We start from the raw sequence: 57671 nt of genomic DNA on the forward strand, positions 1-57671 counted from the left end.
GAACCTCGCCGCGTGATGCGGCGAGGTTCGCGGACGAGGTGACTACTTCGGCGAAAGAAATGAGGCTGGAGAACGCCATGGTTGACGTGAAGGGCGAGGACTACGTCCTCGAGATGCTGGGGATCACCAAGGAGTTCCCCGGCGTGAAGGCGCTGCAGGACGTGACCCTGCAGGTGCGTCGTGGCGAGGTACACGCGATCTGCGGCGAGAACGGCGCCGGCAAGTCGACGCTGATGAAGGTGCTGTCCGGGGTCTACCCGCACGGCACCTACGACGGCGACGTCGTCTACGCGGGCGAGAAGACGTCCTTCCGGGGTATCAGGGACAGCGAGGCCAAGGGCATCGTCATCATCCATCAGGAGCTGGCGCTGATCCCCTACCTCTCGATCGCCGAGAACATCTTCCTCGGTAACGAGAAGGCCAGCGCGGGCGTCCTCGACTGGAACGCCACCCGCGGCGAGGCAGCGAAGCTGCTCGCGCGCGTCGGGCTCCGGGAGAAGCCGGAGACGACGCCGTCCGACCTCGGCGTGGGCAAGCAGCAGCTCGTGGAGATCGCGAAAGCGCTGTCCAAGGACGTGGACGTGCTCATCCTGGACGAGCCGACCGCCGCGCTGAACGACGACGACAGCGAGCACCTGCTCGGACTGATCCGGCTGTTCCGCGAGCAGGGCATCACCTGCATCATCATCAGTCACAAGCTCAACGAGATCACCGCGATCGCCGACCGCGTCACGGTCATCCGCGACGGCCGCACGATCGAGACGCTCGACTTCGCGACCGAGGTCGTCGACGAGGACCGCATCATCCGCGGCATGGTCGGCCGCCCGCTCGACAGCCGGTTCCCCGACCACAGTCCCACCGTCGGCGACGAGGTGCTGCGGGTCGAGGACTGGACGGTGCACCACCCGATCGACACCGACCGCGTCGTCGTCGACCGGGCGAACCTGACCGTCCGGGCCGGCGAGATCGTCGGCATCGCCGGGCTGATGGGCGCCGGGCGCACCGAGCTCGCGATGAGCGTGTTCGGGCAGGCCTGGGGCGCTCGCATCACCGGCAAGCTCTACAAGGACGGGCGGGAGATCCACCCGAGGTCCGTCTCCCAGGCGATCGCCCACGGGCTGGCGTACGCCACGGAGGACCGCAAGCGGTTCGGCCTCAACCTCATCCAGACGGTCCGCGAGAACATCTCCACCTCCGCGCTCGGCAAGCTCTCCACCTGGTGGGGCGTCATGCGCGGCGAGGAGGAGGTGGGGGTCGCCGAGAAGTACCGCCAGGAGTTCCGGATCAAGGCGCCGTCCGTCGAGTCTGTCGTCGGCAAGCTGTCCGGCGGCAACCAGCAGAAGGTCGTGCTCAGCAAGTGGGTCTTCTCCGACCCCGACGTGCTGATCCTCGACGAGCCGACGCGTGGCATCGACGTCGGCGCCAAGTACGAGATCTACGGGATCATCAACGCGCTCGCGGACTCCGGGAAGGCCGTGATCGTCATCTCCTCCGAGCTGCCCGAGCTCATCGGTCTCTGCGACCGCATCTACGCGATGTCGCAGGGCCGGATCACCGGGGAGGTGCCGCGCGAGCAGGCCACACAGGAAGAACTCATGCGCTACATGACGATGGAGAAGACCCGATGAACGCCGTGCGGGAGTACCTCGGCCGCAACGTCCGCCAGTACGGCATCGTCGCGGCGCTCCTTCTGATCGTGCTGCTGTTCCAGGCCCTCACGGGCGGACGGCTGCTGTACCCGAACAACATCGCGACGCTGATCCAGCAGAACGCGTACGTGATGATCCTGGCCATCGGCATGGTCATGGTCATCGTCGCCGGGCACATCGACCTGTCGGTCGGGTCCGTCGTCGCGTTCGTCGGCGGCCTGTGCGCGATCATGATCGCCGAGTGGGACCTGCCGTGGTTCGTGGCCGTCCTGCTGTCGCTCCTGCTCGGCGCGCTGGTCGGAGCGTGGCAGGGCTTCTGGATCGCGTACGTCGGAATCCCGGCGTTCATCGTGACGCTGGCCGGCATGCTGATCTTCCGCGGCCTCGCGATCGTGCTCGTCGGCACCACCGTGGCAGGCCTGCCCGAGGGCTTCAACAGCATCTCGAACGGCTACCTGCCCGCGTGGCTCGGCTATTCGGGGCAGCTCGACGCGCTCACCCTCGTGATCGGCGCCGTCGGCATCGGCGGCCTCGCGTGGTCGCAGTTCCGTGCCCGCCGCTCGCTGATCAAGCACCAGCTCACGGCCGAGCCGCTGTTCGCGTTCGTCGGCAAGCTGGTCGTGATCGGCCTGCTCATCGGCCTCGTGACGTACTGGCTGTCGCTCAGCGCGGGCGGCACCCCGATCGTGCTGCTGATCGTCGGCGTGCTCATCATCGCGTTCTCGTTCGTGCTCAACCGGACGGTGTACGGCCGGCACATCTACGCGGTGGGCGGCAACCGCCTCGCGGCGATCCTGTCGGGCGTCGACGCGCGCCGCACGGACTTCATGATCTTCGTGAACATGGGTCTGCTCTCCGCCGTCGCTGCCGTGGTCACCACGTCCCGGGCCGGCGCGGGCGTCGCGGCCGCCGGCACCAACTACGAGCTCGACGCCATCGCCGCCTGCTTCATCGGCGGCACCGCGGTCGCGGGTGGCGTGGGCCGCATCTCCGGCGCCATGATCGGCGCGCTCATCATGGGCGTACTGAACATGGGCCTGTCCATCATGGGCGTCGACTCGGCGTGGCAGCAGGTCATCAAGGGCCTGGTGCTGCTTCTGGCGGTCACCCTGGACATCGTGAGCAAGCGCCGGGCGACGCTCGCCTGAGCCGCCCGGCGCACCGGACCCCGGCGTCGCGCCCCGGCGCCGTGGGAAACCGGGATGGCGGGAGCCCCACCCCCCGGGGGGCTTCCGCCATCTCTCGCGCCTGGGGCGGCCCGCCCGGCCTTGCTAGGCTTGTCGGGTCGCGACTGGCGCACGCCGCGCCCCCACCCTGAGCGGTGGCGGGCGCGTCAGGTGGGACCGACCACCGGGGAGCGACGTGCTGTGCAGACGAAGGGTCGTTCGCCTGGGCCCGGGGTCACTCAACCGTCAGTCCAGCCACGGGGCCCGGGCCACGGCCCCCGTCAGCAACCGAGGAGACGCATGAGCGCCCAGACTCCCCTTCCCGCCGACGTCATGAACGCGCCGCTCGCCGACGTCGACCCCGAGATCGCCGCCGTCCTCGACGGCGAGCTCACCCGCCAGCGCGACACCCTCGAGATGATCGCGTCCGAGAACTTCGTGCCCCGCGCCGTGCTCCAGGCGCAGGGCTCCGTCCTCACCAACAAGTACGCCGAGGGCTACCCCGGCAGGCGCTACTACGGCGGCTGCGAGCAGGTCGACATCGCGGAGAACCTCGCGATCGCCCGTGCGAAGTCCCTGTTCGGCGCCGAGCACGCGAACGTCCAGTCGCACGCCGGCGCGCAGGCCAACGCCGCCGTGCTGCACGCCCTCATCAACGCGGGCGACAAGATCCTCGGCCTCGAGCTGGCCCACGGCGGCCACCTCACGCACGGCATGAAGATCAACTTCTCCGGCAAGCTCTACGACGTGGCCGCCTACGGGGTGGACCCGCACTCGCACCGCATCGAGATGGACGAGGTGCGCAAGACCGCCCTCGAGCACCGTCCCGACGTGATCATCGCCGGCTGGTCGGCCTACCCGCGCCACCTCGACTTCGCGGCGTTCCGCGAGGTCGCGGACGAGGTGGGCGCGAAGCTGTGGGTGGACATGGCGCACTTCGCGGGCCTCGTCGCCGCCGGCCTGCACCCGTCGCCGGTGCCGTACGCCGACGTCGTCTCGTCGACGGTGCACAAGACCATCGGCGGCCCGCGCTCCGGCTTCATCCTCTCCAAGGAGGAGTACGCCAAGAAGATCGACTCCGCGGTGTTCCCGGGCCAGCAGGGCGGCCCGCTCATGCACGTCGTGGCCGCCAAGGCCGTGGCGTTCAAGATCGCCGCGTCCGAGGGTTTCCGCGACCGTCAGGAGCGCACCCTGCGTGGCGCGCAGATCATCGCGGACCGCCTGCTGGAGGCCGACGTCAGGTCGAAGGGCGTCTCTGTGCTGACCGGCGGCACGGACGTGCACCTGGTGCTCGTGGACCTGCGCAGCTCCGCCCTCGACGGCCAGCAGGCGGAGGACCTCCTGCACGACGCCGGCATCACCGTGAACCGCAACGCCGTCCCGTTCGACCCGCGCCCGCCGCGCGTGACGTCGGGCCTGCGCATCGGCACGCCGGCGCTGGCGACCCGCGGCTTCGGCGACGCGGAGTTCACCGAGGTGGCGGACATCATCGCGATCGCGCTGCGCGACGGGGCGACGGCCGACGTCGACGCGCTCTCGGCGCGTGTGGCGAAGCTGACCGCCGACTTCCCGCTCTACCCGGGGCTCGCCCAGTGACGACGCCGGTGACGGGGGAGACGACGGCGCGGGTCCTCGACGGCAAGGCCACAGCTTCGGCGATCAAGGCGGAGCTCCGCACGCGGGTGGACGCGCTCCGGGCCCAGGGTGTGACCCCGGGCCTCGGGACGCTGCTCGTGGGCGAGGACCCGGGTTCCCAGTGGTACGTCGCGGGCAAGCACCGCGACTGCGCCGAGGTCGGGATCGCGTCGATCCGGGCCGACCTGCCCGGAGACGCGACGCAGGAGGAGATCGAGGCGGCCGTCCGGCGCCTCAACGAGGACCCGGCCTGCACCGGGTTCATCGTGCAGCTCCCGCTGCCGAAGGGCATCGACACCAACCGCGTCCTGGAGCTCGTGGACCCGGGCAAGGACGCCGACGGCCTGCACCCGACCAACCTGGGCCGCCTCGTCCTGCGCGTGAACGAGGACATCGACTCGCCGCTGCCGTGCACCCCGCGCGGCATCGTCGAGCTGATCGAGCGGCACGGGATCTCGCTGGCCGGCAAGGAGGTCGTGGTCCTCGGCCGCGGCGTCACCGTCGGCCGGCCGATCGGGCTGCTGCTCACGCGCCGTGCCGTGAACGCGACGGTCACGCTCACGCACACGGGCACGAAGGAGCTCGCGGACCTCGTGCGCCGGGCCGACGTCGTCGTCGCGGCGGCCGGCGTGCCCGGCATCGTGACCGGCGACATGGTCAAGCCGGGCGCGGTGCTCGTCGACGTGGGCGTGTCCCGCGCGACGGACCCGGAGACGGGCAGGTCGCGCGTGGTCGGCGACGTGTCGCCCGAGGCGGCCGAGGTCGCCGGGTGGGTGTCGCCCAACCCGGGCGGCGTCGGCCCGATGACCCGGGCCATGCTGCTCGCGAACGTCGTGGAGACGGCGGAGCGGGCGCTCGCCCAGACCTGACCTCAGGCCGTCCGGTGGTGGTCCGCCTCGAGAACGCGATCAGGTATCGCGTCGAAGCCCCGAGCGATACCTGATCGTGTTCTCGAAGCGGACCACGTCGGCGTCGTGCGCCTTCGGCGCCGCTGTGCCGATGAGATCTGCCGCCTGGCACGGTCTGTGCTCCTGAGGGATCCTCGACGGGGGGACCCCGAGACGAGGAGGCTGTCATGGTCGACATCCGTACGCATCTGTGGTTCGGCAACAACAAGGCGGAAGAGGCGGCGCGCTTCTACGCCGAGCACATCCCGGACTCTTCCGTCGGGCTGGTCGTCAAGGCTCCGGCGGGCATGCCCGGGGTAGAGCCCGGCAGCTCGATGGTCGTCGAGTTCACCGTCGCGGGTATGCCCGTGACCGGGCTCAACGCCGGTCCGACCTTCAAGCTCGACGACGCGTTCTCGTTCCTCCTGACGGTCGACACCCAGGACGAGGTGGACCACTTCTGGGACGTCCTGACCTCCGAGGGCGGAGAGCCCGGCCCCTGCGGCTGGTGCAAGGACCAGTTCGGGGTCTCGTGGCAGGTGATCCCGAAGCGCCTCGAGGAGCTGTGCGGTGACTACACCACCGAGGCGAACATGCGGGCCACCCAGGCGATGCTGCAGATGGGCAAGATCGACATCCCGACGCTGGAGGCGGCGTACCGAGGGGACGTCACGGCGACGCAGCCTGCCTGAGCCGGAGGCGCAGGCTCGCGCGGACGATGACACGTCTGAGCCAGGCCCGGGACGTAGGCTGCGCGGGTGCCTCTGCTGATTGCCGCCGCCAACGTCAACGGGATCCGCGCCGCGTTCCGCCGCGGGATGGACTCCTGGATCGCCACCCGGTCGCCGGACGTGCTGCTCCTGCAGGAGGTGCGCGCGCCCGACGACGTGGTGAACGAGCTCCTCCCGGGGTGGCGGGTCGCGCACCAGTCCTGCGACATCAAGGGCCGGGCCGGCGTCCTGGTGGCGTCCCGCCTGCCCGTGCACACGGTGCGCGTGGGCCTGGGCAAGGGCGAGCCCGAGCCGCCCGTCGACACGGGCCGCTGGGTCGAGGCCGACCTCGAGCTGCCCGGGGGCGGCCTGCTCACCGTCGTGTCGACCTATCTGCACTCGGGGTCCACCAGCCCCGGGCAGGAGGCGACGATGACCGCCAAGTACGCCTACCTCGACAAGGTGACCGAGCGGCTCGGCGAGCTCGCGGCGCTCGCGCGCCCCGTCGTCGTGGCCGGCGACCTGAACATCGCCCACCAGAACGTGGACATCGCGAACTGGAAGGGCAACCGGAAGAGCGCCGGCTTCCTGCCCGAGGAGCGTGCCTACCTGGACCGCTGGTTCGCGTCCGGGTGGACCGACCTCGGCCGTGTGCACGGCGGCGAGGGTCCCGGCCCGTACACGTGGTGGTCATGGCGCGGCAAGGCCTACGAGAAGGACTCCGGCTGGCGCATCGACTACCAGCTCGCCAACGCGGCGCTCGCGGACCTGTGCCGCAAGGTCGAGGTGGACCGGGCGGCGACGTACGACGAGCGCTGGAGCGACCACGCCGCGCTGGTCGCCACGTACGAGCTGTAACCCCTGCGCTGTGGGTATGCAAAAGGCGGGTATTCGGTCATGAATACCCGCCTTTTGCATACCCGCAGCGCAACACCGGCGGAGAGGGTTTTGCTAGTGCGCAGTGTGTAGTACCGTGCTGAGCGCGAGGTGCGGCGGGTGTCGAGGACATGCCATCGAGATTCCGCCGCTCTCCGTGCTCACGTCGTCGGTGCAGGTCACCTGATCGCACCGGCCCTCACACACCCGCCGCATCACGCGCCGACGCGAGGAGCCCGTCTTGGGTATCACCCGGCAGTATGTCTTTCCCATCGTGCGCATCATCATCTGGGCCGTGATCGCGGCGGCCCTGGTGAAGATCGCGTTCACCGGCGCCGAGCTCGACCCGCCGGACGCCCTCCAGCCCACGGGTGAGATCACCCAGAGCACCATCCCGGTCGGCCTCGGCACGATCACGAACGCCGTGACGGTCCCCGCCTCCGTCGTCGCGGACGCGCCGGTCGACGTGAAGGCCACCGCCGTGGGCAAGGTGTCGGAGATCCTCGCCGCCGACGGCGCGGTCGCGGGCGACGCCGAGGTGCTGAAGATCCGCCTCGAGGAGCCGCAGGAGCCGCTCGTCGCGACGGACCCCGAAACCGGAGAGGAGACCGTGACCGAGCGCAAGCCCAAGGTCACGATCACGACGGTCAAGGCGCCGACCGGCGGCACGCTCGACGTGACGGTCCTCAAGGACGAGGAGGTGTCCGTCGGCGAGACCATCGGCACGATCTCCCCTGGGACGCTGTCGGTGACGGGCACCCTCACCGCCGACCAGCAGTACCGGCTGGTCGGCGCGTCCGGCGAGGCACAGGTGACGCTCAAGGGCGGGCCCGCGCCGTTCACCTGCACGGGCCTGACGATCGGCGCTGCCGCCGCCCCCACGGGCGGCGCCGACCCTGCCGCCGACCCGGCGGCCACGACGACCGGTGCGGTGCGCTGCGCCATCCCGGCCGGCGTCACGGCGTTCGCGGGCCTGGGCGCGGAGATCGCGATCACGAACGGCGAGGCGAAGGACGTCGTCGTGGTGCCGGTCAGCGCCGTGCTGGGCTCCGCGCAGGCGGGCAAGGTGTGGGTCGTCGCCGAGGAGGGCGCCGAGCCCGAGCAGCGCGAGGTCAAGCTGGGCCTCACCGACGGGCAGACCGTCCAGGTGACGGAGGGGCTCGCCGAGGGCGACACGATCCTCGAGTTCACGCCGCTCGCCGACGGGACCGAGGCAGGTCCCGACTGCGACGACCCCGCTGCCTACGAAGCAGCCATGGCATCCGGCGACATGGAGGCCGCCCGGGCGTTCGAGGAGGCGTGCTTCGGATGACGGACGCCGCCACCACAGGGACTGTCGCCGAACCCCTCGCCGAGCTCGCCCCCGAGCCGCCCGCGCAGCTCGCCCTGGTCGACCTGCGCGGCGTGACGCGGGACGTGGTCCTGCCCGACGGCCGGAAGCTGGAGATCCTGCGCGGCGTCGACCTGACGGTCGGGCCGGGCGAGCACGTCGCCGTCGTCGGCCGGTCCGGCACGGGCAAGTCGACGCTGCTCAACATCCTGGGCCTCATCGACTCCCCGACATCGGGCGAGTACCTCCTGGAGGGAACACCGATCGGCCGCCTGCGCAGCCGGGCGCGCGCCCGACGGCGCGGCGACGACTTCGGCTTCGTGTTCCAGCAGTTCAACCTGCTCCAGGGCCGCACCGCCCTGGAGAACGTCGCGGCCCCGCTGCTCTACGCGCGCGGCCGCAAGTTCTGGACGCGCACGCGCCTGGCGGCGCAGATGCTGGATCGCGTCGGCCTGGGCGACCGGCTCGAGACCATGCCGGAGAAGCTGTCGGGCGGCGAGCAGCAGCGCGTCGCCATCGCGCGCGCCCTCGTGCGCGGGCCGCGTGTCATCCTCGCCGACGAGCCAACGGGCGCGCTCGACGTCGACACCGGCCGCGCGATCATGGACCTCCTCGACGAGGCGGCGACGGACACCGGCGCGGCCCTCGTCACGATCACGCACGACCTCGCCATCGCGTCCCGCGCGGACCGTCAGTTCCGGCTGGCCGACGGCGTCCTGGTCCCCATCCACCTCGACTCGCCCGCGGCGGTGGTCGAGTCCGCGGAGGTGCCCCTCGGGGGGATGAGCCCGGCCGGGGCGGGGTCCGCCGTCGGGCAGCGCGGTGCGCACGAGCTGGAGGCGACCGCATGAGCGGGTTCCTGAGCGGCGTGGTCGGCGCGATCCTCGAGGCGTGGGACGAGCTGCGCATCCACAAGGTGCGCGTCCTGCTCGCGCTGATCGGCGTGGCGGCGGCCGTCACCGCGATCACGGCCGTCACCGCGGCCGTGACGATGCTGCAGCAGGCGATGCAGGAACAGGGCGAGCGGATGGCCGGACGGGACACCACGCTCGTCGCGAGCCTCTGGTCGTCGTCGCCGGTACCGCCGCCCGCTGCCGAGATCGACGCGGCGGTGGACTCCGTCACGGAGCGGTACGGCATCACGTACTACTCGGTCGAGTCCTGGGGGAGCCTGTCGGTGCGCACCGGCGGCGGAGACCAGCCGATCGAGCAGGTCCAGTTCGTCGACCCGGACTACGGCACGATCCTGCGGCTCGACGTCGACGGCGGACGCTGGTTCACCGAGGCCGACGCCCAGCAGTTCGCGCCGGTCCTCGTGGTCAACCAGCCGTTCCTCGACGCGTTCGCCGGCGGGGCGACCGTCGCGGAGCACCCCACCGTGCTGCTCGGCGGCGACACCCCCGTGACCGCGGCCGTGATCGGCACCGTGCCGGTGCAGTACCCCGAGGAGGGGCCGCGGGCCCTCCTGCTGTTCGACCACGCGCTCCGCTGGGCGCCGGACTCCGCCCGCGCCGAGATGTACCGCTTCTGGGTGCCGCCCGCGAACGCTGCCGACCTGGGCCAGGTGATCGAGCGCGACCTCGTCGCCGCCGGGTTCACGGCGTCCGTGGAGCCGCCGTTCACCGACGCGTTCCTCCTCGACAGTGCCTCGCGGTGGATCGTTCTCGGGGTCGGCGGGTTCGCGCTGCTGCTCGGCGGGCTCGGCCTGCTCAACATCGGCCTCGTCACGGTGCGCTACCGGATCCGGGAGATCGGCATCCGGCGGTCGTTCGGGGCGACGGGCGGGCGTGTGTTCTTCGGTGTGCTCATGGAGTCGGTCGTCGCGACGTTCGTCGCGGGCGTGATCGGCGTCGTGATCGCGGTGGCGGTCGTGAAGAACATCCCGGTGGAGGCGGTCTTCGGTACCGCGCTGCAGGACAAGCCGCCGTTCCCGCTCAGCGCGGCGCTCGTCGGCATGGCGTGCGCGATCGCCGTCGGGGCGCTCGCGGGCCTGATCCCGGCGATCTACGCGGTGCGCGTGAAGGTGATCGACGCGATCCGGTACTGAGCGTCCGCCCCGGCGCAGTGGGTAGGGGAGCGGGGGGGGGGGGGGGGGGGGGGCGGGCGCCCCCCCCCCCCGCCCCCCCCCCCGCCCCCCCCGGCGCGGCCCCCCCCCCCCCCCCCCCCCCCCCCCCCCCCCCCCCCCCCCCCCCCCCCCACAACCGCGGGCGGGTGATCAGCCCGCCGGGGCCGACGGCGGGGCGTCCAGGAAGGCCGGGGGCGTGAGGGACGCCGCCGCGAACGCGTCGGCGACCGCCTGGGCGACCCGCTCTTCGTCGGACACCCGGACCAGGGCGATCGCCGAGCCGCCGAAGCCGCCGCCCGTCATCCGCGCGCCCAGCGCGCCCGCGTCGAGCGCGGCCGACACGACGAGGTCGAGCTCACGGCACGAGACCTCGTAGTCGTCGCGCAGCGACTCGTGCGAGGCGACCATGAGCGGCCCGACCTCGTCGACGCGGCCCGCACCGACAAGGTCGGCGAACGCCGCGGTGCGCTCGATCTCCCTGACGACGTGGCGCACGCGCCGGACGAGGACGCCGGTGGAGTCGTGCAGCAGGAGCGTGTCGACGGCCGCCCCGAGGTCTGTGACCTCGCGCAGGGACGCCACGCCGAGCAGCTCGGCGGCCTCCTCGCACGACGCCCGCCGGGTCCCGTACTCGCCCGTGGCGTGGGAGTGCTCGGCCCGCGTGTCCACGACGAGCAGCGTGAGCCCCGCCGACGCGAGGTCGAACGGCACCTGCCGTGCCGACTCGGACGAGGTCAGCCCCGGCCGGAAGTCGAGCAGGAGGGCGTGGCCCTCCCCGCAGCGCAGCGACGCCGACTGGTCGAGTCCGCCCGTCGGCGCGCCCGCGATCTCGTTCTCCGCGCGCCGGCAGGCGTCGACCAGGACGGCGCGACCGGCGTCGGACGACGCGAGGCCGAGGCCGGCGACCGCGTCGAGCGCGACCGCGAAGGCCGCCTCCAGAGCGGCTGACGACGACAGCCCGGCGCCGAACGGCACGCACGAGTCGACGGCGGCGTCGAAGCCGCTGATCTTGTGCCCGGCCTCCGAGAGGGCCCACGCGACGCCGGTCACGTAGGCGCCCCAGCCCTCGACCGCCCCCGGCGCGACCTCGGACAGCCGCGCCTCCCACACCGTGCCCGGTGCCTGCGCGGACACGAGCCGGACGACGTCGTCGTCCCGCGACCGCAGCGCCGCGTACGTGCGGTGCGGCAGGGCCGTCGGCAGGCACAGCCCGGCGTTGTAGTCGGTGTGCTCACCGATGAGGTTCACGCGCCCGGGCGCCGACCACACGCCCGGGGTCGCCTCCCCGAAGGCCTGCGCGAACAGGTCGCGGACCCGGGCCTCGCCCTCCTCGGGCGTCCAGGCGTCGAGCCACTGGGGCGTGGTGTGTGCGGTCATCGTGCGAGCTCTCCTCGTCGTCGTAGGTGCTGGTCCATGATCGGGCCTGCGCACCGGAGGACCAACTCCGGTGCGCAGGCCCGGACGGGACGTCAGGGCGCCAGGGTGGCCGCCACGGGCGCCAGCAGGCGCCCGGAGAAGTCGAACATCGCCTGGTTCTCCCACGCGTTGCCCGACGACGGGTCGGCCGGGTCCCAGCCGTTGCCCGCGACCGAGGTCCACGCCGGCTCCCAGTACATCGTGCCGAGGCCGCGGCCGCCGGGGGCGGCGGCCACGACGTCCTGCACGGCGCGGAAGGCCGCGGCCTGGCCCTGGGGCGTGGCGGGGTACCCCGCGACCAGCTCCGACGGCAGGTTGATGACGTTCTCCCAGGCCGGGGTGTCGTCGGTGAGGGTGAACGGGTACGCGGTCTCGACCACCACGACGTCACGGTCGTACCGCGCCGACAGGGTGGACACCGCCTCCTGCAGGTCGGCGAGGGAGCCGTGCCAGTAGCCGTAGTAGCTGAGCCCGATCAGGTCGAACGGCACGTCGCGCGCCGTCACCTCGTCGAACCACCAGGTCAGCGAGCCGATCCCGTTGTTGATGTTGGTCAGGTGCAGGATCGTCTGCGTGCCCGGCGAGACCTCCTTGACCGCGTCGTGGCCGGCCGTCAGGAACAGCGCCAGGCTGTCCCACTGCGCGCCGTCGACGCCGTCACCAGGCACCACGTCCCAGGTCTGCCCGTACGGCCAGAGCATCCCGGGGTTGATCTCGTTGCCGACCTGCACGTACTCGGCGTTGACGCCCGCGGCCGTCAGCGCCTGCATGACCTCGGCCGTGTGGTCGTGCACGTGCTGGGCGAGCTCCTCGACTGTGGAACCGGCCCACGCGGCCGGGACGCCCTGGGCGCCGGGGTCGGTCCAGCGGTCGGAGTAGTGGAAGTCGACCATGAGGTCCATCCCGGCCGCCTCGATGCGCCGGGCCGACTCGACCACGTGCGTCACCTCGTTGTACCCGTCGGCCGGGTCCACCCAGACCTTGAGCCGGCCGACGTTCATGCCCGCGTCCGCGAGCAGCTCCACGGCGTCGCCCGGCGTGCCGTTCGACGCGGCGTACGTCGCGCCGAAGTCCTCGTTCTTGGCCAGACCGGACAGGTCGCCGCCGCGCATCTCGCGGGTGACCCGGCCGGGCACCAGCGTCACGTCGTCCACGTTGACCCAGGCGCCCGCGGTGCCTGCGGTCGCGACCCCGATCGTGCAGGAACCGTCGGCCACGTACGCCGACACGGAGACCTGCACCCAGGCGTCGTCCTGCTCGGTGGACGGTACGACGACGGACCCGTCCGCGCCGCCGCCGCACCCCGTGAGGGTCAGGCGCGTGGCGGCGAGCCCGCCGCCCGCCTTCACCCAGGCGCTCGCGGTCCACCAGCCCTGCGTGAGGCCGGACACCCCGTCGCCGGTGGTGACCTGGTACGCGTGGTCGGCCCAGTGCGTGAGGTGGTTGCCCGCGCCGGACGCGGCCCACGCGACGGCGCCGCCGGCCTCGGCCTTCGCCGCGGACCTGTCGCCGGTCGTGGACTTCACGGTCCAGCCGGCCAGGCCGGACTCGAAGCCCGGGTTGACCAGGGTCGCGGCGGCGGCCGGGGCCTTGGCCTGGGCCGGGACCAGGGCGGCGGCCGGCGCGACGACCGCCGCGGCCGCGGCGGCCAGGGCCGCGACAGCCACCCGGGCTCGGATACGTGCTCGGTGGAACATGGACGTCCTCCTTGACGTGGAGCCCGCGTGCGGCCCGTGGAGCGTGGGCCGCACGCGAGCGGTTCAGCGGGGCAGCCGCAGGACGCGGGCACCCCCTGCCGGGACCGGCACCTCGCCGGTCACCGGCTCACCCGTCAGCAGGTCGGTGACCGGTCCGGCCACCGCCCCGACGGGGAGCTTCAGGTCCGTGGCGGAGTGGTTGACCGCCACCACGTAGTCGGCGGCCTCGCCGTGGCGGCGCACCACCTCCAGGTCCTCCGCGAGGCCCGACGGCGACAGGCCCGCGTCCGCGTAGACGTCCGCCATGAGCGTGGCCAGCGCGCCGACGTCGAGCCGCGTGGACACGTACCAGCCGGTGCCGGCTCCGTGCTCGTGGCGCGTGATCGCCGCGCCGCCCTGCTTGGGCCCGTCCACGTACGAGGCGACGACCTGCGCACCGGCGAGCGTGACGTCGTCGGCCCAGACCGTGCCCGTCAGGCCCGCGCCCCCGGTGCCGTACGCGAGGCCCACCCGGTCGCCGGCCCGCAGCGGGAGGAACTCCTCCACGGTGAGGCCCAGGGCGTCGCGCAGCGGCGCCAGGAAGCCGCCCTCGTGCACGCGGTCGTGCTCGTCGACCACGCCGCTGAAGTACGACACGAGGAGCGTGCCGCCGCCCTCGACGTAGGCCGTGAGGTTCGCCGCGTCGTCGGCCCGCAGCAGGTAGGAGGCGGGGGCGACGACGAGGCGGTAGCCGGACAGGTCCTGGCCGGGCTCGGCGAGGTCGACGGTGTGGCCGTCGCGCCACAGGCGGTCGTAGAACGCCTCGAGGCGCTCCCGGTGTCTCGCGTCCTCGCTGGGCCGCCACTCCAGGTCCTGCGCCCAGAACGACTCCTGGTCCCACAGGAGTGCGACGTCGGCGCGCACCCGCGAGCCGCGGACCTCCGCCAGGCGGCCCAGGTTGGCGCCCAGCTCGACGACCTCGCGCCAGACCCGGGACCCCGTGCCGGCGTGCGGGAGCATCGCGGAGTGGAACTTCTCGGCGCCGGACCGGGAGGCGCGCCACTGGAAGAACATGATCGCGTCGGCGCCGCGGCCCAGGTGGGACAGGGCGTTGCGCGCCATCTCGCCGGGTTGCTTGGCCACGTTGCGCGGCTGCCAGTTCACGGCGGACGTGGAGTGCTCCAGGAGCAGCCACGGCTTGCCGCCGGCCACCGAGCGCGTGAGGTCGGCGGCGAGCGCGAGGCCCACGTGGTTCCGCGGGTCGGCGGCCGTGAGGTAGTGGTCGTTCGAGACCACGTCGACCTCGCGGGCCCAGCGGAACAGGTCCGTGGAGGCGCACGCGGCGGCCATGAAGTTCGTCGTCACCGGCACGTCGGAGTACGCCCGGATCGCGTCGCGCTCGGCGGTGAAGCAGCGAAGGAGCATCGCGTCCGTGAAGCGCGCGAAGTCCAGGCGCTGCGCCGGGTTGATGACGCTGGGCGCCGCGGCCGGGACCTGCACGTGCTCCCAGTCGCCGTAGACCTGGCCCCAGAACCGGGTGCCCCACGCGGAGTTCAGTGCGTCGAGCGAGCCGTACCGCTCGCGCAGCCACGTGCGGAAGGCCCGCTGGGCGTTCTCGGAGTAGTCGTCGGAGACCGGCACGCCGTACTCGTTGTGCACGTGCCACAGGGCGAGGGCCGGGTGGCGGCCGTAGCGCTTCGCGAGCTCGGTCGTGATGCGCACGGCGGCGGCGCGGTACTCGGGCGAGCTCGGGGCGACCATGCCGCGCGACCCCGGGCCCAGGACGACCCCCTCGCGTGTGACGACGCGGGCGTGCGGATAGGCGTGGAAGAACCACGCCGGCGGGACGGTCGTGGGCGTGCCCAGGTCGACGCGGATCCCGTTCGCGTGCAGGAGGTCGATCACCCTGTCGAGCCAGCCGAAGTCGAACTCGCCCTCGCGCGGCTCCAGGAGCGCCCAGCTGAAGATGCCGATGCTCACGAGGTTCACGCCGGCTTCGCGCATGAGCCGCACGTCCTCGTCCCACACCTCGTCGGGCCACTGCTCGGGGTTGTAGTCGCCGCCGTAGCAGATGCGGTCCAGCCCCGGCAGCCAGCCGGAGTACGCCGGGCCGACGGGAACAGGGCGGGGCGTCGCCTGGGGCATGGTGGATCTCCTTGACACGTCGTTGTGCACGGTCCCAGCCGTGCACCGAACAGATAACACGACTAAACCCTGACATGGCAAGTGTGGATCGAGGTTGACAGCGGGTGGCAGGAGGTCGCTACTGTGACCGTGCACAGACTCACACTGTCGTGACTCGCCCGGGCAGCTCGCCCCGGCGGCAGCGCGACGGTCCTTGACGAGGAGGACTCATGCGCCTGACCACAGGCACCAAGGTCGCGGCAGCAGTCGCCGCGACCGCTCTGCTCGCGACCGCCTGCTCGAGCGGCGGCACAGGCGGGGACTCGGCCGACGGCGAGGCCGTCGAGCTGACGTTCTGGGCCTGGGCGCCCAACATCGAGAAGGTCGTCGACGTGTGGAACAGCGAGCACCCGGACATCCAGGTGACGGTGAACAAGCAGGACGGCGGCGACCCGGCGGTCACCAAGCTGCTCACGGCGATCGAGGCCGGCTCTGGTGCCCCCGACCTCATGCAGGCCGAGTACCAGAAGATCCCGCAGCTCGTCTCGTCCGGCGCGCTCGCCGACATCGCGGGCGAGATCTCCGGCGAGCTCGCCGGCCACTTCCCCGACGGCGTCTGGAATGCCGTCACGCTCGGCTCGGACGCCGTCTACGCCGTGCCGCAGGACTCCGGCCCCATGCAGTTCTACTACCGCGAGGACGTGTTCGCCGAGCTCGGCCTCGAGGTGCCCACCACGTGGGAGGAGTACGCCGAGGTCGCCCGCGCGGTCCACGCGGCGGACCCGAACACGTACCTCGGCACGTTCTCCGCGAACGACGCCGGCTGGTTCTCCGGCCTCACCCAGCAGGCCGGCGCCTCCTGGTACGGCATCGACGGTGACTCCTGGACCGTGCAGATCGACAGCCCCGAGGTGCAGAAGGTCGCCGGGTACTGGGGTGGCCTCGTCGAGGAGGGCATCATCGACAACAAGCCGATGTACACCCCCGAGTGGAACGCCGCGCTCAACGACGGCTCGCAGGTCGGCTGGCTCTCCGCCATCTGGGCACCCGGCGTGCTCGCCGGCAACGCCGCCGACACGGCGGGCACGTGGAAGATGGCGCCCATGCCGCAGTGGGACGCGGCCGCGCCGGCCACGGGTAACTGGGGCGGCTCCGCCACCGCGGTGACGAGCCAGAGCGAGCACGCGGCGGAGGCCACGCAGTTCATCGAGTGGCTCAACACCGACCCGGCCGCCGTGCAGGCGCTGGTCGACGAGACCGGCATCTACCCGGCCGACATCCCCGCCTCGACCGCGGCGCTCGCCGACCCGCCGGCCTTCTTCTCGAACCAGCCCGACTTCTACGAGCTGGCCGCCGAGACCGCGCAGACGGCCAACCCGTTCACGTACGGCCCGAACATCAACGTGGCCTACTCGGCCTACAACGACGAGTTCGCCAAGGCGACGGAGGCCCGCACGCAGGCTGCATTCCTCGCCGCCGTCGAGGCGGTCCAGACCGCAACCATCGAGGACCTGAAGAACTCCGGGTTCAGCGTCAAGGAGTGACACCGCCGCAGGCCTGCCGGGCCTGTCGTATCGTGACGGGCCCGGCAGGCCGCGGCCGGCGTCGGGCAGAAGGAGCCTGCGTGACCACCACCAACGACCTGGCCGGAGCCCTCGGCGGCACGGCCCCCAGCCGGACGACCCAGGTGCCCCGGCGTTCCCGGACCGTGCCGGCCCGGCGAGCCGCAGCGCCCTGGGCGTTCCTGGCCCCCGCGATCGTCCTGTTCGTCGCCTTCCTGGCGGCGCCGATCCTGTACTCGCTGTACCTCAGCTTCCGCACCGAGAAGGTGAGCGGCCTCGGCCTCGGGCCCGGGTCGCGCACCGAGGTGTGGAACGGCCTGACCAACTACACGAGCGCGCTGGCCGACCCGGAGTTCCTGGCGTCCGTCGGCCGCGTGGGCATGTACGGGCTCGTCGTGGTGCCGGTGATGCTGGGCTCGGCGCTGCTCTTCGCGCTGCTGCTCGACGCCCGGCGCTCGCGGGCCCGCCGCTTCTCGCGCATCGCGATCTTCCTGCCGTACGCGGTGCCCGCCGTGATCTCGTCGCTGCTCTGGGGCTTCCTCTACCTGCCGGGCGTGAGCCCGTTCTACTGGGTCTTCGACCAGCTCGGATGGGACGTGCCGTCCCTCTTCTCCAACCGGCTCGTGCTGTTCGCCGTCGCGAACATCGCGGTCTGGGGCGGCGTCGGCTTCAACATGGTCGTGATCTACACGGCGCTCAAGGCCATCCCGTCCGAGCTGTACGAGGCCGCGGAGCTCGACGGGGCGTCGCAGGTCGGCATCGCGCTGCGCGTGAAGATCCCGATCGTGCTGCCGTCGATCATCATGACGTTCGTCTTCTCGATGATCGCGACGCTCCAGGTGTTCGCGGAGCCCACCACCCTGCGCCCGCTGTCCAACACGATCTCCACGACGTGGACGCCGCTCATGAAGGTGTACCGCGACGCGTTCACGCGCGGCGACCTGTACTCCGCGTCGGCGACCTCCGTGATCATCGCAGTGGCCACGTTCGTGCTGTCCCTCGGGTTCCTGCGGCTGGTCCAGTCGCGGGCGTTCGGTCAGGAGAACAACCGATGAGCGTCCGTGCCTCGACCCGCCCCAGCATCATCGCCACAGCGATCCTGGTCCTGGGCGCCCTGTACTGCCTGCTGCCCGTCGCCTGGGTCGTCGTGGCGTCCACCAAGAGTGCCGGTGAGCTCTTCTCGACGCTCACGTTCTTGCCGTCCACGCACCTGCTGGACAACATCGCCGAGCTGGTCGCCTACCGCGACGGCCTGTTCTGGCGCTGGATGGCCAACACCGCGCTCTACGCGGGAGTCGGGGGCGCGCTGTCCGCGATCGTGTCGGCCATGGCGGGCTACGCGCTCGCGAAGTACCAGTTCGCGGGCAAGGCGGCCGTCTTCAACGTGCTGCTCGCCGGCGTGCTCGTGCCCGGCGTGGTGCTCGCCATCCCGCAGTACCTGATGCTGGCCCAGGTCGAGCTGACCAACACCTACTGGGCCGTGCTCCTGCCCAGCATCATCAGCCCGTACGGCATCTATCTCGCGCGCATCTACGCGGCGGCCGCCGTGCCGGACGAGGTGGTGGAGGCCGCCCGCACCGACGGCGCGGGGGAGCTGCGGACGTTCGCGCAGGTGGCCGTGCCGATGATGCTGCCCGGCCTCGTGACGGTGTTCCTCTTCCAGTTCGTCGCGATCTGGAACAACTTCATGCTGCCGTACATCATGCTCGGCGACGACAGGCTGTTCCCCATCACGGTGGGCCTGTCCGGCCTGCTCAACCAGGGTGCGTCCCAGCCCGCGATGTACACGCTGGTGATCACGGGTGCCCTGCTGAGCGTGATCCCGCTCGTCGCGCTGTTCCTGCTGCTCCAGCGGTTCTGGCAGGTCGACCTCGCGGCCGGCGCCGTGAAGGCCTGACATGGCACGGTCCCTAGACTCACGTTCCATGGAGGAGAGGGATGGCGGCGCGCCCGCCCGGCGCCGTCGGCCGACGATCCGTGACGTCGCCGCCGCGGCCGGAGTGTCGCGCGGCACGGTGTCGCGCGTCATCAACGGCGGGCACTGGGTGTCGCCCGACGCGCTCGCGGCCGTGCAGGAGGCGATCCGCAGCACGGGGTACGTGGCGAACCAGCACGCCCGGTCGCTCGTCACCGCGCGGGCCAACTCCGTGGCGTTCCTGCTCACCGAGCCGCAGCACCTGCTGTTCGAGGACCCCAACTTCTCCGTGCTGCTGCGCGGCGCCGCGGAGGCGCTCGCCCGCCGGGAGATGCCGTTGCTGCTCATGGTGGCCGGCACCCCCGACGAGCGGCGGCGCATCTCCCGGTACGTCGCGGCCGGGCACGTCGACGGCGTGCTGCTCATCAGCTCCCACCGCGACAACCCCATGCTCGGCGAGCTGCTCGACCACCGCGTGCCCGTCGTGTCCTGCGGCGTCCCGCTCGGGTACGAGGACCGGATCGGGTACGTGGCCGCCGACGACCGTGCCGGCGCCCGGACCATGACCGACCACCTGCTCTCCCGCGGGCGCAGGCGCGTGGCGATGATCACCGGGCCGCTCGACACCCCCGGCGGCACGCTGCGCCTCCAGGGCTACCGGGAGGCGCTCGGGGACCTGTACGACCCCCAGCTCGTGGCCAACGGCGACTACTCGCGCGAGTCCGGCCGGCTCGCGATGGCGGCGCTCCTCGAGAGGCGGCCCGACCTCGACGCTGTCTTCGTCGCCTCCGACCTCATGGCCGCCGGCGCGCTCGTCGCCCTCCAGGCGGCCGGGCGGCGGGTGCCCGAGGACGTGGCCGTCGGCGGGTTCGACGACTCCGGCGTCGCCGCCGCGCTCCACCCCGCGCTCACGACGATGCGCCAGCCCTTCGAGCGGATCAGCGCCGAGATGGTGCGGCTCTTGCTGGAGGTCGTCGACGGGCAGGCCCCGGCGGCGATCACCCTGCCGACGTCGCTGGTGGTCCGGGCGTCGTCGTAGCTGCCCGACGGCGGTCGCTCGGCCCCGGCCGCCCGGCCCGCCCCCGTCGTTCTCGCGTCAGGGGAGGGCGGCGAGGATCTCCCGCTCCTCCGCGCGGGTCAGGCCCGTGACGGTCGCGTCCGGCGTGGCGCGCAGCCACGCCAGCGTGTCGCGGGCCGTGTCCGCGAAGGGCCGGATCCGCAGGCCCGCCGCGAGGGACCCCGTGACGTCGTGCGCCAGGAACCCCGTGGCCTCGGGCTCGCCGATCCAGAGCGGGAGCGAACGCGGGCCCGACCACGGCGTCACGTCGTGCTCGGCCAGGACCGCCGCCGCAACGGGCACCAGCGCAGGCGCTGCGTCGACGCCCGCGGCGACCTGCGCGAGGAGCCCCGACCGTGGGAGCGGCGGGCAGATCCCGTCGAGCACGCCGGTGCGGCGCACCTCGGCGCTGTCGACGATCCATACGGCGAGGTCGCGCACGTCGATCAGCTGCACCGGCTCGTCGACCGGCTCGGGGACGAGCACCGGGCCGCCGTCGGCCGCCGCGTCCGCGAGCCGGGCGGGCCAGTAGGTGAACCGGCCGGTCGGGTCGCCCGGGCCGACGATGAGGCCGGGCCGGATCACGAGCGCCGCCGCCGCCCCGGCCAGGACCGCGTTCTCGCAGGCCACCTTCATCGCGCCGTAGACCTCGGGACTCTCCTTCGGGTCCTCGTCGGTCCCCACGGGGTCCACCAGCGGCAGCGTGGCGGGCGTGCCGCCGGGGGTCGTCGTGTCGGCGTAGACGTTGACCGTGGACACGAACGTCCAGTGCGCGTCCGGGAAGTCCGTGACGGCCCGGCGGACGTGCGACGGCGTGCGCGAGACGTCGACCACGGCGTCGAACGGCGTCGTGCCTCCTGCTCGGCCCGATCCTGCTGTGCCCGAGCCTGCCCTCGTGAGCTCGTCCGGGACCGGTTCCGCGCGATCCCACCGGACGAAGGCCGCTCCCTCGGGAGGGGTGCCGCTGACCCCGCGGGCGGTGCACGTCACGTCGTGGCCGCGCCGCACCGCCTCCTGCGCGACCACGCGGGAGAGGAAGCCTGTTCCGCCGAGCACGAGGATCCGCATGGATCTACCTCACCGGACCGGAGCGGCGGCGGCCAGCGGATCTGCCGGCAGCGTAAGGACGGACGCCCGTTGTGGGAGCATCGTCCCTCATGACCGATCTAAGCATCCTGGACTGGGCCGAGCTGGCCGTTGCTGTCGCGACCGTCCTGGCCGCCGCCTTCGCCGGCATCCAGGTGGTCGGGCTCCGCCGCGACCAGAACGCGGCGGAGCGTCGCGAGTACGAGGCCGTCTCGATGATGTGGACCGTCGTCGAGGCGCCGCTCGCGGCGGACGCGGACGGCCTTGCTCGGTGGGTCCTCAGGTTCACGCTCGCGAACCCCGGGCGCATGCCGATCGACGACGTGCAGTGCGTCGTCCACGTGGGCGTACCCGTCCGACGGGTGCACTTCGACGGAAGCAGCGAAGAGCCCACGGACACCCTGACCTTCATCCAGACCATCGTCTCGGGAACGACCACCCGGACGTGGGATCGCAAGTTCGTGGTGCCGTACGAGGACCGCAACTTCGTCTCGGGCATGCGGGTCGACGTGACGTTCCGTGACATCCGCGGTGAGGTCCGGACCAACACGTGGCCCCGCCCGGCCCGTCCGACGGCGGCGGGGGCGCTCGCTCGCTGAGTGACGCTCGTGCCGGTGCCGGTGCCGGTGCCGGTGGCTCTGGCCCCGAACGGCCCAGGCTCAGACCGGGCTGATCCCCAGGCTGCGCCCGGCCAGCCCGCGCCGTCGGCCGGCGAGGGCGCGCGCGACCTCCTGCAGCACCTTGGCGGCGGCCGAGTCCGGGTCGGCGAGGACCACCGGCAGCCCGGCGTCACCGCCCTCGCGGACGGCGACGTCGAGCGGCACCTGGCCGAGCAGCGGAACGTCGGACCCGAGCAGCGTCGTGAGCCGCTTGGCGACCCGTTCGCCGCCGCCGGATCCGAACACGTGCAGCCGCGACCCGTCGGGCTGCTCCAGCCACGACATGTTCTCCACCACGCCGACCACACCCTGCGAGGTCTGGATCGCGACCGAACCGGCGCGCTCGGCGACCTCGGCGGCGGCGGCCTGCGGGGTCGTGACCACCACGATCTCGGAACCGGGCAGGAGCTGCGCCACGGAGATCGCGATGTCGCCGGTGCCGGGCGGCAGGTCGAGCAGGAGCACGTCGAGGTCGCCCCAGAACACGTCGGCGAGGAACTGCTCGAGCGCGCGGTGAAGCATCGGCCCGCGCCACACGACGGGCTGCCCCTCGGGCACGAACATGCCGATCGACACGACCTTGACGCCGTGCGCGATCGGCGGAAGCAGCATGGAGTCGACGCGGGTCGGCTGGCGCGTCACGCCGAGCATGCGGGGGATCGAGAACCCGTAGATGTCGGCGTCGAGCACACCGACGGACAGACCCTCGGCGGCCAGGGCGACCGCGAGGTTCGCCGTGACGGACGACTTCCCGACGCCACCCTTGCCCGACGCGATCGCGTACACCTTCGTGAGCGACCCGGGCTGCGAGAACGGGATCACGGGATCGCCCGACCCGCCGCGCAGGCGAGAACGCAGGGACTGGCGCTGCTCCGGCGTCATCACCCCGAGCTCGACCGCGACGGAGCCCACGCCCGGCACTGCGGCCACGGCGGCCGCGACGTCGTTCACGAGCGTGTCGCGCATGGGGCAGCTCGCCACGGTGAGGTCGACGCCCACCACGACGTGGCGACCTTCGCCCGGCCCGGCGGCGCCCGTCCCGGCGGCGCCCGGCCCGGCGGCGCCCGGCTCTCCGGCGTCGGCGGCGTCGCGCACCTCGATCGAGCGGAGCATGCCGAGGTCGGTGATCGGCCGCCGGATCTCGGGGTCGACCACGCCGGCGAGCGCGGCGCGCACGCGCGTCTCGACCGGGTCCGTGGGCTCGCTGGGTGAGGTCATGACTCGATCCTAGGGCCCGTGCGTGCCGCACCCCGGTACCGAGATCTGCGGCCCGGACCGCAGATCTCGGCCCGGACTGCGACCCACACGGCGAACCGACGGCGCGGGGGGTCGTTACCAGGCCGTTATCTCGGATAGGCTGCGGCACCCGGGGGGAGGGAGGGCGTCATGGGCGAGAGCACAGCTGGGGGGGCGGTCCTGGTGCCCACGACGGTCCGCCGTGTCGCCACCGAGGACCAGGCACGACAGCTCGCGCACCGGCTGCAGCGCCCGGACCGGGCGTGGCCGGTGGTGGTCATCTCGACGCCCGCCGGCCGGGACACGCCCTTCGTCGATCCGGGCCGCGTGCTCGACGAGGTCTCCGGGCTGGCCGAGGTCGTCGTGATCCCCACCGGCGACATCTCGTGGGAGTTCTCCCGGCACATGCCCGAGGGCACGCAGGTCTACGGCGGCGCCTCCCGCGTCTACGGGACGGGTCTCGACTGGGTGCACGTGCCGCAGCGTTCGCCGCTCCACTTCGCCTACACCGCGGCGGACGGGACGCGCCTCCAGGAGCGTCTGGTGCGCGACGCGCTGGCGGGGGCGTTGCACGCTGGCCTCGTCGGCGCTGCCGAGCCTGCCCCGGGAACCCGCGGGACGCGCGGCCGGGTGCTGGGTGTCCTGGGCTCGCGTGCCCTGGTACAGACGGACGACGACGGCCAGGTCACCATCGCCGAGGAGCTCACGCTCCCGGGCGTACCCCTGGGCCGGCTCCTCGCTCCCGGCATGCCGGTGTCCGGCGTCCTCGACCGGGCCGGCCGGGTTCTCGACGTCCGCGGCATGCTGCCCGACGCCGGCCGGCTGCGTCAGGTGGTCAGGCTCACCTACCGCGTGGGCCAGGTCGTGCTGGGCCGTGTCGAGGCGGTGGACGACGCCGCGGTGACGATCGCGCTCGCCCCCTGGGTCGTGGTGCGCGTGCACCGCTCGGAGGTGACGGGCAACGACCTGGACCTGCTCGGCGACCTGTTCACGGTCGGCGAGGTCGTCACGGCGCGGATGGTGCCCGCCCCGCTCGAGGGCGTCGGCCTGCGGCTCGATGACGTGGACGAGGGGGAGGCGCCCGTGCCGGCGATCGCGTTGCTCGACGGCGGACCGCCCTGGCTCGAGCCGCCGCCCGTCACCGCGACCGAGGAGGAGCCGGCCGACCTGCACGGCCCTGACGGCGTGTCGGCGATGCCCGCGCCCGAGGCGGTCGGCGTCGGGCCGCCTGTCCCGACGCCGCGAGCCGTGGCCGCGATGCTCGCGGGCGCGTCCCCCGCGCCGGCCCCCGCCGGTCCGCCGAGCACTCGCGGCGGAGGCAAGGCCGCGCGCCACCTGAGCCTCGCGCTGGACGCCGAGCGCGCGAAGGTGACCGCGCTGGAGAGGGACCTGCTCGAGGTCCGGCTGGCACACCGCCAGGGCGAGGTGGAGCTCGAAGGGCTGCGCGCCTACGTGGCGGAGCTGCAGGAGCGGATCGCCCGTCGCGACCAGCACGTCGAGCAGAAGAAGACGGAGCTGCGCAAGGCGCGGACCGAGGCGGCGACGCTGCGCCGCCGCCTCGGCGAGCTCGGCGGCGTGGACGACGGGGACGAGCGGCTCTTCCTCGACCCCGAGGAGCAGTTCCGCTTCGAGGTCGGAGCCACGTGGGCCCACACGATCCGGGCGGCGGAGAAGCCGCACCTGCCGCTCGGCGGGTACACGCTCGGGCCGCGGTTCCTCGCGTCGCTGGACGAGGTGGAGGGCGTGAAGCGGGATCGCGTCGTGTGGACGGTGGTGCACGTCGTCACGGGCAACGCGAGGAACGTGAACGGTCTCGAGCTGCACCACCTGCGCACCGGCGCGGGCGGCGACGACCCGGTGCGGGTGCGCGACGGCGACGGCGCCGTCTGCTATCGCGTGTCGCTGCAGGTGAACACGCCGTCGGCGCGCCGGCTGCACTTCTGGAAGGTGCCGGGCGGCACCTACGAGCTCTCGCGTGTCGTGGTCCACGACGACACCGAGCCGTGACCCTGCCTACCTCTCCCGCTCCTCGAGCTCCTCCAGGAGGTTGCGGATCTCGGACCGGACGAAGTCGCGTGTCGCCACCTCGGACAGGGCGATGCGCAGCGCCGCCATCTCGCGGGCCAGGTACTCCGTGTCGGCGAGGTTCCGTTCGCCGCGCTGGCGGTCGCGCTCGGCCGTCACGCGGTCCCGGTCGTCCTGGCGGTTCTGCGCGAGCAGGATCAGCGGCGCGGCGTAGGACGCCTGGAGCGACAGCATGAGCGTGAGCGCCGTGAAGCCGTTCGCCGCTCTGTCGAACCGCAGGTCCGGGGGACCCCACGTGTTCCATGCGAGCCAGACGATGCAGAAGAGCGTCAGGTAGATGAGGAACCGGGGCGTGCCGAGGAAGCGGGCGATTCCCTCGGTCGCCTTGCCCACCGCGTCCTCGCCGAGCCGGATGCGGGGGATCACCAGGCGGCGCTGCTCCAGCGGGGTGTCGAGCCGGTCAGCCACGGGACGCCTCCTCGTCGAGCCGTTCGTCGTGGCTCTCGCGCCAGTCCTCGGGAAGGATGTGGTCGAGCACGTCGTCCACGGACACCGCGCCGAGCAGGCGCTTCTCGGCGTCGAGGACCGGCAGGGCGAGGAGGTTGTACGCCGCGAGCAGTCGGGTCACCCGGCCCAGCGTGGCGTCGGGCGTGAGGGGCTCCGTGTCGGAGTCGAGGATCGAGCCGACGCTCGCGTGCGGGGGCTCGCGCAGCAGCCTCTGGAAGTGCGCCACACCGAGGAAGCGGCCCGTCGGCGTCTCCAGCGGGGGCCGGCACACGAACACCATCGACGCCAGAGCCGGCGGCAGGTCCTGGCGGCGGATCTGCGCAAGGGCGGTCGCGATGGTCGTCTCCGGGCCGAGGATCACCGGCTCGGTGGTCATGAGGCCGCCCGCCGTGTAGTCCTCGTACTCCAGCAGGCGCCGCACGTCGCGCGCCTCCTCCGGCTCCATGAGCTCCAGGAGCTGAGCCGTCTGCTCGTCGGACAGCTCGTGCAGGAGGTCGGCGGCGTCGTCGGGCTGCATCGCCTCGAGCACGTCGGCGGCGCGGTCGCGGTCGAGGCCGGAGAGGATCTCGACCTGGTCGTCCGTGGGCAGCTCCTCCAGCACGTCCGCGAGGCGTTCGTTGTCCAGGGCCGTGGCGACCTCGAGCCGGCGCGACTCGCCCAGCTCGTGCAGCACGTCCGCCAGGTCGGCGGGGCGCAGGTCCTCGTACGCCTCGAGCAGGCGGGCCGCGCCCTGCGTCCGCGTCGTCGCCGCGAGGCCCGTCACCGCCTCGACCGGCACCGTGAGCGTCGCGCCGCGCCGCCGGAGGCTCAGGGTCGTGACGCGCTGCGGGCGGCGGCGGACGAAGAGCTGGTCCACCAGCCAGTCACCCGTGCGCTGGCGCGCCATCGACACGTCCTCGACGACGGCCTCGCCCGAGCCGTCGACGAACCGGACGGTGCGGTCCAGCAGCTCGCCCAGCACCAGCGTCTCCATCGCCCGCTGCTCGAAGCGGCGCATGTTCACCAGGCCGGTGCTGATCACCTGGCCCTGGTCGATACTCGTGACCCGCGTCAGCGGCAGGAACACCCGCCGCCGGCCGGGCACCTCGACGACGAGGCCCACCGCGCGCGGCGCGCCCTTCGCCCGGACCAGCACGACGACGTCGCGCACCCGCCCCACCTGGTCCCCGATCGGGTCGAAGACCGCGGTCCCCGCCAGGCGCGCGACGTACACGCGAGTTGTGACGCTCACGCTGGTCAGCCTACGGTCCGCCGCGGTGCTCCGCCGTGTTCGCCGCAGGTCCCGGGCGCGCCCCCGGGCGACCCGGCGGGTCCGGTACCGGGTGTCGTCCTCGCCAGGACGGGCGATGTGGTGGAAACTGGGCCGATGAGCATGTCCCGCCCGGGTGCCGTCCCGAAGGTCCCGACCCTGCCGGCCGGTGACGAGGTGGCCGCCTTCCCCACGTACATCGAAGCCCAGAAGGCCGTCGACTACCTGTCCGACAACAAGTTCCCCGTCGAGAACGTCACCATCGTCGGCACCGACCTGCGGATGGTCGAGCGCGTCACCGGCCGCCTCACCTACGGACGCGTCGCGCTCGCCGGGGCGCTGTCCGGGGCCTGGTTCGGCTTCTTCGTGGGGCTGCTCCTGACGCTCTTCGCCGGGAGCACCGCCAGCGGCGTGCTGTTCGTCGGCATCGCGCTCGGCGCCGGGTTCGGCCTGCTGTTCTCGGTGCTGTCCTACGCGTTCACGGGCGGGCGGCGCGACTTCACGTCGTCCTCCCAGATCGTGGCCACGTCGTACGCGATCCTGTGCGCGCGCGAGCAGTCGGACGACGCGCGTTCACTGCTCGCCCGGTCGCCCGGCGGGCTCGGCCGCGGCGGGGCCGCGCCGTCGTGGGGGTCGCCGGCCGCGGGGGCCGGTGCACCGGCCACACCGCCCGCCCCGGTTGCGACGCCTGCGCCGACGCCGGTCGCGACGCCCGCGCCGCCCGTCGGCGCGCCGGCGTCGGACAACGGCGAGGCGCCCGACACCCCGGCCCGCACGCCCGACCCCCGCTGGACGACGCCGACGGGCGAGCCGCGCTACGGCGCGATGCGCCCGTCGGACGACGACAAGCCGCACAGCTAGCCGCCCGCCCCACCCGCCCTGGGGCGGGCGGGGCGGCGTGTGCGACGCGCACTGACGCGGGCTGCGTCAGCCGCGCAGCGACGCCATCCAGGCCTCGACGTCCTCCGGGCGTCGCGGCAGGGCGGCCGAGAGGTTCTCGTTCCCGTCGGCCGTGACGAGCACGTCGTCCTCGATGCGCACCCCCATGCCGCGGTACTCCTCCGGGACGGCCAGGTCGTCGGCCTTGAAGTACAGGCCCGGCTCGATCGTGAACACCATGCCGGGCTCCAGCACACCGTCGAGGTAGAGGTCGCGGCGCGCCTGGGCGCAGTCGTGCACGTCGAGGCCCAGGTGGTGCGACGTGCCGTGCACCATCCACCGCCGGTGCTGCTGGCCCTCGGGCGTGAGCGACTCGGCGGCCGGCACGGGCAGCAGGCCCCACTCGTCGAGCCGCGCGGCGATGACCTCCATCGCGGCGGCGTGGATGTCTCGGAACTTCGCGCCCGGCACGGCGACGGCGAAGGCGGCGTCGGCCGCGTCGAGCACCGCCTGGTAGACCCGGCGCTGCACCTCGGTGAACGTGCCGGTCACCGGGAGGGTGCGGGTCACGTCGGCCGTGTACAGGGAGTCGACCTCGACGCCGGCGTCGAGCAGGAGCAGGTCGCCCTCGCGCACGACGCCGTCGTTGGTGATCCAGTGCAGCGTCGTCGCGTGCTCGCCCGCGGCAGCGATGGTCTCGTAGCCGACGGCGTTGCCCTCGAGCCGCGCGTGCGCGTCGAACGTCGTCTCGACCACGCGCTCGCCGCGACGGTGCGTCACGGCGCCGGCCAGCGACCGCACGACGGCCTCGAAGCCCTCGGCGGTCCGCGCGACCGCCTCGCGCATCTGCTCGATCTCCAGCTCGTCCTTGACGAGCCGCAGCTCGGAGGTCGCCTCGACAAGGGCTGCATCGGTGAGCCCGGTGGCCGACGTCGTCCCGTCGACCTCGGCCGCCTCTGCGGTAGCCGTCGCGGCGCCCGCCTCGGCGCGCAGGCTCTCGACCAGGGTCTCCACGTGCTCGTCGGAGCCGGTGACGACGAGCAGCAGCACGCCGCCCTCGCCGAGGTCCTTCGCGAGCGCGTCCCGCAGCTCGTCGATGTGGCGCGCCTCGATGCCCGTCAGCGTCTCGACGTCCTCCAGCGTGGGCCGGGCGCCGACCCAGAACTCGCCGTACCGCGAGTCCGCGTAGAACTCCTCGGTGTCGCGCGCGGCGAGCGGACGCACGTACAGCACGGCGTGGTGGCCTGAGCCGTCGTCGCCGGTGCCGGGCTCGACCGGGTGCAGCACGAGGACCGCGTCGGGCTCCTGGTCGGTGCCGAGGCCCGTCAGGTGCGCGAACGCCGAGTGCGGACGGAACCGGTAGTCGGTGTCGTTGGACCGCGGCTTCAGGGGGCCGGCGGGGACGACGAGCCGGGCGCCGGGCAGGCGCTCCGAGAGCCGTGCGCGGCGGGTCGCGGTGAACGGCACCGCGGGGGACGCCGTGATGCCGAGGTCCGCCCGCGGGCCCCAGCCGCTCGTGATGAAGTCCTTGAACGCCTGGGAGGCGGGTCGCTGCGACCGCGCAGACGCCCGGTCCTCGACGGTCTGGTCAGCGGGGACGTCGCCGGCTGAAGAGTTCTCGTGAGGGTCGCTCATGGCGCACAGTCTGTCATCACGTGCCGTCCGTACGAAGTTGCCCTCGGCAACCTCACACGCGGGCGAAGTCCCCCAGGGCGCGCGTCAGGACGCGGTTGTACGCGTCGGGCGCGTCCGTGTTGACGTCGTGCCCAGCGCCGGGGACCACCACCAGTGCACCGTCCCGGGCCGCCGCGAGGTGACGCTGCTCCTCCAGGCGCATGGTGTCGCGCGCGCCGTTGACGAACCAGACCGGCACCTCCAGCGCCCGGACGTCCGTGAGGGACGACCGGCCGGCAAGGTGGGAGAGGGCGTCGGTCACCACGTCCCAGCCGGGGCGGTAGGGCCCGGCGGCCTGGCCCGGTGCGACGGTCAGTGTCCGCAGGTCCGCTCCGCCCGGGGCGGACGCAGGCCCGCGCAGGCGTGCGCCGTCGGGCCGCAGGAGCCACGGGCCGCCGGCCTGCCGGACGGACTCCGCCCAGGCCAGCGAGCTGCGCCCGGCGGTGCGGACCGCGGCATGCCCGGCGACGACGCGGCGGGCCAGCTCGCGGTACGCCGCGACGGGCTTGCCGCGCGGGTCGGTCGTGCAGCCGGAGACGAGGACGCCGGCGAGGCGGTCCGTCACCGGGGTGCGCCGTGCCGCCCACGCGAGGGACGTGTAGCCGCCGAGGCTCAGCCCGACCAGCGCGACCGGCGCGGCGGGGTCGAGCGAGGCGGCGGCGTCGTCCAGCGCGTCGAACGCTCCCGGCATGCTGAACCGCGCGTCCCGCAGCGCGCCGTGCGCGGGCAGGTCCACCGCGACGGCCTCGTGCCCCGCGGCGCGCACGTGCTCGAGCTGCTGCTCCCAGATCGCCGACGACGTCCGCATCCCGTGCACGAAGACGACGCCCGGCCGTGGGGCGCGGGCGTCGTGGGAGGACTGGTCGGGAGAGGTCATCCCTCCATGGTGCGGCACGGGATTGGCGGGCCGACGCACGGCGGCAGAACGGATCGTGAACGTGCTGTGGAGAGGGGCTAGGGATCGGGCCAAAGCGGGTGCTGCACCTCACGCCGGACTGCGGGCCTCGCCGGGCCGCGCGTTCTCTAGACTGAGCCGGTGATCGACCTCCACACCCACTCCACGGCGTCCGACGGTACCGACGCCCCGGCGCAGGTGATGGAGGCCGCGGCGGCCGCGGGCCTCACCACCGTCGCCCTCACCGACCACGACACGACGTCCGGCTGGTCCGAGGCGACCGACGCGGCAGTCCGCCTCGGCGTCGCGCTGGTCCGCGGCGCCGAGATCTCGGCGCTGGCCGAGACGGCGGCCGGTCGCGTCAGCGTCCACCTCCTCGCCTACCTGCACGACCCGGCGCACCCGGCCCTCCTCGCGGAGCTGGAGAAGACGCGGGCCGACCGCGAGACGCGGGCGCAGCGCATGGTGGTTCGCCTCGCCGAGGACTACCCGATCACGTGGGACGACGTCCTGGCGCAGACCGAGCCGGGCACGACGATCGGCCGGCCGCACCTGGCCGACGCGCTCGTCGCGTCGGGGGTGGTCGGCGACCGGGACGAGGCGTTCGCGACGATGCTCCGGCCCGGGACGCGCTACTACGTGGGACACTACGCGCCCGACGCGGCCGACGTCGTCCGTGCCGTGCGCGACGCCGGTGGCGTGCCCGTCTTCGCCCACCCGGGCGCCGACGCGCGCGGCCGGATCGTGCCGGACTCGACGATCGCGGAGCTTGCCGCTGCCGGCCTCGCCGGCCTCGAGGTGGACCACCGCGACCACACGCCCGCCATGCGTGACCACCTGCGGGACCTCGCGGGTGCGCTCGGCCTCCTCGTCACGGGGTCCAGCGACTACCACGGCCGGGGCAAGCTCAACCGGATCGGGGAGAACACGACGGCACGGGAGGTGCTCGAGGCCATCGAGGCTCAGGGGAAGCTGGACGTCGTCCGATGACCGACTGGTTCGACGTCGTCCTGTTCACCGAGGTGTTCGTGACGCTCTTCGTCATCATGGACCCGCCCGGCACGGTGCCGGTCTTCCTCGGCCTGACCAGCGCGATGGGCGCCCGGCAGCGCAACCGCGCCGCCCGCCAGGCGATCCTCGTGTCGCTCGGCGTGATCGTGGTGTTCGCCCTGTTCGGGCAGCAGGTGCTGCACTACATGGGCATCACGCTGCCCGCGCTGCAGGCGTCGGGCGGCCTGCTGCTGCTCGCCGTCGCGATGGAGCTGCTGACCGGAAAGATGGAGGAGCCCAAGCCGTCGGGCAACGGCAGCGTCAACGTGGCGCTGGTCCCGCTCGGCACGCCGCTGCTCGCCGGGCCGGGCGCGATCGTCGCGACCATGGTGTTCGTCCAGCAGCGCGTCGGCTCGGGTGACGCCCGGCTCGGGCACTGGCTCGCGATCGCGGCGGGCATCGTCGCCGTGCACCTGTCCACCTACCTGGCGATGCGGTTCGCAGGCGTGATCCACAAGGTGCTGCGCGACTCCGGCGTCACCCTCGTCACCCGCATCGCCGGCCTGCTGCTGGCGGCGATCGCCGTCCAGATGATCGCGACGGCCGTCACCGAGTTCGTGACCAACCCGACGGTGGCGCTGGGCGGCTGACGGCTCAGACGTCGACCGTCTCCAGGGCCACGCTCACCGGCTCGTCCGGCGTCAGGCCCTCCTTGGTGCGCACCGCCTTCTTGACCGGCAGCACGTAGCACTTCTCCCGGTCGCTGGGGAACACCGACGTCGACCAGGTGGTCGACCCGACGGTGACCCGGACGCGGATCGAGCCGAAGCCGCGGGGCGGGAGCGGCAGCGCCGCGAGGTCGTCCGAGAGGTCCTGCGGGACCGAGACGAACCACCACGAGTCGCTGCGCATCTCCCACTGCCACAGGGGCGCGGTGAAGGTGAGCTGCACGCGGTCCACCCTAGGCCCGCCGAAGCAGAACGTGGGGGGGCCGCCCCCCCCCCCCCCGGGGGGTTGTGGGTCCCCCACGTTCTGCGACGTCAGGTGCCGTCGAGCAGCTCAGGCCTCTGTCGTGGCCGGCCCGTTCTCGCCCGGGCGGCCACCGCGGGTGCGCCGGCGGCTGCGGGACCGGCGGCGCGCGGCGTCACCGTCGCCGTCTCCGCCGGGCGACTCGGCCCGGGTGCTCGACGCCGGGCGGTCGCCCTCGCGCGAAGGCGACCGGCCGCCGTCGGCCGCCGTGGAGTGCGAGCCCGTACGCGGCGCGCGACCGCCGCCGGTGCGCGGCGGGGCCGACCGGGTGGTCCGCTTGCCCGTCTCGCCGAGGTCCTCGAGCTCCTCGGCGTCGAGGCCGGCGAGCCTCTGCTCCGACCTGGGGAGCCGGCCCTTGGTGCCGGCCGGGATGCTGAGGTCGGTGTACAGGTGTGGCGACGTCGAGTAGGTCTCGACCGGCTCGGGGAGGCCGAGCGCGAGCGTCCTGTCGATGAGGGACCAGCGCGGCATGTCGTCCCAGTCGACGAACGTGACCGCTGTGCCCGAGTTCCCGGCGCGGCCGGTGCGGCCGATCCGGTGCAGGTACGTGCGCTCGTCCTCGGGGCACTGGTAGTTCACCACGTGCGTGACGTCCTCGACGTCGATGCCGCGCGCCGCGACGTCGGTGGCGACGAGCACGTCGATCTTGGCGTTGCGGAACGCGCGCAGCGCCTGCTCGCGCGCTCCCTGGCCGAGGTCGCCGTGGATGGCACCGGCGGCGAAGCCGCGCTCGCGCAGGTCGTCCGACACCTTCGCCGCCGTGCGCTTGGTGCGCGCGAACACGATGGTGCGGCCGCGGCCGTCGGCCTGCAGGATGCGGGCGAGGACCTCGACCTTGTCGAGCGCGTGGGCGCGGTACACGACCTGCTTCGTGTTCTTGACGGTCGCGCCCTCGTCGTCCGGCTCGGCGGCGCGGATGTGCGTGGGCTGCTTCATGTAGCGGCGGGCCATGCTGACCACCGCGCCGGGCATCGTCGCGCTGAACAGCATCGTGTGCCGCTGCGCGGGGGTCTGCGCGAGGATCTTCTCCACGTCGGGCAGGAAGCCGAGGTCGAGCATCTCGTCGGCCTCGTCGAGGACCACGGTGTTGGCGCGCAGCAGGGTCAGGTGGCCCTGGTTGAGCAGGTCGATCATGCGGCCCGGCGTGCCGACGACGACGTCGACGCCGGTGCGCAGCGCCTCGATCTGCGGCTCGTACGCGCGACCGCCGTACACCTGCACGATGCGGACCGAGCGCTTCGCCGACGCGGTGGCGAGGTCGTTCGCGACCTGCACGGCGAGCTCGCGGGTCGGGACGACCACGACCGCCTGGGGCTTGCCCGGGCCGACGAGCTGGTCGTAGCCCTCCTCGCCCGGGGCGACGACACGGTTCAGCAGCGGGACGCCGAAGCCCAGCGTCTTGCCGGTGCCGGTCTTGGCCTGGCCGATGATGTCGTGACCCGACATCGCGACCGGCAGGGTCATCGCCTGGATGGGGAACGGGTGGGTGATCCCGGCGTCCGCGAGGGCCGCGACGATCTCGGGCCGGACGCCGAAGTCGGCGAAGCTGACATCCTGGGCCTGGATCGAGGAGCTCGTACTGGAAACCGGGTCGGTAACAGCCGCGGTCGCGGCCGGTGTGTCTGTGGTGGTCACTGGCGCCTTCATCTCTCTTCGGCGCGGCAGGCCCGGCAGCGGGCCCGGCTCTCGCGCCGTGCGTGCGGCAGCCGATCGTGGAATCTCGTCGCGCGCCGCGGCCTCGAAGGGCTACGGCTGCGCGTCCTGCGGGGCGACCTGTTGGCCGGAGCACAGGTTCGGGGGTCGGAACGTGACGACCGGGCAACCGATGTACAGCGTCATGGTACGCGCACGTTGTTTCGACAGGGTTATCGTCCGGCGGGGTTCGTGCAGGGTCACACCCGGCCCGGCGTGGCGCGGACGGCACGCCGGGGGCGACGCGCCGGTGGAGGCGGCGACGACGACCGTATCCTGACAGTGTGACCGAACAGCGCGACGCCCGAGTCAACGCCGACGACGTTCTCGAGGTCCTCGGGCTCGCCGCCTACACCGACCTGGGGGCGTTCTCCCTCGTCGCGAGCCAGGCGGCGGGCGCGCCGGGCCTGGCCGTACGCCAGCGCGTGGCCGGCCTCGCGGCCGGCGTGATCGTCCGGCAGACCGCGGCCCTCGCCCTCGCTGCCCGGCACGGCGCGGACGCCCAGGCCGCGATGGGCCCGTTCGACGGACTCCTCGACGACTTCGATGCGCGCACGGTCCCGATGAACTGGTGGGAGGCCGTCGTCAAGGCCTACGTGGGGCACGCGGTGGCGGGCGACCTGTGCCGCACCGCAGCCCACGGCCTGCCTCCGGAGGCCCGCGACGAGGTGCTCGCCGTCCTCGACGGCGCCGAGCTCGACGCGGGGCTCGCGGACCTGCTCGCCGACGCGGTGTCCGGCGACTCCGTTCTCGCGGCGCGGCTCGCGCTCTGGGGGCGCCGGGTCGTGGGAGAGGCGCTCGGCGTGGCCCAGCGCCTGCTCGCCACGCGACCGCAGCTCACGGCCCTCGTCGGGGCGGCTCGCACGCAGCTCACGGCGGTGCCCGACGCCGGAGCGGTGGCCTCCGCACGGGTGCTTGCCTCGGGCGCGGGCGGTTCGGGCGACGGGCAGGCGCCCGAGGGCGTGACGGCGCAGGCGGGCGGGCGTCCGACGTCGGGCGGCGACGCCCAGGCCTGGATGTTCTCCCGGCTCACCGCCGAGCACACCCGGCGGATGGACCGACTCGGCATGGCGGCCTGAGCCCCACGCGCCGACAGGCACCCCGGCCCGGCGGCGCCGGGACCGGGGTTGCTGTCAGAGGGAGCCGAAGCCGACCCGGCGCTGCTCCTCCGAGCCGATCTCGACGTAGCCGATGGTCGCGCTGGGCACGATGAGACGGCGCCCGCGCGTGTCGGTGAGCTCGAGGGCGCTGCCTGCGATGGCCTTCTGCACGGCGGTCGCGACGGCGTCAGCGGTCAGGTCCGTCTCGATGACCAGCTCGCGCGGCAGGTTCTGCACACCGATGGTGACTTCCACGTTCTCTCCTTCGCCAGGGTGCCGGGGAGCCCCGGCGTCACGATCCTAGCCACGGGCCACGGCCCGGGCGGGCGGTTTCGCCATGGGCCGATTAGGGCGTGGCGGCAGGGGAGATCCGGACGGTGTGGCGGGCGGTGCGACGGCGTGGCGCAGGCCCACGCGAGTCTGGCGAAACCCGGCAAAGGGCGTGCTCGCGACGTTCGGGAAGGCCCATGGCACCATGGTCGGCGTGGACACCCCTGCGACGTCACCGGACGGCGCACCGGACCCGGACCCGGCAGCGCCTTCGAGGAGGGCACGGCGGGCTGGCCTGCGGATGGTCCGGCGTGCCGGTGCCCGCGTCGTGCGTGGCGCGGGGCGCCGGGCCCGACGTCGGCCGGTGGCTGCCGCGGTCTCCCTCTCCGCGTGCCTGGTGACCGGCCTGCTGGGCGGCGTGGTGGCGATGGCGTCGCAGGCGCCCGAGGCGTCACGGCTGGCCGTGACGGGCCTGGTCGACCGCCACCTCGGACCGCAGGCCGTGGACACGGTGCGCGAGGTCGTCGAGGCCGCGAGCGGCGCCGGACGCCAGACGCCGCCGGAACCTCTGAAAGAGGCCGAGCAGGCGTCCGACCGCGGGGCGGTGCTGGCGGCCGAGGCGCCCGAGCCCGGGCCGGTGCCGAGCGGGTCCGGCATCGAGCCGCCCGCGCGACGGGCCGTGCTCGCTCTGGAGAAGTCGCCGCCCCCGGCCCCGTCGCCGAGCCCGACCGCAGAGCCCGGCTCCGGCCTCCTCGGGCGCATGGTCGAGCCCGCGTTGTCCGGAGAGCTGGTGGTCGCTGCGGGGTCGGTGCCCGCGCCCGGCCAGGGCACCGTGCTGACCGTGCGCGTCGAGGTCGAGAAGGGACTCCCGGTCGACCTGGCGGTGTTCGCCGAGGCCGTGCTGACGACGCTGAACGACCCGCGCGGATGGTCCGGTGTCGACGGCGTGACGTTCGCCCGGACCGACGGTGAGACGCCCGATGTCGGCGTCATCCTGTCCAGCCCGGCGACGACCGACGCCCTGTGCGCCCCGCTCGACACGGCCGGCGAGCTCTCCTGCGGCACCACGAGCGCGGCGATCCTCAACTTCGACCGCTGGGTCAACGGCGCCGAGGCGTTCGGGCCGGACGCCGTCGCCTACCGGCAGTACCTGGTGAACCACGAGGTCGGGCACGTGCTGGGGCACCACCACGACGAGTGCCCGGCCCCCGGCGCCCTGGCGCCGGTGATGGTGCAGCAGACGCTCTCGACGCAGGGCTGCCTGCCGAACGGCTGGCCACGACCCTAGGACGATCCGGGCGTACCGGGCGGCGCGGCGCGCGTCGGCCGGCGGTGTCGGTGGCTCGTGCTTCCATCTACGACGTGACCGTGACCGTCGAACGCAGCCTGCGACTGGTGCCGCCCGGGGCCGACCCGGACGGCACCGTCGCCGTCATCCCCGACGAGACGCAGGAGGCCGCCGTCGCGGCGGCCCTCGCGCACCCGGTCACGCTCGTCGTGGGCGCCCCCGGCACGGGCAAGACGACGGTCGCGACGGCGGTCGCCGTGCGCGCGCTGACCACCGGCGGGCTCGATCCGTCGCGCGTGCTCGTGCTGGCCGCCACGCGCCGTTCCGCCGCCCGCCTGCGCGACCAGGTGGCGGCCCAGGCCGGCCGCACGGTCGGCAACCCGATGGTTCGTACGGGGCCGTCCGCCGCGTTCGCGGTGCTCCGCACGCGGGCCGCCCTCCAGGGCGACCCGCCGCCCACGCTCGTCTCGGGCCCCGAGCAGGACCTCGTGCTGGCGGAGCTCCTCGCCGGGCACGCCGCGGGGGAGGGGGCGCCGCTCGTCCTGCCCCCCGGCCTGCCCGAGGAGGCGCTCGGCCTGCGGGGGCTGCGCCAGGAGCTGCGCGACCTGCTCATGCGGGCCGCGGAGCGCGGCCTCGAGCCGGTGGACCTGCACGAGCTGGGGGTGCGGCACGACCGTCCCGAGTGGGTGCTGGCAGCCCAGCTCTACGAGGAGTACCTGGACGTCACCGCCTTGCGGCTGGGCACGCCGGACTCCGGCGCGAGGTACGACCCCGCCGTGGTGGTGGACGAGGCGGCCCACGCCCTGCAGTCGTGGGAGGAGGACCTCCCGGGCGTCCCGCGGCCGACGTGGGACCTCGTGGTCGTCGACGACTACCAGGAGGCGACGGCGGCGACGGCTCGCCTCCTGCACGTCCTGCACGACGACGGTGCGCGCCTCGTCCTGCTCGCCGACCCCGACTCCGCGGTGCAGGGATTCCGCGGCGCCGCCCCCGTGCTCGTCGGCCGGGCCGGCGCCCCCTCCCGCCCGGGTGGTACCCGCGACGGGCTCGGCACCGGCCACCTCGGCACGTTCGGCGCCTACACCACGGTGCTCGGCACGGCGTGGCGGCAGGGTGCGGAGCTGCGGGCCGTGACGCAGGCCACGACCGCGAGAATCCCGGTCCTCGCGAGCGTGCTGCACCGGCGGGCGCAGGCGCGGAGCGAGACGGCGGCCGAGTCCGGCGCGGAAGAGGCGGGCGCCGGGGCCGACGTGGTCCCGGCCGTGCAGGTGGCGGTCCTCGCAGGCGCGGCGCAGGAGGCGGCGTGGGTCGCCCGAGAGCTTCGTGCCGAGCATCTGCTGCACGGGACGCCGTGGGAGCGGATGGCCGTGATCGCACGCAGCGGCAGCCGGCTCGCGGCGCTCCGGCGTGAGCTCGTGGCGGCGTCGGTGCCGGTCGCTCTGCTCGGCTCCGACCTGCCGCTGCGCGACGAGCCGGCCGTGGCGCCCCTCCTCGCCGCCGTGCGGTCGTGCGCCGGTGCGCCGCGCGGCAGCCTCGAGGCCCTCCTCGCCGGGGAGCTCGGCGACGCCGAGCCGTTCCTCGACCCGGACACCGCCGCCCTCCTGCTCACGTCGCCGGTCGGCGGTCTCGACGCCGTGGCGCTCAGGCGGTTGCGCCGGGCGCTGCGGGCCGAGGAGCTCACGGGCGGCGGCGGCCGCACGTCGGACGCCTTGCTCGTCGAGGTGCTGGGCGACCCGGCGCGCGCCGCCACGCTGCCGCCGCTCGTGCGGCGCGGCCCGGTGGCGGTGGCGCGCGTCCTGGCGGCCGGGCGCGAGGCCGCGGCCGAGCCGGGGGCCACGGCGCAGACCGTCCTGTGGGCCGTGTGGGCGGCGACCGGGCTGGCGGACCGGTGGCGGAACGCGGCGCTCGCGGGCGGGCCGGCAGGCCTGCGCGCCGACCGCGACCTCGATGCCGTGCTCGCCCTGTTCCGGGCGGCCGAGACGTTCGTGGACCGCATGCCTGGCGCGCCGGTCGGTGCGTTCGTCGACTACCTCGCGTCGCAGGACCTGCCGGCCGACTCGCTGGCCGCCTCGGCCTCGGGAACGGCTGCGGTGGAGGCGCTCACCCCGGCGGGCGCGGCGGGCCGGGAGTGGGACGTCGTCGTCGTGGCGGGCGTCCAGGACGGCGTGTGGCCGGACCTGCGCCTGCGCGACTCGCTGCTCGGCTCCCAGGCGCTCGTCGAGCTGCTCGCGGGGCGGTCGGCGGACGGCCGGGCGGTCGGCTCCGAGGCTCGTCGCCAGGTGCTGGCGGACGAGCTGCGAGCGTTCGCCGTGGCGACGTCGCGGGCGCGCCGCCGGCTGCTGGTGACCGCGGTCGAGGACATGGAGGATGCTCCGAGCGTGTTCTGCGACCTCGTGTCGCCGCGCGGGGACGACGGCGAGGGGCCCGATCCGCGCCGGGTGCCCGTCGGGCCACCGCTGGACCTGCGCGGCATCGTCGCGTCGGCCCGGGCAGAGCTCGTCGCCGCGGTGACGCGGGGGGCGGGCGAGGACTCCCCGGCCGGAGGCAGCCTCCTCGACGCGGTCGCGCCCGAGAGCGCGGCCGCCGCCGTGCTGCTCGCCGACCTCGTGGCCGCGGGCGTGCGGGAGGCGGACCCCCGGACCTGGTACGGCGTCGCCGGCGTGTCGAGCGGCACCCCGCTGTGGGGACCGCAGGACGTGGTGACCGTGTCCCCGTCGAAGGTCGAGACGGTGACGACGTGCGCCCTGCGCTGGGCGTTCGAGTCCGCGGGTGGCACCGCCCCCGACGCGACGCACCAGACGCTCGGCACGCTGCTGCACTCGATCGCGCAGAACCTGCCGAAGGGCTCGCTGACCGAGCTGCGGACCGAGCTGGACCGTCGCTGGCCGGAGCTGGCGCTGCCAGAGGGCTGGCCGTCGCGCCAGCTCCGCAGGCGGGCGGAGCGCATGGTCGAGCGACTCGCGGACTACCTCGCCGGGGCAGGGGAGCCGCTGCTCGTCGAGGCCGACTTCGACCTGCCGGTGGGTCGCGCCCGCCTGCGCGGCCAGGTCGACCGGGTCGAGGAGGCGGGCGACAGCGCCGTGCGTGTCGCCGACCTCAAGACGGGCCGGTCGGCGGCCAGCAAGGAGAAGGCCGCCGGGAACCCGCAGCTCGGGGCGTACCAGCTCGCGGTCGAGGAGGGGGCGCTCGACCTGCCCGAGGGAACGGTGAGCAAGGGCGCGAGCCTGGTCTACGTCGGGACGGACACCAAGGGGGCGAGCGTGCGTGACCAGCCCCCGCTCGCCCCGGACCCGGACGGCGCGAGCTGGGCCCGCGACACGGTGGAAGGCGCCGCAGACACGATGGCGGCGGCGTCGTTCACCGCGCGCGCGAACGAGCTGTGTGACTCGTGCGGCGTGCGGCGGTCGTGCCCGCTCCAGCCCGAGGGCCGGAAGGTGGTCGAGGGATGACGGGGCAGGGCGGCGCAGGCCTCTTCGACGACGGTTCTCTCGGCGATGGCTTCCTCGACGACGGCTTCCTCGACGGGGACGCGAGCGGCGGCCCCGGCGCCGTCGGCGGCCGGCGGGAGGCCGAGGCGCTGCTCGAGACCCAGCGTCGCGCGCTGGGCGACATCGAGCCGGGCGTCGAGGTGCCGGGCGGCGGGCTGTCGGACGGCGGGGTGCCGGGCGGAGCCGCGCGGGTCGAGCGACGGCTGTCGGCGCGCGACATCGCCCGGCTGCTCGGTCGACCGGAGCCCACCGACGAGCAGGTCGAGGTGATCGAGGCAACGCTGGAGCCGGCGTTGGTCATCGCCGGCGCCGGGTCGGGCAAGACGGAGACGATGGCCGCACGTGTCGTCTGGCTCATCGCGAACCGGCTCGTGCAACCGGAGCAGGTGCTGGGCCTGACGTTCACTCGCAAGGCGGCGGGCGAGCTCACCGCACGCGTCCAGACACGGCTGGCGCAGCTCGGGCGGGTCCTGGGCGAGTCGTCGGGCGAGGCGCTCGCAGGGCTCGACCTCGACCGTCCGACGGTGGCCACGTACAACGCGTACGCGGCGTCCCTCGTGGCGGACCACGGGCTGCGGCTCGGCGTCGAGCCGGGCGCGCGCCTGCTGGGCGAGGCCGAGCAGTGGCAGCTCGCGTCGCAGGTGGTGGAGTCGTGGGCCGACGACCTGGGGACGGACCGGGCGGTGAGCAGCGTCGTCGGCGCGGTCGTGGCCCTGTCGGGCGCGCTCGGCGAGCACCTGTTGGACCCCGCCCAGGCGCGCGACCGCCTCACGGAGATGGCCGAGGACCTGGAGGCGCTGCCACTGGGACCGCGGCAGAAGAAGCGCACGCAGGAGGTGGACAAGCTCATCGGCGCGGTCGCGGAGCGTGCGCGGCTCGTCGACCTGGTGGTCGAGTACCGGCGGCGCAAGCGCATCGCCGAGGCACTCGACTTCGGCGACCAGATCGCGTTCGCAGCCGATCTCGCGCGGACGGTGCCCGAGGTGGGCGCTGCGGAGCGCGCCCGGTTCGCCGTGGTGCTGCTCGACGAGTACCAGGACACCTCCTACGCGCAGGTGGAGCTGCTGGCGGGCCTGTTCGGCGACGGGCACCCTGTCACCGCGGTGGGTGACCCGCACCAGTCGATCTACGGCTGGCGCGGGGCGTCGGCGTCCGGCCTGGCGCGGTTCCCCGAGAGGTTCCGGCGCGATGACGGCATCCGGGCCGCGGTGCACTACCTGTCGACGTCGTGGCGCAACGACGCGACAGTGCTCGCGGCCGCGAACGTCGTGTCCGGGCCCCTGCGGGCGGGCGGCACGGGCGTGCACGTGCCGCCGCTCGACCTGCGTCCCGGCGCCGGTGCGGGCGTGGTCACCGCGCACGTGGCTGCAACGAGCGAGGAGGAGGCCGAGGCGGTCGCCGAGTGGGTCGCGGAGCGGTGGCGACCCGGCGCCGACCCGCAGGGCAGGGTCACCGCCGCGGTCCTGTGCCGCGCCCGCTCGCAGTTCGCCGCCGTCGAGGTGGCGCTGCGGCGGCGCGGCCTGCCGGTCGAGGTGGTCGGCCTGGGCGGCCTGCTGTCGACGCCGGAGGTCGTGGACGTCGTCGCGCTCCTCGAGGCGGCGCACGACCCGTCGCGCGGCGACTCGCTGCTGCGCCTGCTCACCGGCCCCCGGGTCAACCTCGGGGCGGCCGACCTGCATGCGCTCGGCTCGTGGGCCGCGGACGTCGCACGCCTCGACGACCCCCGCCGGGCCGCCGCCGAACGCGCCCGGGCCAGGGCCGCGGCGGCGGGAACCACCGGGGCCTCGGGGACCACCGGCGACGCGGGCGTGACCGACGTGCCGGACGTCGTCGAGGGCGACGTGGTGGACCACCGCTCGATCGTGGACGCGCTCGACGAGCTCCCGGAGCCGGGTCGGCCCGCTCGCGACGGCCGCGTCCTCACGGCCGACGGGCACCGGCGCCTGACCGCCCTGGCGGAGGTCCTGCGCGAGATGCGCGGCCTGACGTACCTGTCGCTTCCCGAGCTGGTGGTGCAGGCCGAGCGGGCGCTCGGGCTGGACGTGGAGGCGGCGACGGCCGTCGCGCTGACCGGTGCCGGCGTCGCCGGCGCGGTGAGCGAGCGCGGACGGGAGCACCTGGACGGCTTCCGCGACGTCGCCGCGTCGTTCGCTCAGTCTGCGGACGTGGCGACGCTCGGCGCGTTCCTGGGCTGGCTGGGGGTCGCGGGCGCGCGCGAGCGCGGCCTCGACATGCCGGTCCGCGAGCCCGACCCGGACGCGGTGCAGGTGATCACCGCACACGCGTCGAAGGGCCTGGAGTGGGACGTGGTGGCCGTGCCGGGCCTGGTGGACGGCGTGTTCCCCACGTGGGACAAGGGTGCCCGGTCGGGCGAGAGCTCGAGCGGCTGGCTGAGCGACCCCGGCGAGCTGCCGTACCACCTGCGCGGCGACGCGGCCGACCTGCCGCAGCTGCGGCACGACCTGGCGTCGGACACGAAGGACCTCGTCGCCCGCCGCGACGAGTTCAAGGCCGAGTGCGCCGAGCACCGGCTCGCGGAGGAGCGGCGGCTCGCGTACGTGGCGTTCACCCGGGCCCGCCGTGAGCTGCGCCTGACGGGTGCGTGGTGGGGCACGTCGAGCCGGCCGCGCACGCCGTCGCCGTTCCTCGTGGAGCTGGTCGAGGCCGGCCTGGTCGCCGCCGACTCCTGGGCCGCGATGCCCGAGCCCGACGCGGAGAACCCGCGCGACGCCGAGGAGACCACGGCCGTCTGGCCGTCCGGAGACCCGGACGGCGCCCGGAGCGCGACGACGGCGCCGGCCGCGCGCGACGTGCTGCAGGCGACGGCCGGGCTCGTCGAGGCGGCCGCCGAGGCCCGGGAGAGCGTCCTGTCGGACCTCGACGGCGCCCTGGGGGCGCTCACCGCGCCCGCCGGGATGCTGCGCGACCGGGCCGGGCACGACCTGGTCGAGCTCGCCCGCATGCTGCTCGCCGAGCGCGACACGCGCGCCGACCGGGAGGTGCTGTTCCCGGCGCACGTGTCGGCGTCGGGCCTGGTCCGGCTCGCCGCGGACCGCGACGCGTTCGCGCTGCAACTGCGTCGCCCCGTGCCGAACCAGCCCACGGTGCACGCCCGCCGCGGCACCCAGCTCCACGCGTGGGTGGAGCAGCACTTCACTCACGCGTCGCTGCTGGACGTCGACGACCTGCCGAGCGCCGAGGACGACGACCTCCCGGCCGATGCCGACCTCGACAAGCTGCGCGAGACCTTCCTGCGGTCCGAGTGGGCGGCGCGCACCCCGGTCGCCGTGGAGGCGGACGTCGAGACACCTGTCGGCGGCGTCATGCTGCGCTGCCGCATGGACGCCGTCTTCGACGACCCGGAGCGCGGGCCGGGCGCCGTCGTCGTCGTCGACTGGAAGACGGGCCGCGAGCCCCTGGACGCCGCTGCCCGGGCGGCGCGCGAGGTCCAGCTCGCGGTCTACCGGCTCGCGTGGGCCAGGTGGAAGGAGATGCCCGTGGAGCAGGTCAGCGCAGCGTTCTACTACCTCGGGTCGGACACGACGGTGCGGCCGGAGCGGCTCCTGACGGAGCAGGAGCTGGAGTCGCTCATCGCCGGGCGGGACGTCGTGCGCCCGTCCGCGTCGGCCTGACGGGCGTTGGGTGGCCGCGCTGCGGACCCACCCTGTGCTGCACCTCCGGCTCAGCCGGTGCCGTTTGACGGCTGAGCCTGCGGTTCCGCTGCGGGCGGGATCCTTGCTGCGCTGCGGACCCACCCTGTGCTGCACCTCCGGCTCAGCCGGTGCCGTTTGACGGCTGAGCCTGCGGTTCCGCTGCGGGCGGGATCCTTGCTGCGCTGCGGACCCAACCTGCGCTGCATCTCCGGCTCAGCCGTCGTCGCGCGTCGCCTCGTCGAGGTCCTCGAGCATGCTCGTCGCGTCCTCGACCACGTCGGGCAGGCGGTGCCGCACGCCGTGCAGGAGCCAGCGGGCGAGCGCGAGCTCGCCGACGAGCAGCGCCCGGTCGACGAGCCGGGGGTCGCTGAGCTCGGTCCGCCGCAGCTGATACGCCTCCATGACGGAGTCGACGGCGTCGAGCGGGGCGGCGACGAGCAGCCACGCGAGATCGTCGGCAGGGTCGGCGACCCGCGCGTCGGACCAGGCGGACACGGCGACGACGCGACCGCGGTCCACGAGCACCTGGTCGGCGGCGAGGTCGCCGTGCGCCACGACGGGCTGGAACTTCCACAGCGACACGTCCTCGAGGGCGGCCTCCCAGCGGCGCAGCAGCGTAGGCGGGACGCGGCCGGTCTTGGCGGCCTCGTCGACCTCGGTGAGCCGCCGCTCGCGGTACTCCGCGGCGCTGTAGGACGGCAGCCCGCAGCCCTCGACGACCGAGGTCGGCAGCTCGTGGATCGCCGCGATCGCGCGCCCCAGGTCGGCGGCCAGGCCCGGCCCGGCGTGCAGCCGCTCGACGTCGAGCGTCTCCCCGACGATCCGGCGGTGCACCACGGCCCGACCGCCCTCGGGCAGCAGCGCGGAGCCCGCGACCTGCGGAACGACGAACGGCAGCACACCCGTGTCGACGTACAGCCGCAGCGCGTCCAGGAGCTCCAGCTCGGCCTCCAGGGCAGCGCCGGCAACCGTGGTGCGCGGCGCGCGGATCACCCACTCCTGGTCGTCGTGCCCGGTCACCACGGCCACGTCGTAGTCGCCGGGCAGCTCCTCCTGACGGACCGACCGGGCGTCGAGCCCAGGGACGGCGGCCGTGGAGAGGGCGGCGAGAGCGAGCGGCGTGCGTGACACGTGCCCACGGTAGAGCAGCCGCCTGGGTACGCGGACACATGCCCGGGGTGTGTCCGGGAGCCCCGCCGGGACGCGAGCCAGGACCGGGCCCGGGACAGCGGCCGGCGGGGGGCCGCGACCGGGATACCGTCGTGCCGTGCTCGACCTTCCCTTCGCACGCACCGCCCATGACCGCGCGGCGCACCGCCGCACCGAGCCGGACCTCGTCGACAAGCTCCTGACCCTGCCGACCACCCGCGTGCTGCTGCTGCGCGGTGGCGCGCTGGGTGCCGTCGGGCATCGGCTCGGGCTGTTCACCCCCGACGACGTCGTGGACGTCCCGGCCCGCGAACACCTCTTCCTCGGCGAGGCCGGCGGCCTCGCGTACGTCACCCGTCTGGTGCCGGACGACGCCGACGTCGTACTCCCGCTGTGCTCCGCCGGCGGTGAGGACCTCGTTCCTCGGCCCGCACCCTCCGCCGCGCTCCGTGACCGCCCAGCCCCGGAGTCGCCCGGGTCCGGCCAGGTTCCCGGCCAGGCCGGACAGGACGGCGTCCTCGCGGAGGCGGGCGAGGACCTGGCCCTCGCGGAGGGGACGCAGGACCCGAGCGACCAGCCGGTCGGCGACGTCGAGGCGGCGGACGCCTCGGGCTTCGCGTGGCTGGGGCTCCGCGAGGTGTCCGAGCACGCCACGGACCTGGAGCAGGGCCTGGCGGTCGAGGCGGTGGCGCTCGCCGCGTGGCTCGCGGTGTCCGGGCGCTGCCCGCGCTGCGGCGCCGAGACCTCGGTCGAGCAGGCGGGCTGGGTGCGCCGCTGCACCGCGGAGCGCGTCGAGCTGTATCCGCGGTCCGACCCGGCGGTGATCATGGCCGTGGTCGACGACGCCGACCGGCTCCTGCTCGGCCGCGCGCCCGCGTGGGCGCCCGGCCGGTACTCGGTGCTCGCCGGCTTCGTCGAGCCGGGCGAGAGCGCGGAGCACGCCGTCCGCCGCGAGGTGCTCGAGGAAGCGGCGATCGAGATCGGCGCCGGGCCGGGCGACGTGGTCTACCGCAGCAGCCAGTCGTGGCCGTTCCCGGCGTCGCTCATGCTGGGCTACCGCGCCCGGGCGCGCACGACGGCGATCCGCACGGACGACGAGCTCGCCGACGCCCGCTGGTTCACGCGCGACGAGCTGGCCGCTGCGGTGGTCGTGGGCGAGATCGGCCTGCCCGGCCGGGCCTCGATCGCGCGGTCGCTGATCGAGGAGTGGTTCGGCGGCGAGATCGACGACGCCGACGGCACAACCTCCGCGAGGCCGGCGTGAGGCGCCGGTCTCGCGTCACAGCGTCACCGCGGCAGCCGGCAGCCGCGCGTCAGCGGGACAGGGCGGCCTTCACGTCCGCAAGTGACGGGTTGGTTGCCGCGGAGCCGTCCGGGAAGACGACGGTCGGCACGGTGCGGTTGCCGCCGTTGACCTCCTCCACGAACGCCGCGGTCTCCGGCCGCTCCTCGATGTCGACGACCGTGTACGCGATCCCCTCCGAGTCGAGCTGCGTCCTCAGACGCCGGCAGTACCCGCACCAGGTGGTGGAGTACATGAGCACGGTGCCCTCGGCGGGGGTCAGCGTGGCTGCGGTCATCGGTTCCTCCTTCAGGGCGGGCGCGGCGGGCGTCCGCCGTCGGCGCGCCTGTGGACGACGCGCTGACGGATGTCAGTGACGGCTGCGAGAATCGCAGACGATGTTCACCCAGACCAACTCCGTCCCTGCCGCCTCCCATCCCGGGCGCCCGGCGGGGCCCGACAGCATCCTCGAGGCGCTCGACCCTGAGCAGCGGGAGGTCGCGCTCGCGTTGCGCGGCCCGGTCGTCGTGCTCGCGGGCGCGGGCACCGGCAAGACGCGCGCGATCACGCACCGCATCGCCTACGGCGTGCAGACCGGCGTCTACAAGCCCACGAGCGTCCTCGCCGTGACGTTCACCGCGCGCGCCGCGGGCGAGATGCGCACCCGCCTGCGTGAGCTCGGCGTGGCCGGCGTGCAGGCACGCACCTTCCACGCCGCCGCCCTGCGCCAGCTGGGCTACTTCTGGCCGCGCGTGGTCGGCGGCGCGCCGCCGCGCCTCCAGGAGTACAAGGCGCCGTTCATCGCCGAGGCGGCACGGCGGGTCGGCCTCGGCGTCGACCGCGTCGCCATCCGCGACCTTTCGTCCGAGGTGGAGTGGGCCAAGGTCTCGCTGATCACTGCGGACGACTACGAGCGCGCCGCCCGCGCGCGGGACCGTGACGCGCCGTCGGGCTACGACCACCAGACCGTCGCCCGCCTCATCACGTCGTACGAGGAGGTGAAGACGGAGCGGGAGGCGATCGACTTCGAGGATGTGCTCCTCATGCTCTCGGACATGCTGGCCAGCCACCGCGTCGTCGCGGACGAGGTCCGGGGCCAGTACCGCCACTTCGTCGTCGACGAGTACCAGGACGTGTCGCCGCTGCAGCAGTACCTCCTTGACCAGTGGCTCGGTGGCCGGGACGAGCTGTGCGTCGTCGGTGACCCGTCGCAGACGATCTACTCGTTCACCGGGGCCAGCCCGGGCCACCTGCTCGGCTTCCGCCGCACGTACCCCGAAGCGCAGGAGATCCGGCTGGTCCGGGACTACCGCTCGACGCCCCAGGTGGTCGGGCTCGCCAACGAGCTGCTGCGGCGCGCGGGCCGCGGGGCGGCGCAGGCCCTCGAGCTCGTCGCCCAGCGCAAGCCCGGCCCGCCCGTCACGTTCAGCGTGCACGACGACGACGAGTCGGAGGCCCGAACGGTGGCATCCCGGGCGGCCCGCCTGATCGCCGACGGGGCGCGACCCAGCGAGATCGCGGTGCTGTACCGCACGAACGCGCAGTCCGAGGCGTTCGAGGCTGCGTTCGCCGACGCCGGGATCGGGTACCTCGTGCGCGGCGGCGACAGGTTCTTCCAGCGCAAGGAGGTGCGCGACGCGGTCGTGCTCCTCCGCGGCGCCGCCCGCTCTGCCGACCCGACGGTGCCCATGACCGAGCTCGTGCGGGACGTCCTCGCCACCGCGGGCTGGGCCCACCAGCCGCCGGCCGCCCGCGGTGCGGCGCGCGAGCGCTGGGACGCGATGCAGGCGCTCGTGGCACTTGCGGACGACCTTGCCCGCGCCGCCCCGCCGGACGCGCCGGCCACGATCGCGACGCTCGTCACGGAGCTCGAGGAGCGCGCCGCGGCGCAGCACGCCCCGACCGTGGAGGGCGTGACCCTTGCGTCCCTGCACGCCGCGAAGGGTCTCGAGTGGGACGCCGTCTTCCTCGTGGGCGTGAGCGAGGGCCTCATGCCGATCTCCCTCGCGGAGACCGACGAGGCGGTGCACGAGGAGCGGCGCCTGCTGTACGTGGGCATCACGCGGGCGCGGGAGTACCTCGAGCTCTCGTACGCGAGGTCCCGCAACCCCGGCGGCCGGGCCACGCGCAAGCGGACGCGGTTCCTCGACGGTCTGTGGCCTGACGACGAGTCCCGGCGGCCGGCCCGTCAGGCGCGGCCGAAGGGCGGTGCGCGGGCGCTCCTGACCGGCGAGCACGACGTCGCGCTGTTCGACGCGCTCAAGGAGTGGCGCCTCGAGGTCGCTCGCGAGACGGACAAGCCCGCGTACACGATCCTCACCGACGCGACGCTCGCGGAGATCGCCGAGGTGCGCCCGTCGAGCATCGCGGACCTGGCGCGCGTCAACGGCATCGGCCCGGCGAAGATCGACAAGTACGGGCCGACGGTTCTCGCGATCGTGAGCGGGGCGTCGTCGGTGTGAGATGACGGTCCGGAATTGGCTCTGCGGAGCCGATTCCGGGCATCGGTGAAGTTTCTCGAAGAAGTTCCGTTAAATAAGTTGTCCCTGGCGACGGTGGGGTCGTAGGGTCTACTTGTCCCTGACCGATGGGTGCTGCCGAGAGGCACAGGCCCGGAGAAGAGCGAGGAGGTGGGAACCCCGATGGAGAACAAGCAGATGCTGACGTCGAATGCGCACGTCACTGCGGGCTACGCGCTGGCAGTTGATGGCATTCGACCGTTCCGTGCGCGCGTGCGTGGGGGAGTCAACCCGTCCATCGTCCTCGCACCCGGCTCCGCACCAGGGGTGGCTTCGGTCTAGCAGACCGACGCTTTCCAGGCCGCGGAGTCCACTCGGGACCCGCGGCCAATTCTTTGCCCGGAACACCCCGGCTCTCACCAGGGGCCGGCCGGCGAAGGAGCCAGGGGTCCTGTTCCCCCGAATAGACGTTCACCGCTGACGTTCAAGCAACAGGACCACAGGAGACAACCGTGCGCCTCACTGCGCTCCTCGACACTCTCCCCCAGGGCGGTTCCGGGCCCTGGGCCCCCCCTCAACGCCTGGCCACCGCCGAGGCCGCGACCGTCGCGTCGGACTCGACCGAGTTCGACCGGCTGATGGACACCCTGCTCCCGTGCCGGACGCACGACCCGGAGCTGTGGTTCGCCGAGCACACCACCCAGGTCGAGCAGGCCAAGGCCCTCTGCCGGACCTGCCCGCTGATCGACGGCTGCCTCGCCGGCGCTCTCGAGCGGCAGGAGCCGTGGGGCGTGTGGGGTGGCGAGGTCTTCGTCGACGGCGCCGTCGTCGCCCGGAAGCGGGGCCGCGGCCGGCCGCGCAAGTCGGAGACGGTCGCCGCCTGACGCCAACGGGACGGGCCGGGCAGGAACCTCAGGGTTCCTCCCGGCCCGTCCGGCGTCTGCCCACCGTTCTGTCTCGTCGGGTCCACGCCGCCGCTCACCCCGCCGCTCGCCCGCGGCTCAGTCCGGCAGTGCGAGGCAACCGCACCGGGCGTGCGGCGCCACCGGCACCAGGCGCGGCAGCCCCGACGGCAGCGCGACCTCGAGGTATGCCCCGACCGTCGCGGGCCGGAGCCCGTCCAGCAGCGCGAGCACCTGCCCGACGGCGAGCGCGGCGGCGACCGCCGCGAGCGTCGTCTCCTGCGGCGGCTCGGGCGCCTCGCGGAGCTGCGACGCGAGGACCAGCCACTGCCGGTCCTCGTCGGCCCGCCCGAGCTCGAGGCAGGACACGCACGCGCTCCGGCCGGGCCGCACGAGCGGCCCCACCAGGACGTCTGCCTCGCGCCACACCACCGGCAGGTGCGCGACGCCCGCGCCCATCAGACGTCGGTACCGCGCCGGTTGCGGGGCGTGCGACTCGGCCACCACCACGACGTCGAGGTCGTCGCCCCGGCCCACGCCGTCCACCTCGACCGTGACGTGAGGGGCGCACTCTGCGAGGAGTGCGCGGACCGCCTCGTGGCGGGGGAGCCCCACGTCGGCGGGTCGCAGGCCGCCGAGCCCGAGGTCGGTGGTCTGGACGGGCAGCGGGTCGTGCAGCACGAGGGTGCCGACGCCCGCCGCCGCGAGCTGCGTCGCGATCGACGCGCCGACCCTGCCGAGGCCCGCCACCCCGACGGTGCGGCGGGCCCGCGCGGCGAGCGTCGCGAGGCCCGCGCCGTCGGGCCGCAGCATGCCGAGCGCAGCGGCGTCGGCGGCACCGTCGGCCGTGGCGACGACGGTGCCCACCGGGGCCGGCGGTGGGACGAGCACCCCCGCGCGGACGAGCACGTCGACGATGGCGTCCCGCCGCTCGACGCCGACGCCGTACCGGGCCGCCACCTGCTCGACCGGCACGTGCCGTCGCTCGGCGAGCTCACGCAGCCAGGCCGCCTCCGCGCGGTCGAGGCCGGTCAGCACGAACGCCCAGCGCGGGTCGGTGCCGCACTGCACCTCGTCGCCCTCGCGTGCGAGCACGGGAGTGCCAGGCCGGAGCCGGAGCGGCGCGGGGCGCCTTCGGGGAGCCATGCCGCCCACTCTGCCCGACGCCGCCAGCTCGCCCGGGCGGGTATCCACACCTCTGCAGGGGATCGGCCGGCGACAACGGGACGACGCAGGCCGCCGTCGGCCCGCCGAGCCACGGGCCCACGCAACAAATAGGCAAGTTCGCCCCCTTTGCCCTAGGCGAACTTTCCGTTTCCCGGTGTGTTCTTGACCACCCGGGGCCGATAACCGCTACCGTCGTGCCGTGGCCCACGACGCCCTGACGTCCGTGGAGGTGCGCCGGAGCCGCCGACGAACCGCCACGGTCAGCGCTTACCGCGACGGTGAACGAACCATCGTCGCGATTCCCGCGCGCTTCTCGCGGGCGCAGGAGCGGGAGTGGGTGGCCAAGATGCTGGCCAGGCTCGAGGACAAGGAACGCCGTCGCCGGCCGTCCGACGAGGAGCTCGCCGCGAGGGCGCGGGAGCTGTCGGTCAAGTACCTGGACGGCAAGGCGCGGCCCAGCAGCGTTCGATGGTCGGGCAACCAGGGACGGCGCTGGGGGTCGTGCACGCTGCTCGACGGCTCCATCCGGATCTCCACCCGGGTGCAGGGCATGCCCGGCTGGGTCCTCGACTACGTGCTGCTGCACGAGCTGGCGCACCTGCTGCACGCCGGGCACGGGCCGGAGTTCTGGAAGATCCTCGAGGCCTACCCGCGGACCGACCGGGCGCGCGGATTCCTCGAGGGCACGTCCTTCGCGCAGGACGGCGGCACGGGCTCGGACCTGGCCGACGAGAACTGAGAGACGGCGCAGGAAGCCCGAGCGTCACTCCTCCCCGAGGATCTCCTCGATCGCCGCGTCCACGTCGGCATGCTCCGCGGCCAGCGCCGCGCGCCGCCCCAGGTAGCCGGACGGGTCGTCGAGGTCGGCAGTGCCGGGCAGCAGGTCGGGGTGCGCCCAGACGGCGTCGCGCGCCTCGGGCCCGCCCTCCCGGGTGACGATCGCGAACAGCTTCGCGGCGTCGCGCGACCGGCGCGGCCGCAGCTCGAGGCCGACGAGCGTGGAGAACGTCTGCTCGGCGGGGCCCCCGGCGGCACGGCGGCGGCGCATCATCTCGCGCAACGGCACGGCGTGCGGCAGGTGGGGGAGCGCGGCGGTCGCCGTGACCTCGTCCACCCAGCCCTCGACGAGGGCGAGCACCGTCTCCAGGCGCAGCAGCGTCTCGCGCTGGGCCTCGGTGTTCTGCAGGCCGAACACGCCGCCGGACAGCGCGCGGCGCAGGGCGTCGGGGTCGGCGAGATCGATGTCCTGCATCTGCGACTCGAGCGCGGACAGGTCGATCGTGATCCCGTGGGCGTACTGCTCGACGAGCCCCAGCAGGTGTGCCCGCAGCCAGTGGACGTGCGTGAACAGGCGAGCGTGCGCGGACTCGCGCAGGGCGAGGAAGAGCCGGACCTCGTCGAGCGGGGCGTCGAGCCCCTCGGCGAACGCGGCGACGTTGGTGGGCAGCAGGACGGTCTGGGAGTCGTGGAGGAGCGGCACACCGATGTCGGTGGCGCCGAACACCTCGCGGGAGAGCGTCCCGGCGGCCTGGCCCACCTGCATGCCGAACACCGCGGAGCCGAGGCGCCGCATCATCTGCGCGGGGTCGATGCCACCGAGACCCGCGAGCACCCCCGACGGCATGCCGGGCAGCGGCACGCCGTCCTCGACGCCATCGGGGAGCTGGTCGTGCAGCACGGTCGCGAGGGCGTCGGAAACCGACGCCGCGACCGGCGCAGCGAGCGCGTTCCAGGCGGGCAGGGTCGCCTCGACCCACTCGGACCGCGACCACGCGCGCGAGCCGCCGCCGGCGGGAGGCAGGTCCGTCACGACGTCGAGCCACAGCTCCGCGACGGACAGTGCGTCGGTGACGGCGCGCGCCTGACCACCCGTGAGGGACGGGTCGCCGCCCTCTGCGACGGCGAACTGGCGGGCGATGTCGTGCGCCACGTCGGCGTTCACCGGCCCCGTGCCGGGCTCGGACAGCAGGCGCTGCACCTGGGCGAGCGCCTGCTGCATCATCATGGGGTCCGCCGCGCCGCCCAGCGTCGACGGGTCGATGCCACGGGCACGCATCTCGGCGAGCACCTCGTCCGCGCCGTCGCCCAGCACGGACCGCAACATGTCCTCCCAGGACTGGCCGTTGCCTGGGGGCGGGGGAACCTGGCTCATCGGGCGCTCCTTGCTCGGTGCGGGCGCTGCCGGGCCACGCACCCGTCAGACGGGCCCGCGACCTTCGACGCTCCGGAACATCACGGTAACCGCGTGAGGCACCCCCTGAGTTCCCGCTTCGCTCACGGCGCAGCCTTGTCATCACACGCCCAGCCGGATACGGGATGATGGCCCGGTGACGTCGAGCGACCTGCACCAGCCGGGGCCGCGGCCCGAGCCAGCCTACGGGGCCCTGGGCGCGCACGGCTCGGGCTACCCCGGCCCGTACGACGCCCCCGAGGAGGCCCCCGTGACCCGCCGCAGCATCACCCTCGGCGTCTCTCTGCTGGTCACGGCACTGCTTGCCGCGGGGGCCCTCGTCCTGCCGGCCCCGTACGCGATGCGGTCGCCCGGCCCCACCGAGGACACGCTCGGCTCCCAGGGCGGCACGCCGCTGATCCAGATCGAGGGCGCGCCGACCTACGACTCGACGGGCGAGCTGCGCCTGACCACGGTGTCCGTGGCGGGCGGCCCGGGCTTCGAGATGACGGCGGGCCAGGTGATCCAGGGCTGGCTGGACCCGCAGCGCTCCGTGGTGCCGGTCGAGTCGGTCTTCCCGGAGGAGACGACCAAGGAGGAGCAGCAGGAGCTCAGCCAGGCCGAGATGCTGTCCTCGCAGGAGGCGGCCACGGCGGCGGCGCTGACGGAGCTCGGCTACGACGTGCCGGCGACGCTCCGGGTGGCGGCCATCGAGCCCGGTTCCGGCTCCGAGGGCAAGGTCGAGGCGGACGACGTCGTCCGGACGTTCCAGGGCGAGCCGGTCTCGACGTACGCGGGCCTGATCGCCGACCTCGCGGAGACCACGCCCGGGTCGGACGTCGTCGTCGGCGTGCAGCGCGACGGGAGCGACCAGGACCTCAGGATCACGACCGGCCAGGGTGACGGTCGCGCCGTGCTCGGCCTCTACATCGACCCCGAGTACGACTTCCCGGTCGACGTGACGATCCAGATCGACGACATCGGCGGCCCGAGCGCCGGCACGATGTTCGCGCTCGGCATCATCGACCGGATGACGCGGGAGGACGAGGCGAACGGTGCGGTGATCGCCGGGACGGGCACCATCGACGTGAGCGGCGAGGTGGGCCCCATCGGGGGCATCGAGCAGAAGATGTACGGCGCGGTGCGCGACGGCGCCGCATGGTTCCTCGCCCCGGCGAGCAACTGCGAGAGCGTCGTCGGCAACGTCCCAGAGGGTCTGCGGGTCGTCAAGGTCGCCAACCTGGGCGAGGCCCGCGACGCCGTCACCGCGATCGGCGCGGGCCAGGGCGACACGCTCCCCACCTGCACCCAGCAGTAGCGGGAGGGCAGGGAGAGGCTCACGGCATCGGGCAGGCCCTTGCGGACGGCTGCCCGACGGCGGAGGGTCGTCTTGAGGGGTTCGTGCCGGTGGTGTGTGGGAACCTTGTGCGAAGCCGGACCGTTGCACCGAGGAGGGCCCACCGGGCCCCTCTGCAGACGAGCACGCACTCGAAGAAGAAGTAGTGAGGTAACGCAGCCGTGTCCTTCGCCGCACCACGCCGCCGGTCCGAAGCCCCCGGACGGCGCCGCAGTCCGCTCGGGGTGGCGATCGTCGTCCTCGCCGTCGTGATCGCCGGGCTCCTCCTGCTCGCGCAGTTCTGGACCGAGGTGCTCTGGTTCCGACAGCTCGGCTTCCAGAACGTCATCTGGACCGAGTGGGGCACGCGTGCGCTGCTCTTCGTGGCCGGGTTCGCGGTCATGGCGGGCACCGTGTTCCTGTCGTTCTCGCTCGCCTACCGCGCACGGCCCGTCTACGCGCCGTCCACGCCGGAGCAGGCCACGCTCGACCAGTACCGCGAGGCCGTCGAGCCGCTGCGGCGCGTCGTGACGGTGGCCGCGCCCGTGATGGTCGGCTTCTTCGCGGGAGTCGCGGCCTCGGCGCAGTGGCGCACGGTGCTGCTCGCCGTGAACGGTGTGCCGTTCGGCCAGGAGGACCCGCAGTTCGGGATGGACATCGGGTTCTACGTCTTCACGCTGCCCGCCCTCCGGTTCGTCGTGGGCTTCCTCATGGCCGTGGTCGTCATCTCCGGCATCGCCGCGGTGATCACGCACTACCTGTACGGCGGCCTGCGCGTCGGGCCGGCGACGGCCTCGGCCTCGCGGACCACGCCAGCGGCCCGTGTCCACCTCGCGGTCGTCGGCGCCGCGCTGCTGCTCGTCATCGCAGCGAACTACTGGCTCGACCGGTACTCGATCCTCTCGTCCGCCGGAGACAAGTTCGACGGCGCGTCGTACGCGGACGTGCACGCCGTGATCCCGTCGAAGGGCATCCTCACGGTGGTCGCGATCTTCGTCGCGGCGCTGTTCGTCGTCGCGGCGTTCCGCGGCAACTGGCGCCTGCCGACCATCGGCGTGGGGCTGATGGTGGTGTCCGCGATCGCCATCGGCGGCATCTACCCGGCGGTGGTGCAGCGGTTCCAGGTGAACCCGAACGCGCAGGAGCTCGAGAGCGAGTACATCCAGCGCAACATCGACGCGACGCTCTCGGCATTCGCCATCGACGGCGTGGAGAAGCAGCAGTACGACGCCACCACCGAGGCAGAGCAGGGCGCGCTGCGCGAGGACGCGCAGACGGCGGCGTCGATCCGCCTCCTCGACCCGCAGATCGTCTCGCCGTCGTTCCGCCAGCTCCAGCAGAACAAGCAGTACTACGACTTCTCGGACTCCCTGTCGGTCGACCGCTACACCATCGACGGGCAGTCCCGGGACACCGTGATCGCCGTCCGCGAGCTCAACCTGGACGGTCTCGGTGCCAGCCAGCGCAACTGGGTCAACGACCACACGGTGTACACGCACGGCTACGGCGTCGTCGCCGCGTACGGCAACCAGCCGGGCCCCGACGGCCGGCCCGCGTTCTTCGAGGGGGGCATCCCCACGACGGGCGAGCTCACGGTCGGCGAGGAGTACGAGCCGCGCGTCTACTTCAGCCCGCAGACGACCGACTACTCGATCGTCGGCGCGCCCGACGGCACGGAACCGTGGGAGCTGGACTACCAGGCGGACGACGAGCAGGGCGGCAACCAGGTCAACACGACGTTCCCCACGGAGAGCATCGACGCCGGCCCGAATGTCGGCTCGTTCCTGAACACGGCGCTGTTCGCGCTGAAGTTCGGCGAGGAGCAGATCCTGTTCTCCGACCGCGTCACGCCCGAGTCGCAGATCCTTTACGACCGTGACCCGCAGTCGCGCGTGGCCAAGGTCGCGCCGTACCTGACCCTGGACAACCGCGTCTACCCGGCCGTGGTTGACGGGCGCGTCAAGTGGATCATCGACGGCTACACGACCACGGACCACTACCCGTACGCCACCTCCACCCCGATGGAGGAGGTCACGACCGACGCCCTGACGCTGGCGCAGGCCGGCGCCGTCGAGGCGCCGCAGGAGATCAACTACATCCGCAACTCGGTCAAGGCGACCGTCGACGCGTACGACGGCTCGGTCACCCTGTACGCCTGGGACACCGAGGACCCGGTGCTGCAGGCGTGGTCGAACGTGTTCCCCACGTCGATCGAGCCGATGTCGCAGATCTCCGGCGACCTGATGAACCACCTGCGCTACCCCGAGGACTTGTTCAAGGTGCAGCGCCAGCTTCTGTCGCGGTACCACGTGACCGAGGCCAGGGCGTTCTTCTCCGGCCAGGACTTCTGGGAGAACCCGCAGGACCCGACGTCGACCGCGACGACCAAGCCGCTGCAGCCGCCGTACTACCTGACGCTGCAGATGCCGGGCCAGGACGAGCCGTCCTTCTCGCTGACGTCGACCTTCATCCCAGGCGGCAACACCGACCGCGAGATCCTCACGGGGTTCCTGGCGGTCGACGCCGAGGCCGGGTCCGAACCGGGCGCACGCGCGCCGGGCTACGGGACGCTGCGGCTCCTCGAGCTGCCCCGTGACTCTACGGTGCCCGGCCCCGGCCAGGTGCAGAACAACTTCGACTCCAACCCGACGATCTCGGAGCAGCTGAACATCCTGGAGCGCGGCTCTTCCGCCGTGGTCCGCGGCAACCAGCTCACGCTCCCGGTCGGCGGCGGGCTCCTGTACGTGCAGCCGGTGTACATCCAGTCCGCGACCGGCACGCAGTTCCCGCTGCTGCGCCGCGTGCTCGTGGCGTTCGGTGACCAGACCGGGTACGCGGAGACCCTCGACGAAGCCCTGGACCAGGTGTTCGGCGGCGACTCCGGCGCGACCGCGGGCGACGCCGGCGGCGAGGCGGACACCACGGTGCCGGACGCGCCGGCCGAGCCGGACACGACCGAGCCCACGCCGACGCCGTCGCCCACCGAGCCGTCGCCGACCGCGACGGACGCGGCGGCCCGCCTCGACGCCGCTCTCCAGGCGGCCAACCAGGCGATGGCGGACGGCCGCGAGGCGCTGTCTGCCGGCGACTTCACCGCCTACGGCGAGGCGCAGGACCGGCTCCAGCAGGCGCTGGAGGACGCCATCGCGGCGGAGGCGGAGCTGAACGCCGGCTGACGCACGGCGCCCGCGGCCGTATGGCCGCGGCACGCCGCTCACTGACGCGGGCCCCCGGCGCTCTCGCGCCGGGGGCCCGCGCCGGGCGCGGCCGCCTGCCGCGCGCGCGAGCACCCCGGGGGTGCTCGTGCGGGCGGGGGGGGGGGGGGGGCCCCCCCCCGCGCCTCCAGGAGTACAAGGCGCCGTTCATCGCCGAGGCGGCACGGCGGGTCGGCCTCGGCGTCGACCGCGTCGCCATCCGC

At 73.7% G+C, this 57671-nt stretch carries 44 protein-coding genes; 28 read left to right on the forward strand and 16 right to left on the reverse strand.

Going from position 1 to position 57671, the window contains the following annotated elements:
• The first annotated feature begins 77 nt into the window (after positions 1 to 77).
• The 9 genes from mmsA to L1785_RS21135 all read left to right on the forward strand — a co-directional run bounded on the left by mmsA (position 78) and on the right by L1785_RS21135 (position 10300).
• The gene (mmsA, locus tag L1785_RS21095) at positions 78 to 1628 is read left to right on the forward strand and encodes a multiple monosaccharide ABC transporter ATP-binding protein (RefSeq protein WP_236091222.1); all 1551 of its coding nucleotides are present in this window, start codon (positions 78 to 80) and stop codon (positions 1626 to 1628) included.
• Positions 1625 to 2797: a multiple monosaccharide ABC transporter permease gene (gene mmsB / locus L1785_RS21100; protein ID WP_236091223.1), complete on the forward strand. Its 1173-nt coding sequence runs from the start codon at positions 1625 to 1627 to the stop codon at positions 2795 to 2797. Before mmsA ends, mmsB begins: the two co-directional genes overlap by 4 nt.
• Positions 2798 to 3115: 318 nt before the next feature.
• Positions 3116 to 4411, forward strand: coding sequence for a serine hydroxymethyltransferase (gene glyA / locus L1785_RS21105; RefSeq protein ID WP_283250205.1), 1296 nt, complete (start codon positions 3116 to 3118; stop codon positions 4409 to 4411).
• A complete protein-coding gene (locus tag L1785_RS21110) occupies positions 4408 to 5319 on the forward strand; it encodes a bifunctional methylenetetrahydrofolate dehydrogenase/methenyltetrahydrofolate cyclohydrolase (RefSeq protein WP_236091224.1) in 912 nt (303 codons plus the stop codon). Before glyA ends, L1785_RS21110 begins: the two co-directional genes overlap by 4 nt.
• A 206-nt stretch (positions 5320 to 5525) precedes the next feature.
• A complete protein-coding gene (locus L1785_RS21115; RefSeq protein ID WP_236091225.1) occupies positions 5526 to 6029 on the forward strand; it encodes a VOC family protein in 504 nt (167 codons plus the stop codon).
• 66 nt (positions 6030 to 6095) lie between these two features.
• Positions 6096 to 6905 carry an exodeoxyribonuclease III gene (locus L1785_RS21120; RefSeq protein ID WP_236091226.1) on the forward strand — a complete coding sequence of 270 codons (810 nt, stop codon included), beginning with the start codon at positions 6096 to 6098 and terminating at the stop codon, positions 6903 to 6905.
• Between the two features lie 259 nt (positions 6906 to 7164).
• Entirely contained in the window at positions 7165 to 8235 is a 1071-nt protein-coding gene (locus tag L1785_RS21125; RefSeq protein WP_236091227.1) for a permuted SH3 domain-containing protein, read from the forward strand.
• Entirely contained in the window at positions 8232 to 9104 is an 873-nt protein-coding gene (locus L1785_RS21130) for an ABC transporter ATP-binding protein (RefSeq protein WP_236091228.1), read from the forward strand. The genes L1785_RS21125 and L1785_RS21130 overlap by 4 nt, the downstream gene beginning before the upstream one ends.
• Positions 9101 to 10300 carry an ABC transporter permease gene (locus tag L1785_RS21135; protein ID WP_236091229.1) on the forward strand — a complete coding sequence of 400 codons (1200 nt, stop codon included), beginning with the start codon at positions 9101 to 9103 and terminating at the stop codon, positions 10298 to 10300. The genes L1785_RS21130 and L1785_RS21135 overlap by 4 nt, the downstream gene beginning before the upstream one ends.
• Positions 10301 to 10468: 168 nt before the next feature.
• Here the strand turns inward: L1785_RS21135 and galK are convergent, their stop codons facing one another.
• The 3 genes from galK to L1785_RS21150 all read right to left on the reverse strand — a co-directional run bounded on the left by galK (position 10469) and on the right by L1785_RS21150 (position 15555).
• The gene (galK, locus tag L1785_RS21140; RefSeq protein ID WP_236091230.1) at positions 10469 to 11695 is read right to left on the reverse strand and encodes a galactokinase; all 1227 of its coding nucleotides are present in this window, start codon (positions 11693 to 11695) and stop codon (positions 10469 to 10471) included.
• 92 nt (positions 11696 to 11787) lie between these two features.
• On the reverse strand, positions 11788 to 13431 hold the full coding sequence (locus L1785_RS21145) for a glycoside hydrolase family 53 protein (protein ID WP_236091231.1): 1644 nt from the start codon (positions 13429 to 13431) through the stop codon (positions 11788 to 11790).
• A gap of 63 nt (positions 13432 to 13494) precedes the next feature.
• A complete protein-coding gene (locus L1785_RS21150; RefSeq protein WP_236091232.1) occupies positions 13495 to 15555 on the reverse strand; it encodes a beta-galactosidase in 2061 nt (686 codons plus the stop codon).
• 209 nt (positions 15556 to 15764) lie between these two features.
• Between L1785_RS21150 and L1785_RS21155 the strand changes: the two genes are divergently transcribed.
• From L1785_RS21155 to L1785_RS21170, 4 genes are all read left to right on the forward strand, one after another.
• A complete protein-coding gene (locus L1785_RS21155) occupies positions 15765 to 17078 on the forward strand; it encodes an ABC transporter substrate-binding protein (RefSeq protein ID WP_236091233.1) in 1314 nt (437 codons plus the stop codon).
• A gap of 143 nt (positions 17079 to 17221) precedes the next feature.
• On the forward strand, positions 17222 to 18151 hold the full coding sequence (locus L1785_RS21160) for a carbohydrate ABC transporter permease (protein ID WP_236091262.1): 930 nt from the start codon (positions 17222 to 17224) through the stop codon (positions 18149 to 18151).
• Entirely contained in the window at positions 18148 to 18993 is an 846-nt protein-coding gene (locus tag L1785_RS21165; RefSeq protein ID WP_236091234.1) for a carbohydrate ABC transporter permease, read from the forward strand. Before L1785_RS21160 ends, L1785_RS21165 begins: the two co-directional genes overlap by 4 nt.
• Before the next feature lie 28 nt (positions 18994 to 19021).
• Positions 19022 to 20050 (forward strand): LacI family DNA-binding transcriptional regulator, encoded by a 1029-nt coding sequence (locus L1785_RS21170; protein WP_236091235.1) that lies wholly within the window; start codon positions 19022 to 19024, stop codon positions 20048 to 20050.
• A gap of 57 nt (positions 20051 to 20107) precedes the next feature.
• Here L1785_RS21170 and L1785_RS21175 read toward each other — a convergent pair whose 3' ends face one another.
• Positions 20108 to 21136, reverse strand: a complete 1029-nt coding sequence (locus tag L1785_RS21175) for an NAD-dependent epimerase/dehydratase family protein (protein WP_236091236.1) — start codon at positions 21134 to 21136, stop codon at positions 20108 to 20110.
• An 89-nt stretch (positions 21137 to 21225) separates the two neighbouring features.
• Here L1785_RS21175 and L1785_RS21180 point away from each other — a divergent pair, with 89 nt between their 5' ends.
• Positions 21226 to 21753 carry a hypothetical protein gene (locus L1785_RS21180; protein ID WP_236091237.1) on the forward strand — a complete coding sequence of 176 codons (528 nt, stop codon included), beginning with the start codon at positions 21226 to 21228 and terminating at the stop codon, positions 21751 to 21753.
• A gap of 60 nt (positions 21754 to 21813) precedes the next feature.
• Here the strand turns inward: L1785_RS21180 and L1785_RS21185 are convergent, their stop codons facing one another.
• Entirely contained in the window at positions 21814 to 23031 is a 1218-nt protein-coding gene (locus tag L1785_RS21185; RefSeq protein ID WP_236091238.1) for an Mrp/NBP35 family ATP-binding protein, read from the reverse strand.
• A 168-nt stretch (positions 23032 to 23199) separates the two neighbouring features.
• Between L1785_RS21185 and L1785_RS21190 the strand changes: the two genes are divergently transcribed.
• Complete coding sequence (locus tag L1785_RS21190) at positions 23200 to 25056, forward strand: hypothetical protein (RefSeq protein WP_236091239.1); 1857 nt, start codon at positions 23200 to 23202, stop codon at positions 25054 to 25056.
• Between the two features lie 6 nt (positions 25057 to 25062).
• Here L1785_RS21190 and L1785_RS21195 read toward each other — a convergent pair whose 3' ends face one another.
• Both L1785_RS21195 and L1785_RS21200 read right to left on the reverse strand, forming a co-directional pair.
• Positions 25063 to 25542 carry a DUF1003 domain-containing protein gene (locus L1785_RS21195; RefSeq protein WP_236091240.1) on the reverse strand — a complete coding sequence of 160 codons (480 nt, stop codon included), beginning with the start codon at positions 25540 to 25542 and terminating at the stop codon, positions 25063 to 25065.
• On the reverse strand, positions 25535 to 26812 hold the full coding sequence (locus L1785_RS21200) for a magnesium transporter MgtE N-terminal domain-containing protein (protein ID WP_236091241.1): 1278 nt from the start codon (positions 26810 to 26812) through the stop codon (positions 25535 to 25537). Before L1785_RS21200 ends, L1785_RS21195 begins: the two co-directional genes overlap by 8 nt.
• Positions 26813 to 26947: 135 nt before the next feature.
• Here L1785_RS21200 and L1785_RS21205 point away from each other — a divergent pair, with 135 nt between their 5' ends.
• The gene (locus L1785_RS21205) at positions 26948 to 27691 is read left to right on the forward strand and encodes a YflT domain-containing protein (protein WP_236091242.1); all 744 of its coding nucleotides are present in this window, start codon (positions 26948 to 26950) and stop codon (positions 27689 to 27691) included.
• Between the two features lie 66 nt (positions 27692 to 27757).
• Here the strand turns inward: L1785_RS21205 and L1785_RS21210 are convergent, their stop codons facing one another.
• Together L1785_RS21210 and L1785_RS21215 are read right to left on the reverse strand one after the other, a co-directional pair.
• Entirely contained in the window at positions 27758 to 29344 is a 1587-nt protein-coding gene (locus L1785_RS21210) for an aminopeptidase P family protein (protein WP_236091243.1), read from the reverse strand.
• Between the two features lie 52 nt (positions 29345 to 29396).
• The gene (locus L1785_RS21215; protein WP_236091244.1) at positions 29397 to 30260 is read right to left on the reverse strand and encodes an alpha/beta fold hydrolase; all 864 of its coding nucleotides are present in this window, start codon (positions 30258 to 30260) and stop codon (positions 29397 to 29399) included.
• Positions 30261 to 30419: 159 nt separating this feature from the next.
• On the opposite strand from L1785_RS21215, the gene L1785_RS21220 reads away from it, so the two are divergent.
• Positions 30420 to 31268: a PHP domain-containing protein gene (locus tag L1785_RS21220; protein WP_236091245.1), complete on the forward strand. Its 849-nt coding sequence runs from the start codon at positions 30420 to 30422 to the stop codon at positions 31266 to 31268.
• Positions 31265 to 31918 carry a MarC family protein gene (locus L1785_RS21225; protein WP_236091246.1) on the forward strand — a complete coding sequence of 218 codons (654 nt, stop codon included), beginning with the start codon at positions 31265 to 31267 and terminating at the stop codon, positions 31916 to 31918. Before L1785_RS21220 ends, L1785_RS21225 begins: the two co-directional genes overlap by 4 nt.
• Before the next feature lie 4 nt (positions 31919 to 31922).
• Here L1785_RS21225 and L1785_RS21230 read toward each other — a convergent pair whose 3' ends face one another.
• Positions 31923 to 32219, reverse strand: coding sequence for a DUF1905 domain-containing protein (locus L1785_RS21230; RefSeq protein WP_236091247.1), 297 nt, complete (start codon positions 32217 to 32219; stop codon positions 31923 to 31925).
• Between the two features lie 108 nt (positions 32220 to 32327).
• Positions 32328 to 33944, reverse strand: coding sequence for a DEAD/DEAH box helicase (locus L1785_RS21235; protein ID WP_236091248.1), 1617 nt, complete (start codon positions 33942 to 33944; stop codon positions 32328 to 32330).
• Positions 33945 to 34273: 329 nt separating this feature from the next.
• Between L1785_RS21235 and L1785_RS21240 the strand changes: the two genes are divergently transcribed.
• Positions 34274 to 35068: a ferritin-like fold-containing protein gene (locus tag L1785_RS21240; RefSeq protein WP_236091249.1), complete on the forward strand. Its 795-nt coding sequence runs from the start codon at positions 34274 to 34276 to the stop codon at positions 35066 to 35068.
• Positions 35069 to 35122: 54 nt separating this feature from the next.
• Here the strand turns inward: L1785_RS21240 and L1785_RS21245 are convergent, their stop codons facing one another.
• Positions 35123 to 35344, reverse strand: coding sequence for a DUF3107 domain-containing protein (locus L1785_RS21245; RefSeq protein ID WP_236091250.1), 222 nt, complete (start codon positions 35342 to 35344; stop codon positions 35123 to 35125).
• A gap of 229 nt (positions 35345 to 35573) precedes the next feature.
• On the opposite strand from L1785_RS21245, the gene L1785_RS23320 reads away from it, so the two are divergent.
• The 3 genes from L1785_RS23320 (at position 35574) to L1785_RS21260 (ending at position 43767) form a co-directional block, all read left to right on the forward strand.
• The gene (locus L1785_RS23320) at positions 35574 to 36647 is read left to right on the forward strand and encodes a DUF3152 domain-containing protein (RefSeq protein ID WP_236091251.1); all 1074 of its coding nucleotides are present in this window, start codon (positions 35574 to 35576) and stop codon (positions 36645 to 36647) included.
• 80 nt (positions 36648 to 36727) lie between these two features.
• Complete coding sequence (locus tag L1785_RS21255; protein ID WP_372461897.1) at positions 36728 to 40096, forward strand: ATP-dependent helicase; 3369 nt, start codon at positions 36728 to 36730, stop codon at positions 40094 to 40096.
• Positions 40093 to 43767 carry an ATP-dependent helicase gene (locus tag L1785_RS21260; protein ID WP_236091252.1) on the forward strand — a complete coding sequence of 1225 codons (3675 nt, stop codon included), beginning with the start codon at positions 40093 to 40095 and terminating at the stop codon, positions 43765 to 43767. The genes L1785_RS21255 and L1785_RS21260 overlap by 4 nt, the downstream gene beginning before the upstream one ends.
• 234 nt (positions 43768 to 44001) lie before the next feature.
• On the opposite strand, the gene L1785_RS21265 is transcribed toward L1785_RS21260, so the two are convergent.
• Complete coding sequence (locus tag L1785_RS21265; protein ID WP_236091253.1) at positions 44002 to 44919, reverse strand: phosphotransferase; 918 nt, start codon at positions 44917 to 44919, stop codon at positions 44002 to 44004.
• A 136-nt stretch (positions 44920 to 45055) separates the two neighbouring features.
• Here L1785_RS21265 and nudC point away from each other — a divergent pair, with 136 nt between their 5' ends.
• On the forward strand, positions 45056 to 46201 hold the full coding sequence (gene nudC / locus L1785_RS21270; protein ID WP_236091254.1) for an NAD(+) diphosphatase: 1146 nt from the start codon (positions 45056 to 45058) through the stop codon (positions 46199 to 46201).
• 49 nt (positions 46202 to 46250) lie between these two features.
• Here nudC and L1785_RS21275 read toward each other — a convergent pair whose 3' ends face one another.
• Positions 46251 to 46517: a mycoredoxin gene (locus L1785_RS21275; RefSeq protein WP_236091255.1), complete on the reverse strand. Its 267-nt coding sequence runs from the start codon at positions 46515 to 46517 to the stop codon at positions 46251 to 46253.
• A 100-nt stretch (positions 46518 to 46617) separates the two neighbouring features.
• Between L1785_RS21275 and L1785_RS21280 the strand changes: the two genes are divergently transcribed.
• Entirely contained in the window at positions 46618 to 48681 is a 2064-nt protein-coding gene (locus tag L1785_RS21280; RefSeq protein WP_236091256.1) for an ATP-dependent helicase, read from the forward strand.
• A 509-nt stretch (positions 48682 to 49190) separates the two neighbouring features.
• On the forward strand, positions 49191 to 49562 hold the full coding sequence (locus L1785_RS21285; protein WP_308113396.1) for a WhiB family transcriptional regulator: 372 nt from the start codon (positions 49191 to 49193) through the stop codon (positions 49560 to 49562).
• 117 nt (positions 49563 to 49679) lie between these two features.
• Here L1785_RS21285 and L1785_RS21290 read toward each other — a convergent pair whose 3' ends face one another.
• Positions 49680 to 50726, reverse strand: a complete 1047-nt coding sequence (locus L1785_RS21290; protein WP_236091257.1) for a ThiF family adenylyltransferase — start codon at positions 50724 to 50726, stop codon at positions 49680 to 49682.
• 220 nt (positions 50727 to 50946) lie between these two features.
• Here L1785_RS21290 and L1785_RS21295 point away from each other — a divergent pair, with 220 nt between their 5' ends.
• Positions 50947 to 51486, forward strand: a complete 540-nt coding sequence (locus L1785_RS21295; RefSeq protein WP_236091258.1) for a SprT-like domain-containing protein — start codon at positions 50947 to 50949, stop codon at positions 51484 to 51486.
• 24 nt (positions 51487 to 51510) lie between these two features.
• Here the strand turns inward: L1785_RS21295 and L1785_RS21300 are convergent, their stop codons facing one another.
• A complete protein-coding gene (locus L1785_RS21300; RefSeq protein WP_236091259.1) occupies positions 51511 to 52899 on the reverse strand; it encodes a zinc-dependent metalloprotease in 1389 nt (462 codons plus the stop codon).
• 175 nt (positions 52900 to 53074) lie between these two features.
• On the opposite strand from L1785_RS21300, the gene L1785_RS21305 reads away from it, so the two are divergent.
• Complete coding sequence (locus tag L1785_RS21305) at positions 53075 to 54235, forward strand: YlbL family protein (protein ID WP_308113397.1); 1161 nt, start codon at positions 53075 to 53077, stop codon at positions 54233 to 54235.
• Positions 54236 to 54435: 200 nt separating this feature from the next.
• Complete coding sequence (locus tag L1785_RS21310) at positions 54436 to 57429, forward strand: UPF0182 family membrane protein (protein ID WP_236091260.1); 2994 nt, start codon at positions 54436 to 54438, stop codon at positions 57427 to 57429.
• Positions 57430 to 57671 lie beyond the last annotated feature (242 nt).

This window comes from Antribacter soli, assembly GCF_021568775.1.
Taxonomy (GTDB): Bacteria; Actinomycetota; Actinomycetes; order Actinomycetales; family Cellulomonadaceae; genus Antribacter; species Antribacter soli.

Bases quoted from the DNA above. Each gene is read 5' to 3' on its own strand.
- mmsA (WP_236091222.1), top strand. From the start codon at position 78: ATGGTTGACGTGAAGGGCGAGGACTACGTCCTCGAGATGCTGGGGATC.
- L1785_RS21210 (WP_236091243.1), bottom strand. From the start codon at position 29,344: ATGAGCGACCCTCACGAGAACTCTTCAGCCGGCGACGTCCCCGCTGAC.
- L1785_RS21115 (WP_236091225.1), top strand. From the start codon at position 5,526: ATGGTCGACATCCGTACGCATCTGTGGTTCGGCAACAACAAGGCGGAA.
- L1785_RS21235 (WP_236091248.1), bottom strand. From the start codon at position 33,944: ATGAAGGCGCCAGTGACCACCACAGACACACCGGCCGCGACCGCGGCT.
- L1785_RS21260 (WP_236091252.1), top strand. From the start codon at position 40,093: ATGACGGGGCAGGGCGGCGCAGGCCTCTTCGACGACGGTTCTCTCGGC.
- L1785_RS21300 (WP_236091259.1), bottom strand. From the start codon at position 52,899: ATGAGCCAGGTTCCCCCGCCCCCAGGCAACGGCCAGTCCTGGGAGGAC.
- L1785_RS21290 (WP_236091257.1), bottom strand. From the start codon at position 50,726: ATGGCTCCCCGAAGGCGCCCCGCGCCGCTCCGGCTCCGGCCTGGCACT.
- L1785_RS21275 (WP_236091255.1), bottom strand. From the start codon at position 46,517: ATGACCGCAGCCACGCTGACCCCCGCCGAGGGCACCGTGCTCATGTAC.
- L1785_RS21155 (WP_236091233.1), top strand. From the start codon at position 15,765: ATGCGCCTGACCACAGGCACCAAGGTCGCGGCAGCAGTCGCCGCGACC.
- L1785_RS21150 (WP_236091232.1), bottom strand. From the start codon at position 15,555: ATGCCCCAGGCGACGCCCCGCCCTGTTCCCGTCGGCCCGGCGTACTCC.
- L1785_RS21205 (WP_236091242.1), top strand. From the start codon at position 26,948: ATGAGCATGTCCCGCCCGGGTGCCGTCCCGAAGGTCCCGACCCTGCCG.
- L1785_RS21135 (WP_236091229.1), top strand. From the start codon at position 9,101: ATGAGCGGGTTCCTGAGCGGCGTGGTCGGCGCGATCCTCGAGGCGTGG.
- L1785_RS21190 (WP_236091239.1), top strand. From the start codon at position 23,200: ATGGGCGAGAGCACAGCTGGGGGGGCGGTCCTGGTGCCCACGACGGTC.
- L1785_RS21185 (WP_236091238.1), bottom strand. From the start codon at position 23,031: ATGACCTCACCCAGCGAGCCCACGGACCCGGTCGAGACGCGCGTGCGC.
- L1785_RS21165 (WP_236091234.1), top strand. From the start codon at position 18,148: ATGAGCGTCCGTGCCTCGACCCGCCCCAGCATCATCGCCACAGCGATC.
- mmsB (WP_236091223.1), top strand. From the start codon at position 1,625: ATGAACGCCGTGCGGGAGTACCTCGGCCGCAACGTCCGCCAGTACGGC.
- L1785_RS21180 (WP_236091237.1), top strand. From the start codon at position 21,226: ATGACCGATCTAAGCATCCTGGACTGGGCCGAGCTGGCCGTTGCTGTC.
- L1785_RS21145 (WP_236091231.1), bottom strand. From the start codon at position 13,431: ATGTTCCACCGAGCACGTATCCGAGCCCGGGTGGCTGTCGCGGCCCTG.
- L1785_RS21170 (WP_236091235.1), top strand. From the start codon at position 19,022: ATGGAGGAGAGGGATGGCGGCGCGCCCGCCCGGCGCCGTCGGCCGACG.
- galK (WP_236091230.1), bottom strand. From the start codon at position 11,695: ATGACCGCACACACCACGCCCCAGTGGCTCGACGCCTGGACGCCCGAG.
- L1785_RS21130 (WP_236091228.1), top strand. From the start codon at position 8,232: ATGACGGACGCCGCCACCACAGGGACTGTCGCCGAACCCCTCGCCGAG.
- L1785_RS21215 (WP_236091244.1), bottom strand. From the start codon at position 30,260: ATGACCTCTCCCGACCAGTCCTCCCACGACGCCCGCGCCCCACGGCCG.
- L1785_RS21280 (WP_236091256.1), top strand. From the start codon at position 46,618: ATGTTCACCCAGACCAACTCCGTCCCTGCCGCCTCCCATCCCGGGCGC.
- L1785_RS21175 (WP_236091236.1), bottom strand. From the start codon at position 21,136: ATGCGGATCCTCGTGCTCGGCGGAACAGGCTTCCTCTCCCGCGTGGTC.
- L1785_RS21225 (WP_236091246.1), top strand. From the start codon at position 31,265: ATGACCGACTGGTTCGACGTCGTCCTGTTCACCGAGGTGTTCGTGACG.
- glyA (WP_283250205.1), top strand. From the start codon at position 3,116: ATGAGCGCCCAGACTCCCCTTCCCGCCGACGTCATGAACGCGCCGCTC.